We start from the raw sequence: 51260 nt of genomic DNA, 5'->3' as shown, positions 1-51260 counted from the left end.
GGGGGGCGCCCGCCGCCCCCCCCCCCCCCCCCCGGGCCGGGAACCCCGCCTCAGGCCGAGGCGGGCTTCCCGGCCGTGAACAGCCAGGTGTGGAAGAGAGCGGTCAGGTCCTTGCCGGACTCCCGCTCGGCGAGCCGGACGAACTGCGCCGTCGTGCCGTGCCCGCCGCGGTGGCCGGTGGCCCAGGAGCGCAGGATGCGGAAGAACGCGGGATCGCCGACGGTCGTGCGCAGCTCGTGCAGGACCATGGCGCCCCGGGCGTAGACCGGGGTCTCGAAGATGTGCTCGCCGCTGCCGGGGTCACCGGGCGGGAAGGCCCAGAGGTCCTTGCCCGCGGGGGTGGCGTACAGCTCGTCGAAGGCCTTCTGCGCGCTCCTGCCGCCGTGCTGCTCGGCGTACAGCCATTCGGCGTAGGTGGCGAAGCCCTCGTTGAGCCAGATGTCCTTCCACCGGGTCACGGTGACGGAGTCGCCGAACCACTGGTGGGCGCTCTCATGGACGAGGGTGTCCAGGTCGGGCGCGGAGTCGTACACGGGACGGGTCTGGGTCTCCAGGGCGTAGCCGACCTCCGGGGCCCGGTCGACGATGGCTCCGGCCGCCTTGAAGGGGTAGGGGCCGAAGAGCTTGCTCTCCCAGGCCAGGACGGACGGCAGCTTCTTGACCACCGGCGCGGCGGCGGCCGCCTCGCGGGGGTCGACGGCGTTGTAGATCTTCAGGCCGTCGCGGGTGGTGTACTGCTCGACCTTGAACGTGCCGACGGTCGCCGTGGCGAGGTAGGCCGCCATCGGCTCGGACTGGCGCCAGCGGAAGGTGGTCCTGCCGTTCGCGGTGCGCTGCCCGAGCAGGACGCCGTTGGCGACGGCGGTGCGCCCCTTCGGGACGGTCAGGGTGAAGTCGTACGACGCCTTGTCCCTGGGGTGGCTGTTGGCGGGGAACCAGGTCATCGCGCCCTGGGGTTCGCCGGCCACGAACGCCCCGTCGTCCGTGGGGATCCAGCCGTCGGTGGAGCCGTCGGGGTCGGTGACCGGCTTCGGGGTGCCGGAGTAGGTGACGGTGACGCGGAACTCCTGGCCCTTGCGCAGGGTGTCCCGGGGGGTGACGACGAGTTCCCGTCCGTCGCGCCGGAAGGCCGCCTTGGCGTGGTCGACGGCGACTCCGGTGACCTTCAGCCCGCTGAGGTCGAGGTCGAACCGGGTCAGCCGCTGGGTGGCCCTGGCGGTGATGACCGCCTTGCCGTCGAGGTGGCGGCCGTGCGGGTCGTAGCCGAGCGTCAGGTCGTAGTGGCGGACGTCGTAGCCGCCGTTGCCCGCGAGGGGGAAGTACGGGTCTCCCGCGCCGGCGGAGCCCACGGTCCCGGCCGCCGTGGCGGGGCCCGCCGCGGTGAGCAGCGCGGCGAGCGCGACGGGGACGGCCGCGACGACGGCCTCGCGGCGAAGGACGGTCGTGCGTCGTGCGGCCTCGTGCGGGCGTGCCTCGTGCGGGCGTGGTGTCACGTTCGCTCCTCGGTTCGTTGGTGATCACTCCCGCACAGCCTATGAGTCCCGTCCCTCCCAGGCCCCCACGATCAGGTCAAATCGCCGCCGCCCGCGGGGGCTTGGGGACCACTTGTGTTCACACCCAGGGCGGCGGACCGTCCGGGGCGAGCTGGTGGACGTCGAAGAGGACGGCGGACTCGACGCCCAGCGCCGCTCCGCCCATGCCGGCCGCCCAGGTGAGGAACGGCCGCGGTTCGAAGGCGCCCGCGCCCAGGCCCTTGGTGTACTCGGCGTGCGCCTCCAGCGAGGCGATGCCGCGTTCGAGGGGTTCGCCGGTGACGTCGACGCCGTGGGTGGGCCGTTCCGCTCCGGCGAAGCACACCATCCGGACGCCGCTCCAGGGTTCGAGGCCCTCGTCGGCGAGTTCGGGGAAGATCCAGCGGTTTCCCGCGTCGCGGGCCGCGTCGAGGGCGGCCAGGCCCACCGCCCGGTGGTCCGCCTGGTTGGTCATGCCGCCGACCATCCGTACCGTGAACGCGCCGGACACCACGATCTCGGGCCGGTGGCGGCGCATCGCGCGCACGATGTCCCGGCGCAGCCCGGTCCCGTACTCGACGACGCCGTCGCGGTGGTCGAGGAACTCGACGGTCTCGACGCCGACCTGCCGTGCGCCGGCCCGTTCCTCGGCCTCGCGCAGCGGCGCCGCCCGGTCCGGGTGCAGGCCGTCGATGCCGGCCTCTCCCCTGGTCGCCAGCAGATAGGTCACCTGTTTGCCCCGCGCGGTCCAGCGTGCGACGGCGCAGGCCGTGCCGTACTCGATGTCGTCCGGGTGGGCGGCCACGGCGAGACACCGCTCCCAGTCCTCGGGCAGCGCGGGCAGGTCCGTACCGCCCCCGAAGCCTGCTTTGTCCTGTGTGGGATCCATGTCCGGCATGATGGCGTGCGGCGGGCGGGGGCCGACAGAGGCGCGCTCTCCGGGTTCGCGCGCCGCGTCTCCACGCCCCTGCACACCCTCCGGGACGCCGGGGTACGGGCGCGGGGCCGGCCCTCCGGCCGAACGCCGGGATGCCGTGGTGCCGAACGCCGGGATGCCGTGGTGGAGTCTGTCCACACGTCCGAGGACCGAACCCGCCGCCTCGGTCCGTCGCCGGTCCCGCCGTCCGACGGGGCGTCAGGCGGCGCACACCGCAGAGGAGACGCCATGACCACCGACTCACCCGCCTGGAACCGTGCCCCCGTCAGGGTGGGGCTCGTCGGCGCGGGGCCCTGGGCGCGGGGAGTGCACGCCCGGGTGCTCGCCGCCGGGCCCGAGACGGCGCTGACGTCGGTGTGGGCCCGCCGGCCGGAGGCCGCCCGCGAGACGGCGGCCCCGTACGGCGCGGAGGTCGCCGCGACCTTCGGGGAACTGCTCGACGACTGCGAGGCGGTGGCCTTCTCGGTTCCGCCCTCCGTGCAGGCCGAGCTGGCCGTACGGGCCGCCGAGGCGGGCAAGGCCCTGCTCCTGGAGAAGCCGCTCGCGCTCGACCTGGCCTCGGCGAGGCGGCTCGTGGACGCGGTCGACGCCTCGGGCGTGGTCTCGCAGCTCGTCCTGACGAACCGTTACCACCCGGCGACCCGGCGGTTCCTCGCGACGGCGCGGACCCTGGACGTGTCGGGCGCGCGGTCCTGCGGTCTCAGCGGCGCCTTCCTGGGCGGTGACTTCGCGACCCCGTGGCGCCTCGAACACGGGGCGCTCCTGGACCTCGGACCGCATCTGCTCGATCTGCTGGACGCGGCTCTGGGGCCGGTCGTCCAGGTGCGCGGCGCCGGGGACCCGCGCCGCTGGATCGAGCTCACCTGCGAGCACGAGAGCGGCGCCGTGAGCCAGGCGTCCCTGTCGGGCTCGGTCGAGGTCGAGCACGGGATCACCCGTGTCGAACTGTTCGGCCGGCATCCCGCGCTGGTGTTCGACTCCGGGGCCCTCGACCACGAGGAGTCCTGGCCCGTGCTGCGCCGGGAGTTCGCCGAGGCCGTCCGCTCGGGCCGCCCGGCGGACCTCGACGCCCACCGCGGGCTGTACCTGCAGACCCTGATCGCCCAGGCACTGGACGGCTGAGGACCGCGCTCCCGGTCACCGCTCCCGGCCCGCGCCGCCGGTCACCGCCCCGCCCCTGCGCACCGGGCGGGCGAGCGCCACGCGCGCAGGCGGCCGGCCCCCGGCGAGGGGTGGCCGCCGGGACCGCCCGGCGCCGCGCCCGTGGGCCGGCGCGACACGGGGAGGCCGCGCCGCGCCGGGAGGCCGTGCCGTGCCGGGAGGCCGTGCCGTGCCGGGAGCGTGGGCACCGGCCGGAGCTCGGCCGGTGCGCGCGCAGAAGGAACCGGCCGCTCGCGGCGGCCGGCTCTTCGCGCCCCGGTCAGGTCCTGCCGGGTCCGCCGCTGCCGAAGGACCCGCTGGACCCTGGTTGCCAGCGCTTCCGGTGCTGGTCGTCGGCGTGTTTCGTGCCCGCGGAGTGCATGTTGTACGGCATCAGCCGTTCACTCTCGTCCGCGGCGTGCGGGACCTCGTCGGGCTCTCGCATCTCGCGCTCCTCGTGCACCGCCCCGGAGTCGGGCAGTCTGGGCTGCTCATCGGGAGCGGGCGGGCGCGATTCCAGGTTCCGCACCCGGATGCCCATCCGGACGGCCCAGACTAGGGCACCGGCGATGAAGAGGCCCCCGATGAAGGCGGCCCCCGCGTTCAGCGATGAGCTTGCTGTGATCAGGTCTTGGCTCGCGGTGTACATGGTGTTCGCGTACCCCCAATACCAGGGGAAATCTGCGTACTGGCCCGTCAGCGACGGCCATTCCATTGTATTCCGGATCAATCCGGGCGCTACGCCATGAACCCTGCACCGGTCATTCCGGCCGGTGCGCCACGGCCCCGAACATCGTCACGGACATGTGCAGACCGCCCTGGCGCGCGGCTTCCGTGAGGTCCTCGTACAGGCGGTCGCGCTGCGCCTCACCGATGAGCCCGCGGCCCACCGCCGAGTCGCCCAGCATGCGGATGAGCGGCCAGGCGACCGACTTGTGGTCCTGGAGAAGGGCCTGCGACCCACGGTCGTCGATGACCAGCCCGGCGGCCGTGAGCCGCCCGACCAGCTTGCGTCCGGAGTACGGGTCGGCGGCCGCGGACAGCGCGCCGGTGGTGAGCGCGGCAATCGTCTCGGGGTCCCCGGGGTGCAGGATCGTGGTCGCCCAGTCGGTGTCCAGCAGGGCGACCCGTCCGCCGGGGCGCAGCACGCGCGCTATCTCGAAGACGGCCTTCTCCGGCTCCGCGAGGTGCTGGAGCACCCGCTCGCACCACACGACGTCGACGGTGGCGTCGGGCAGCGGCAGCGCGAGGGCGTCGGCGTCGGCGAAACGCGCGGCGCTGCGCTCGTCGGTCCCCCGCTGTTCGGCCACGGCGCGCAGTCCGGGGTTGGGTTCGATGCCGAGCACCCTGCCGCGGGGACCCACGGCCGCCGCGAGACGGCGGGTCTGCGATCCGGTGCCCGAGCCGATGTCGAGCGCCCGCTCTCCGGGCCGTACGGCCAGTGCCGCGTGCGCCCACGAACGAAGGCGCTGCACACCGTCGTTGACGTCCTGGGCATCCAGGGCGCCCACCAGACGGGAGGTGCTGTCCGCGCTGATGTTCTGCGCATGGAAAGCCGACGTCGGCCGCGTGTCCACCATGGCGGTCACTCTAGAACCACCATGGTCGTTTTTTGTATTCAGATTGTGTAACGCCTCAACGCCGGTGTGACAAAAGCGAGCACAAGCACCGCCATGATCACCAGGAGGCCTCCGCCGGCGACCGCGGCGGGCGCTCCGAAGGCCGAACCGGCCGTGCCGTGAAGGACGTCGGCGACGCGCGGGCCGCCCACGACGACGACGGTGAAGACGCCCTGGAGCCGTCCGCGCATCTCGTCGGTGGCGGCGGACAGCAGGATCGCGCCGCGGAAGACCATGGAGACCATGTCGGCGACGCCGGCCACCGCCAGGAAGACCACGGCGAGCCACAGACTGGTGCTGAGGCCGGCCCCGGCGACGGCCGCGCCCCAGGCCGCGACGGAGGCGATGACCATCAGGCCGTGCCTGCGGGCGCGGGAGAAGGTGCCCGACATCAGTCCGCCCACGACCGCGCCGGCGGGGACCGCCGCGAACAGCAGGCCGAGCGCGAGTCCTTCGCCCCAGGAGGCGTACGTCTCGGCGGCGAGCTGCGGGAACAGGGCGCGCGGCATGCCGAGGACCATGGCGATGATGTCGGCGAGGAAGGACAGCAGGAGCACCTTGTGCAGGGCGATGTAGCGGAAACCGGCCACCACTTCGCGCAGGCCCGCGCGCCGGGAGGCCGTTCTCGTGAGGGGCGGCAGCGCGGGGAGCCGCAGGACGGCCCACACGGTGACGCACAGGGCGAGGGCGTCGATCAGATAGAGCTCGGGCAGCCCGACGAGGGGGATGAGCGCGCCGGCGAGCATCGGGCCGGCCACCGAACCGGTCTGCATGACCGTCGCGCCGAGCGCGTTGGCGGCGGGGAGTTCGTCCGCCGGGACGAGCCGGGCGATGGACGCGCTGCGGGCCGGGGAGTTGAGTCCGAAGAACGCCTGCTGGAGGGCGAGCAGGACCATCAGGACGGGCACCGAGTCCAGCCTGGTGACCGCCTGGACCCAGAAGAGCAGGGAGGTGACGGCTATGCCGGTGTTGGTGACGAGGAGCAGCTTGCGGCGGTCCGTGCTGTCGGCGATCGCGCCGCCCCACAGGGCGAAGAGCACGAGGGGCAGCAGGCCCGCGAGGCTCGCGTAACCGACCCAGGCCGAGGAGCCGGTGATGTCGTAGATCTGCTTGGGCACGGCGACGGCGGTGAGCTGGCTGCCCACGGCCGTGACGGCGGTCGACGACCACAGCCGGCGGTAGGCGGGGCGGCGCAGCGGCCGGGTGTCCATGGCCCACCGGCGCCATCCGGAGCGGTCCGGCCGCTCGCTCCCCGTGCTCCCGTCCGGCTCCGCGGCGCCGCTGTCCGTACTGCTCCGGCTCGTGTCCACGCCCATCCTGATTGCTCGATACATCTTTCTGTTCGGGATCACTATGGCCGAGCGTGGACGGCCCGTGTCCCCCGGGGGCACGAGGAGTGCGCGAGGCGGCCGTCCCGGCCCCGCGGCGCGGCGCGTACGGCGGCTCAGGCGCCGGCGATCAGTGCCGCGCCCATGGCGATCATCGTCGTGGCGACGAGCCCGTCCAGCACGCGCCAGGACGCGGGCCGGGCGAGGAGGCGGCCGAGGAGGCGCGCGCCGAAGCCGAGGGCCGCGAACCAGCACAGGCTGGCGAGCGCCGCGCCCAGCCCGAACGTCCAGCGCAGCGATCCGTGCCCGGCCGCCAGCGAGCCGAGCAGGAACACGGTGTCCAGGTACACGTGCGGGTTGAGCCACGTCAGGGCGAGGCAGGTGAGGACGGCGCGGCGCACGGAGCCCGGGGATCCGGCGGCCGCCCGGAGGGCCGAGGGCCTCAGGACCCGCCGGGCGGCGAGGACCCCGTAGACGACGAGGAAGCAGCCGCCGGTCAGCCCGACCGCGGTGAGCGCCGCGGGCCAGGCCACCACCACCGCTCCGACCCCGACGGTCCCCAGCGCGATGAGCAGCGCGTCGGACAGGGCGCAGACGGCCACCACGGCGAGGACCGCGTCCCTGCGGGCGCCCTGGCGCAGGACGAAGGCGTTCTGCGCGCCGATGGCGACGATGAGGGAGAGACCGGCGCCGAATCCGGCGGCCGCTGTGGTGAGGGCGTCTGTCATGCCTCGACGCTAGGAAGCGGACCGCCGGGAGTACAGCTAAAGATTCTTACGTATCGTTAGCGCTCGTGATGGCGGAACTCCCCCTCGACCAGGTGCGCACCCTGCTCGCGGTGGTCGACGGGGGCACCTTCGACGCGGCGGCCACGGCCCTGCACGTGACGCCCTCGGCGGTGAGCCAGCGGATCAAGTCGCTCGAACAGCGCACCGGCAGGGTCCTGCTGACGCGGTCGAAGCCGGTGCGGCCGACGGAGTCCGGCGAGATCGTGGTGCGTTTCGCGCGCCGGCTCGCCCTCCTGGAGCGGGACGCCCACGCCGAGCTGGGCATGGCCGGATCCGGTGGGCCCACCCGGCTGTCGATCGCGGTGAACGCCGACTCGCTGGCGACCTGGTTCCTGCCGGCGCTCGCCCGGGTGCCGGAGGCACTGCGGCTGTGCTTCGAACTGCGCCGCGAGGACCAGGACCACACCGCCGCGCTGCTGCGCGAGGGAACGGTGATGGCGGCGGTCACCTCGGCGCCCGAGCCGGTGGCCGGCTGTTCCGTCCGCGCCCTCGGGATCATGCGCTACCTGCCGGTCGCGAGCCCCGGCTGCGCCGGGCGGTGGCTCGGCACCACGACCGGCACGCCCCTGCGCGAGCTGATCGGCTCCGCCCCGGTCGTGGCCTTCGACCGCGACGACGACCTCCAGGACGACTTCGTCCGCGCCCTCACGGGCGGTCCCGGAGCGGGCGCCCTGCGCCATTTCGTCCCCACCTCGGAGGGGTTCGTCGACGCCGTGGTGGCCGGAATGGGCTGGGGCATGCTGCCCGAGGTCCAGGCCGGACCGCTGCTGCGCGCCGGGAGGCTGGTCGCCCTCACGGCGGGCCGGGGCATCGACGTCCCCCTGTTCTGGCAGCAGTGGAAGCTCGACTTCCCCGCGCTCGGCGCGGTGGCCGAGGCCGTGTCGGCCACCGCCGCCGAGGCACTGCGGCCCGGACCGGCGTCCTGAAACCGGCGTCCCGGACCGGCGGCTCGCCGACAGTTCCCGGACCGGACCCGGCCGGTGCGTCCGCGCCGGGCGCGTCCGGGCACGGCCGGGAAGAATGGTCTCGCCTCCTGGTGCCATGGAGGACGCCGAGGTGCGGTCAGCGGCCCGAGAGGCGCATTCTTGCTGTGTCACCCCCCTGGTGGCGGGCGGACGAGGGCAGATCGATGAGAGGGAGCGCCGAGCGTGAGGGCCGGGCACCGGACAGCCTGACCTCTCTGCTCAGTGACGCGGTGACGGACGCGATCCGGGCCGCCCGCGGCTTCGCGGGGGGCGTCTATCTGCGCTCCGGCACGCCCGGCCTGCTGCGTATGGCCGTGCTCGCGGGGCTGCCGGGACCGCTCTTCCGCCCCTGGTCGCGCATGCACGTGGACCGGCCGTTCCCGGTCGCGGACGCCCATCGGCTCGGCGTGGAGGTGCTGCTCGCCGATCCGACGGAGACGATGCGCCGCTATCCGCAGCTCGCGGCGGGGCTGCCGTTCCAGTTCGGGTCGCTCTACGTGCCGGTCGTGAGCGACTCGACCCCGTACGGCGTCCTGACGGTGCTGCGCCCGCCGGCCTCCGACGCCACCGAGGTCCTGCCGGACCGCGACCGGATGACGGCGGTGGCGGCGGAGCTCGGAGCGGGCCTGGCGAAGCTGGACGGGGAGGGTGCCTCGGTCCTGTGGGACGGCGAACCCGTCGGGACCCGGCCGCCGGTCGACGGCCCGTCCACCCGGTGCGTCGGGGGCTTCACCTGGGATCCGGAGGACGGCAGGCTGAACGCGGACGACGCGCTGTGGGCGCTGCTGGGGATCCCCCAGGAGGATTTCGCGGGGACCCCCGAGGCCTTCGCGGACGCGCTGGCCCACGACGAGCCCCGGCTGCTGCTGGCCGCCCTGCGCGAGACCGCCGCCGGCCGGCCGCCGCCCCATCCCCTGCCGGTACGCACCGGGAGCGGTGGACTGCGGCTCCTCGAACTGTGGACCGCGGGAGGGGCGGACGCCCCGCCGTACCGGGTCAGCGGCGCCCTCGTCGACCCGGGGCCGGGACCGGCGGCGGACGGGGCGGCCGACCAGCTCCCGGACGGCGTCTTCGCGATCGACCGGATCGGTCTGATCACGTACGCCAACCCGCGCGCCGCCGACCTGCTCGGCCGCCCGCGCGAAGAGCTGCTGGGACGGATGCTGTGGGACGTGGTGCCCTGGATGGACCAGCCCGCCTACGAGGACCACCTGCGCAGCGCCCTGCTCTCGCCGGACCCGGTGCACTTCAGGGCCCGCAGCCCGCTGGGAAAGGGCTCCGAGACGACTCCGGGACATCTGACGGGAACCTGGCTGAGCTTCTCCGTCTATCCCGGCCCGCGCGGGGTGACCTGCAAGATCACGCCCCTGGCGCGGGCCTCGGAGGCCACCGGGAACGCGCCGCTCGACGTGGAGGCGACGCAGGCCGTACGGGCCGGGGCCGAGGATCCCGGCACCGGTGCCCCGGGCACGGCACCGCAGTACCGGCCCATCGTCCTCGCGATCGCGCTGACCGAGGCGGTGACCGCGCGGCAGGTGTCCGAGGTGGTGATGCGCGAGCTGCTGCCCGCCTTCGGCAGCCGCCGCCTGGCCATCTACCTGCTCCAGGACCGACGGCTCTACCTGGCCTGGGAGACCGGTTTCCCGCAGGGGTTCCTCGCCCCGTTCGACGGGGTGGGCCTGGACGCCAAACTGCCCGGGGTCGAGGCGCTGACCAGCGGCCGGGCGCTGTTCTTCGAGTCGATGCAACAGCTCGCCGCGGCCTATCCGGGCATCTCCATGGACACGACCGTCGGAGCCCGCGCCTTCCTTCCGCTGATCGCCTCCGGACGCCCGGTCGGCTCGTGCATCCTCGGGTTCGACCGGCCCCGCGGGTTCAGCACCGAGGAGCGCACGGTCCTCACCGCGCTCGCCGGGCTGATCGCGCAGTCCCTGGAACGGGCGAGGCGCTACGACAACGAGGCGGCCCTCGCCCGCGGGCTCCAGGAGGCCCTGCTGCCGCACCGGCTCTCGGCGCACCCCCTCGTGCGGACTGCGGGCCGCTACCTGCCCGGCACCGTCGGCATGGACGTGGGCGGCGACTGGTACGACGTCGTCGAGGCCGGCGACGGGCTCGCCCTCGTCATCGGGGACGTCCAGGGCCACGGCGTCCAGGCCGCCGCCACCATGGGCCAGCTCCGCAGCGCGGTGAGGGCGTTCGCCCTCGGGGACCATTCGCCGGACGAGGTGATGAGCGGCACCAACCGGCTGCTCATCGACCTCGACCCGGGCCAGTTCGCGAGTTGCTGCTACGTCCGGGTCGACCCGGTCACCGGGGTCGCCCAGGCGGCGCGGGCCGGGCATCCGCAGCCGCTGCTGCGCCACCCCGGCGGCCACACCGAGGTCCTGGACCTGCCGGGCGGTGTGGTGCTCGGCGTGGACCCGGACGCCGACTACCCCGTGACGGACCTGGTGCTGGAGCCCGACGCCGTGCTGGCCCTGTACACCGACGGGCTGGTCGAGCGGCCCGGCACGGACATCGACGAGGGGATCGAGGCCCTCCGCTCGACGCTGGCCGACGCGGGCCCCCCGCAGCACCGCGGCGCGGGCGGTCCGTCCCTGTCCCGTGCCGCCGACCTGCTCACCGCCGAGGCCCGGCAGGCCGACGAGCGCCCCGACGACATCGCGCTGCTGCTCACCACCCGCCGGCCGCCCAGCGAGGGCGAACGCCCTTAGCCGAGGCCGTCCGGAGACCGCGGGGACGCGGCCCCGGCAGGTGTCAGTGGGCCGCGTCCAGGCGCGCTCGCTGGTCCGGGGTGAGTTCCAGGTCCACGGCGGCCAGGTTCTCCTCCAACTGGGCCACCGAGGAGGCGCCGGCCAGCGGGATCACCGGCAGCCCGCCGCCGATCTGCCAGGCCAGCACGACCTGGTTGAGGGTCGCCCCCGTCTCCTTCGCCACGTCCCGGAGCACGGCGAGCCGGGCGGTGTTCCCCGGGTGGTCGTAGTCGGACGGCAGCGGCTTGTCCCGCCGCCCGTAGGCGCCGCCCAGCAGCGGCGAGTAGGCGACCAGGGCCAGCCCGGGCTCCGCCCCCAGGTAGCTGAGGAGTTCTCCGGTCGCGGCGCCGAGGTTCCCCTCGGGGAAGAGCCCGCTCGGTACGTCGGAGCGCGGGCGCAGCAGACTGTGGTGGTACTGGAGGACCTCGTAGCCCGGCAGTCCGGCCGCGGCGGCCAGGGCGCGGGCCCGCTCCACGCGCCAGACGGCGTGGTTGCTCACGCCGAGGAGTCCGACGCCGCCCTCCTGGACGAGTTCGCCGAACGCCCGGACGGTCTCGCCCGGTTCGACGGTGCGGTCCTCTATGTGCGCGTAGAGGAGGTCGATCCTCTCCACGCCGAGGCGTTCCCGGCTGCGCTCGAAGGCCTCGCGGACCACCTTGGCGGACAAGCCCTCGGGGTTGTCGACGAAGCCGGTCCCCGGAGCCAGCGGGCGCGCGCCGAGCTTGGTCGCGATGACGATCTCGTCGCCGACGCCCCGGCTGCGCCGCCAGCGTCCGAGCAGTTCCTCGCTCTGGCCGCCCTGGCCGCCGTCGATCCAGAAGGCGTAGTTGTCGGACGTGTCGATGAAGTTGCCGCCGGCCTCGACGTAGCGGTCCAGCACGGCGAACGACGTCTTCTCGTCGGTCAGCGAGCCGAACAGCATCGCGCCGAGCGCGAGCACACTCACCTCACGACGCGTGGCCGGGTCCGTGCCGATCGTGCGGTAACGCATGGTGTTCCCTCCCTCTCGGGCCCGAAGTCCCCGGGCCCGAACGGGAGTCTGCTCGTTGGAGTGCTCTTGAGGTCAAGCCTTGGCGAAGGGCCCTTCCAGGGCGGCCCACTGCAACAGCATGATCGTCTTGGCGTCGGCGATCTCCCCGGTGCGGATCATCGACAGGGCCTCGCGGAAGGGCAGTTCGACTGTCTCGATGTCCTCTCCCTCCTCGTCGAGTCCGCCGCCCTCGTGGGTGCGGGTGGACGGGCCGTAGGAGGCGGCGTAGAAGCTCACCCGTTCGGTGACCGAGCCCGGGCTCATGTAGACGTCGAAGACGTGCTCGACCTCGCCGACGGTGTGCCCGGTCTCCTCGACGACCTCGCGCCGTACGGCGTTCTCGGGGTGCTCGTCGTCCTCGTCGAGGAGGCCACCGGGCGTCTCGACCAGCATGCCGTCCGGGTGCCCGTTGACATAGGCGGGGTAGCGGAACTGCCTGGTCAGCAGCACGGTTTCGCGTTCGGCGTCGTAGAGCAGGAGGGTGGCTCCGTTGCCGCGGTCGTGGGTCTCGCGCTCCTGGGTGCTCCAGGTTCCGTCGGCGAGCCGGAGATCGAAGGTGGTGGTGCGCTCCACGTACCAGTGGCAGGACAGGAGTCGCACGTCGCGGATCCTGACGCGCGGGTTGCCGGTCAGGTCGCGGCCCGTGCGGTCGAGTCCGGTGCGGCCCCGGCGGTCGGGGGTGTCGATGCCGGCGGTCATCGCGCGCGGGCCCTGCGGGCGCGGGAGTTGTCGTTCATGCGCCCTGTCTACCATTCCGAGACCAAGATCCCGGTCACGGAGGGGCTTCGCCCGTTTAGGCTCACGGCATGGAACAGACGGAGATCATCCTGCGCGCCATCGGCGTGCTCACCGAGACCAACGCCATGGTGCGCAGGATCGCCCAGGACGAGGAGGACGGGGTCGAGTCCGCCGAGAACAACCTGGGCGCTCTCGTCACCGAGGTGTTCCCCCGGGTCGAGGTGCCCGGTGACGCCGGCCCCGCGGAGGCGGGGCAGGCGGTCGCGGACGCCTATCTCCCCGCCGCCATCTCGCTGGTGGGCGCCTTCGCTTTCCTCTTCTCCGAGCTCGCCGACCTCCACGACTCCGGGCGGACCGACGTCTCGACGGCCGATCTGCTCCAGGACCTCGCCCTGCGGATGTCCCGGGCCGACAACGCGTGACGCGGCGGCCGGCCCGGGGTCCGTCGGGGCGGCCCCGGGTCAGGAGTGCGGGACGACCGCCACCGGGCAGGGCGCGTGGTGCATGACCGCGTGGGCCACCGAACCGATCCGGGTGCCCACCGCGGAGCGGTCGGCCCTGCGGCCGACGACCACCAGCTGGGCCCGGCCGGAGAGGGACAGCAGCACCTGGCCCGCGCTGCCCATCTCGATGTGCTGGGTGACGGGCACCTGGGGAAAGCGTTCGCGCCACGGCTGGAGCGCCTCGGCCAGCACCTTCCTCTCGTACGGCTCCAGACCGCCGGCCTCGTCGAGCATCTTCAGCGAACCGGGGCTGTAGGCGAACACCGGCGGCAGACTCCACGCCCGTACGGCCCGTACCGCGGCGCCGCGGGCCGCCGCGGTCTCGAACGCGAAACGGAGACCGGCGTCGTCCTCGGGACCGCCCTGGTGGCCCACGACGATCTCCCGGCCGGCCGCCTCGTCCTCGGGCCGGTCCTCCGAACGCACCAGCACCACCGGGCAGGGTGCCTCGGCTATCACCCGCTGTCCGACGGAACCGAGCAGGAAGCCGACGAACGCGCCGTGGCCGCGCGACCCGAGGACCAGGGTCCCCGTGCCGGCCGCGACACCGAGCAGCGCCTCCACCACGTCGCCCTCGGCGGAGTCGATCACGTCGACCGTCACCGGCAGGCCCGCGTGCCGGTCGGTGACCGTGCGGGCCGCCTCCTCGATCATGCCGTGGGCCCAGCGCGCCTGGTCCTCCCGGTCGCCCCCGCCGACCATGCCGTGCGGCGGCCAGTGCCAGGCGTACACCACCCTCAGGGCCACGTCCCGGCGGACGGCCTCGCGGCCGGCCCAGGCCAGCGCCGCCATGCTCTCGGGAGATCCGTCCACGCCCACGGTGATCGGGTGGGTCATCCGCCTGCCTTCCGTCGCCGGCCCGTCTGTCCGGCCGGGTGCTCGATCCTGACCGGTCAAGTGTCCGGCATCGAAGAGCACGGCGGACCCGGCGGCGTCACGCGCCGGGCGGGGCGGGGCGGTTCCTGGGGGCGGAGCACGGGTTCGGCACTCGTCCGCGAAACCCGTGTCAGTAACGCTGGGCCTTGGCGAGCACGGCGGTGAGCTGGGGCTCCACGGGCTGGCGGCTGATCACGATCGGCGTCACCTTCTTCCCCGGCTCCAGGTTCTCCTCGCCGACGAACTTCGTCTCCACGACCTTGCCGTCGGGGTTCTTGAAGTCGATCTGCACGGCGTACGAGGCGGTCTCGTCGGTCGTGTTGGTGATGGTGACGAGGACGGCCCGCAGCCCGCCGGTCTCCGCCGTGGGCACGCCCTTCATGCTGACCTCGGACGTCGCGTTGCCGCTGCCCTGGACGTCCTTCAGCTGTTTCTCGGCGGTGGCGGCGGCGCGGGCGGTGTCGGCGGAGACCGAGGCCGCGAACTCCGAGGCCCTGGCCTCCAGGGAGGCGGCGGCCGACTCCGCCCGTTCACTGGCCGACGCGATGATCGAGGAGGCCGCCGACGCGATGGCGGAGGGCGGCGTCCCCGTGAAGTTCGACGTGTTCGGCGGGGTGGGCCTCGGGGTGACGGAGGCCGTGCTGCTGCCTCCCCCGTCGTCGTCCGAACTGCACGAGACGAGAACGGAGCCGCACGCGATCGCGGACAACAGGGCAGCGACACGCCGTGATCCGCTCCGGCCGCGGAGAACACGTCTGCTCATGGGGGCTCGCCTCTTCCTGCCGTACGGGGCACGGGGGCGCGTCCTCTTCCTGCCGTACGGACTCCCTCATGCTCCGCGCCGCGCCCGGCCACGGCGAACCACGGGGGCCCATTGGGGTGGCCCACGCCGGGTCAGCCCCCGCGCCCCGCTCCGGCGAGCCAGGCGTCCGTGACCGCCAGGGCCGCCGCCATGATGCTGAGCTGCGGGTTGACCTCAGGACAGCCCGGCAGGACCGAACCGTCCGCGACGAGGACCCCGTGGACACCGCGGAGCCTGCCTTCGGGGTCCGCGGGCGCTGCCTGCGGATCGCCGCCCGCGGCCGCCGTGCCGGTCGGGTGGAACGCGGAGACGTGGAGATCGCGGGCGCCGACCTGGGCGAGCAGTTCGTCGAGGGCGTCGAGCGAGCGGGCGCGTGGTGCGCGGGGGACTCCGGTGAGGACCTCCGTCGCCCCGGCGGCGAAGAGCAGGCGGCCCATGGCGCGTACGGCGGTCATCAGGCGGTCGCCGTCGCGGGTGTCGAGGCCGTAGCGGACGAGCGTCCGGTCCCGGCCCGTCACCTGCCCCGAGGGGCGGTCGGCGATCATGGCGCCGAGGGTGGCCAGACGGTCCGACTCCTCCAGTTCGCGCCGCAGCTCCCGGCCGAGGCCGGGCAGGACGAAGCTGCTCATGCCGGGTGGGCTCGCGGTCGCCTCGACGAGGATCCCCCGTGCGTGCAGTTCCTCCACGCCGACGCTCTGCAGTACGCCGCGCCAGGCCGTCACCGGCTCGGCGAAGCGTCCGGCGACGCTGGTGGCCGGGTGCACGCTGAGGTTGCGGCCCAGGCGGGGGTGTCCGTCGAGGCCCGAGCGGCGCAGCAGGGGCGGGGTCTGGAGGGTGCCGGCCGCTGCCACGACGAGGGGGCTGAGGATCTCCAGTTCGCCGCCGTCGGGGCGGCGGGCCCGGACTCCCGCGGCGCGGGGCGGGCCCGGGAGGTCGTGGTCCAGCAGGATGCGGTGGACCCGCGCGCCGGTGACGATCCGGGCGCCGGCGGCGCAGGCGGCGGGCAGGACGGACAGCTGCACGCTCTGTTTGGCTCCGGTGGGACAGCCCACCACGCACTGGCAGGAGCCCTTGCAGCCGGGGGCGTTGCGGCGCAGCGGGGCGGCCCGCCAGCCGAGCCGTTCGGCGCCCGTGAGGGTGAGCAGCCCGTTGTTGCCGAGGACGTCGAGGGGCTGGGGTGCCACGCGCAGGGTTCGCTCGGCCTCGTCGAGGAGGGGTCCGAAGCGCTCGGCGAGGGCGAACCCGAACGTGCTCCGCCAGCGGGCGAGCACATGGTCCGGAGTTCGGTAGCAGGTGCCGGAGTTGACCACGGTGGTGCCGCCGACGGCGCGGCCGACGGGCAGCAGGACCGGCGGTCTGCCGACGGCCACGGTGGCTCCGCCGTCCCGGTACAGCTCGGTGAACCGGTCGAGGGGCGCCCGGCGGCCGAAGGAGGCCGTCGGGTGGTGCTCGCCCTCCTCCAGGACGACGACGCCCAGTCCGGCGCGGGCGAGGGTCCGCGCGGCCATGGCGCCGCCCGCGCCGGAGCCGACGACGACCGCGTCGGCGGTGGTGCGGGCCGGCCATTCCCCGGCCGGCGTGCAGTCGAGGGGCGGATCCGCCGGGGCGGGTACGGGAGCGGGCGCGGCCGGCGTCCGTTCGGTGCCCGCGGCCAGCAGGACGGGGACCTTGAGGAGGTCGAGGAGCGGGGCGAGCCGGGGGCGCAGGGCCAGCGAGCGGAGCACGTCCTCGCGTTCGTCGGGGCGCAGGGCGGCCAGGCGTCTGCCGGTGCGCGCCAGGGCGTACGTCTCGACTGCGGCGACGGCGGTGCGCATCCCGGCGCGGGCGGGGAGGGGCAGTGCGGCGAGGACCGCGTCGAGGCGGTGCGGGACGCGGGCGGGCCAGTCGGTGCCGCCCGCGTCGGCGAGGAGCGCGGCGACGAGCCCGTCGGCGGTCATCGTGTCCCCGTCTCGGCGTGCGCGGTGCCGTCCAGGGTCCAGGTGGCTTCCGGGCGCCAGTGGCCCCACCAGCGTTCCAGGACGATCCGGGCGTCGGCGGACTCGCTGTTGCGGCACACCGCCCGGGAGCCGTCCGGGTCGCGGTACTCGAGGGTGAGGGTGCGCTCCGGGGGCTGGTTCACCTCGACGCGGATGCGGCGCAGGGCGGTCCGGCCGGTGACCGTCCACTCGGGCAGTCCGATGGCGGCCCGGAAGCGTCCGGGTCCCGGCCCGCCGATCGCCGGGCGTTCCGGGCGCCGCGGCCAGGTGCGGCCGTTTCGGCGCAGGCGCAGGAAGACGAGCGGGGGCAGCCGGCGCAGGGCGGGCCGGGTGGACACGGCGGCGACGACCTCCAGGACGTCTCCGGAGCCGAGGTCCGCGTGCAGCCAGGCCCAGCGGTGGGCGTTGCCGTGCCCGTAGATCCGGGCGGAGGCTCCGGGTGCGCCGCGCAGGTTCAGCGTCGTCTCCCCGTAGGAGAGTTCCCCCTCGTAGGCGGCCCGTGCGGCCGGCAGCATCTGGGCTGCGGGCAGCACGGGGTGGCGCCAGGCCCAGCGGGGGAAGGTGAACAGCGGCTGCCCCTGGGGCTGTTCGGTGAGCTTCCAGCGCAAGTCGCCCGCGCTGCCGGTCAGTCGTCCGCCGGAGCAGGTCACGTCCTCGGCCGTGAATCCGTCGGCCGGCCGGGTCCAGGGGACGGGTCCGAAGCGGGCGTGCCGCACCTCGCCCTCGCGGGGGAAGACCGCGGCCCAGCCGTGGGCGAAGGGTGCGGATCCGTCGGCGGGCGCGGTGAGTTCGTGGTGCAGCCAGACCCCGGTGCCGCTCTCGGGGTCGGTGAGGGTGGTGTACCAGACCTCGGTGCGGCCCGGGGCGCCGTTCCACCGCGGGGCCGTGTGCCGCGCGGGGTCCTCGCGGCGCGGGAAGCGGAAACCGAGCAGGAAGGGCAGGAGGCCGGTGGCGAGGGGGAAGCGCAGGACGCCCTCGCCCACCCGCGTCCGGCCCTCGTGGACGGTGAAGGGCAGGACGGTCATCGACGCGAGGGGGCGGCGGGGGGTCACCGACTTCCAGCCGTCCAGGGTGAGGCGGCGTCCGTCGGCGGTGAAGGCGAGCCGGTAGCGGATGCGCCGCCGGGCGATCGGCGACACCTCCAGCTCGCCCTCGGCGCACGGGTCGTCGGCGCGTCCGGAGATGCGCACCCGGCCGGTCAGCCGGGCCGGGGTGGTCCGGTGCGGGAGCAGGACGCGGTCGGCGTCGGCCCGCAGATCGAGCCGGACGCGCCGCTCCCCCGGCTCTCCGTCGAGGCGGACGGTGCCGAGCATCGTCTCCGTGAACACCGTGCCCCTCACGCGAGGCCCTCCAGCATGATGCGTTCGGTCTCCCGCAGATAGGTGTCGGCCGCCTCGCGCGCCCGCCGGGCGTCTTCGGCGACGACGGCCTCCACGACCGGCGCCAGCCTCCGGTGGGCGGCCTCCGGGTCGGTGAAGGGGCCCTGGAGCAGGGAGCGGACCGGCAGGTAGGCGTTGAAGAGCGTGTTCGTGAGCAGGACGTACACGCGGTTGCCGGTGGCGCGGGCCAGCGCGCGGTGCACCTCCACGTCGGCGAGCTGGACCGCGTCGACGCCTTCGGCGCGCAGCACGGCGTCGAGAAGCGCGCTCAGTTCGGCCCGCTGCGGGCGGGTACCGCGCTCGGCGGCCCGCTCGGCGATCGACGCGCCGACCCCGCGCCGCACCTCGAACACCTCGCGCACCCAGCCGGAGTCGTGCCGGACGAGCACGGGCAGGAGATCCGCTCCGCCGAGCCGGGCGTAGTCCCGCACCCGGGTGCCCACTCCGTGCCGGGTCTCCAGCAGTCCGGCCTGCGCGAGCCGCCCGAAGGCGTGCTTGAGCGTGGTGCGGGTGACGCCGTACCCGTCGGCCAGCCGCCGTTCCGGGGGAAGGTAGCTCCCCGCCGGGTGACGGCCGTCGAGTATGTCCGTGCGCAGCCGGTCCTCCAGGACGTCCACGATGGTCTCGCGGGGCAGTGCCTCCACGTTTCCCCCTCCGGGCAAGTGGCTGAGTGGATGAGCCACTGAACCAGTGGCCGTTCCCGGGAGTCAACCCCTCGCACTCGCCCGACTCCGTTCACGGGCAAGCGAATTGGACCGGACCAACCGTGTGCGAATCGTTGACATGTACGCCACCTGGCTCGATTCTGAGAGCGCTCTCAGAAGGAAGCGGACGAGCCGCGTCCGCGTGAATCCACCTCGCTGAACCCCACATCAAGGAGGCAGAGAGTGCGCGTACACACCAGATGGCCGGCCTGGGCGCTGGCCTCGGCCACGCTCACCACGGCGCTGCTCGCCTTCGGCGCCCCCACCCGCGCCGAGGCCGCGGTCCCGGCGACGATCCCGCTCACCTTCACGAACAACTCCGGTCGCGGCGAGCAGGTCTACATCTACGACCTCGGCACCCAGCTGTCGACGGGACGGCAGGGCTGGGCCGACGCGAACGGCACCTTCCACGCGTGGCCCGCGGGCGGCAACCCGCCCACCCCCGCGCCCGACGCGTCCATCCCGGGACCGGCGAACGGCCAGTCGAAGACGATCCGGATCCCCAAGTTCTCCGGCCGGCTCTACTTCTCCTTCGGACAGAAGATCGACTTCCGGGTGACCACCGGCGGTCTCGTGCAGCCCGCCGTCCAGAATCCGAGCGACCCCAACCGCAACATCCTCTTCAACTGGTCCGAGTACACGCTCAACGACTCCGGCCTGTGGATCAACAGCACCCAGGTCGACATGTTCTCCGCCCCGTACGCCGTCGGGGTCAAGGGCGCCGACGGGGTCACCAGGAACACCGGGCACCTCAAGGCCGGTGGCTACAACGGCTTCTTCAACGCGCTGCGCGCTCAGCCGGGCGGCTGGGCCGGGCTCGTCCAGACCCGGCCCGACGGCACGGTGCTGCGGGCGCTCGCCCCGGGACACGGCATCGAGGCGGGCGCGCTCCCGGCCGGCGTCATGGACGACTACATCAACCGCGTCTGGCAGAAGTACGGTTCGTCGACGCTGACGGTGACCCCGTTCGCCGACCAGCCGAACACCAGGTACTTCGGGCGCGTCTCCGGCGGAGTCATGAACTTCACCAACGGCTCCGGAGCGGTCGTCACCAGCTTCCAGAAGCCCGACTCGGACAGCGTCTTCGGCTGCTACAAGCGGCTCGACGCGCCCAACGACCTGGTGCGCGGGCCCATTTCACGCACCCTGTGCGCGGGCTTCAACCGCACCACGCTGCTGACCAACCCCAACCAGCCGGACACGGGTTCCGGGAACTTCTACAAGGACGCGGTGACCAACCAGTACGCCCGCGCCATCCACGCGCAGATGGCCGACGGCAAGGCCTACGCGTTCGCCTTCGACGACGTCGGGAACCACGAGTCCCTCGTCCACGACGGCAATCCGCAGCAGGCCTACGTCACGCTGGATCCGTTCAGCTGACCGAAGCCGCGGCTCCGGGCCGCCGAAGGCGTCACTCGCCCTCGGCGGCCTCACCCGTCGTCGCCGGGATCCAGGCAGTGGACGGGGACGCGTTGGACGAGGTTGTTCGCGAAGCCGCCGCGGTTCCACGGCTGGTCGAGCGGCTGGGTGTGCCCCTCGGCGTCGGTGGCGCGCGCGCCGAGGACATGGCGGCCGGGGGTCGCCGTCCAGGTGAAGTGCCACGCGCGCCAGGCCCACCGGTGGGCGTTCGGCGGGTCCAGCTCCGCAGGGTTCCAGGAGCGCCCCTCGTCCGCGCTGACCTCGACGCCGGTCACGGGGGCGCGCCCCGACCAGGCCCGTCCGGTCAGGGTGACGGCGCCCGGCGGGACCACCCGCGCCCGCGACATGAAGTCGGGGAAGCCCGGCGGGACCAGCAGGGCGCGCGGGGCGATACGGGTGACCGGCTCGCCCTCGTCGGCGGCCTCCTGCCGCAGCCGGTACGCCACGGTCTGCTGGAATCCGCGGAACGGCGCGTCCGTCACCGTGATGTCCCGGAGCCACTTGACGTGCGCCATGCCGTACCAGCCCGGCACCACGAGCCGCAGGGGATGCCCGTGCTGCGGCGGCAGCGGGGCGCCGTTCATCGCGTAGGCGACCAGGACCTCCGGTTCCTCGCCGAGTGCCACGTCCAGGGAAAGGGCGCGCCGGTAGTCCTGCTCGACCCCGCGTTCCACGCCGTGGTCGGCTCCGGTGAACACCACGTCCACCGCGTCCGGTTCGACCCCGGCCTCGGTGAGCAGCACGCGCAGCGGCACACCCGTCCACTCGGCCGTCCCGACCGCCTCCACCAGCCACGGCTGACTCACCGGCCGGGGTGTCAGCAGCGCACGCCCGTTGCCCGCGCACTCCATGGTCACCCGCTGCCTGACCGCGGGGTACGCCTTCAGCTCGTCGACTCCGAGCAGCAGCGGACACCGCACCCGCCCGCCGAGGACGAGCCGCCAGTCGGACTCTTCCGTGTACGGGATGTCGTAGTGCGTCAGCACGTAGTGCAGGCCCGGCGGTGTGACCTCGTACCGCAGGGCCTCCAGCGGCAGTCCGTGGTTCCGGGCGGCGAGGGCCAGCTCCTGTGCGCTGATGCCCTCGTCCGGGCCGGCCAGCCGGGCGGGTGCGCTCATGTCCTCGAGGCGTGGCCCCATGGATCCATTGTCCGCCCGCCCCCGGCGGAGACGCTAGACGGCGGAACGCGGACCGACGCTCCGGTCGACCAGGTCACGCCAGCCGGCCTCCAGGCGCTCCGGCGGCATACCGCGCTGGCGGGTCAGATGACCGATCAGCGCGGGGTCGAGGTATCCCATCAGGGTCTGGGCGACGAGTTCGATGTCCGCGTCCGGCCCCGAGCCGGTCTGCCGCAGCAGCATGCACACGTGCATGAGGCGGACCCGGTACGGCGCGGAGGTGAAGCGGCGGGTGGCCTCGGGTTCGGCGGCGAGGTACAGGTCGAGCTGCTCTGAGGTCTGGCGGAGGGCGTGGCATCCGAAGGCGTGCAGGCGCTCCACCGGCGACGCGCCGGGGCCGAGCGGGGCCGGGCCGCTGATGAAGGCGGTCTGGAAGCGCTGCTCCGTGTGGTCGAGCAGCGCCATGAGCAGGCCGGTGCGGTCGCCGAAGCGCCGGAAGACGGTGCCCTTGCCCACCGCCGCCGCGCAGGCGACGCCCTCCATCGTGAGCCTGGCCACTCCCTGCTCCTCGACCAGCCGCGCCGCGGCCTCCAGCAGGCGCGCGCGGTTGCGGGCGGCGTCGGCGCGCAGCGGGACGGCCTCGGGCGCGGTGAGCTGCATGAGGACGGGCTCGTCGGGCGGTTCCGGTCGCTTCGGGAACGGCGGAAGTGGCTGGGACATGGAGCCAGCGTAACGGCATCCGGGGACAACTGGACTGCGGTCCGCTTCGGTGGTACACCTTTAAGCGGACCTCGGTCCGTTTTGTTGCGGCAGTGTTTCAGCGATTTCCATCCCCGGGAGATATCCATGTCCGTACGCATCCTCGCGCTCGTCGGCAGCCTGCGCGCCGGTTCCCACAACCGTCAGCTCGCCGAGGCGGCCGTGAAGCTCGCTCCGGAGGGTGCCGAGGTCGAGCTCTTCGAGGGCTTGGCCGAGATCCCCTTCTACAACGAGGACATCGACGTCGAGGGCGCCGTGCCCGCCGAGGCCGCGCGGCTGCGCGCCGCGGCCGGCGGGGCCGACGCGTTCCTGCTGTTCTCGCCCGAGTACAACGGCACCATCCCGGCGGTCCTCAAGAACGCCATCGACTGGCTGTCCCGGCCGTACGGCGCCGGCGCCTTCACCGGCAAGCCGGTCGTCGTGGTCGGCACCGCGTACGGCCAGTTCGGCGGCGTCTGGGCGCAGGACGAGGCCCGCAAGGCCGTGGGCATCGCCGGCGGCACCGTGCTGGAGGACGTCAAGCTCTCCGTCCCCGGCTCCGTGGTCCGCTTCGCCGAGACGCACCCCGCCGACGACGCCGAGGTCGCGGCGCAGCTCTCCGAGGTGCTGGACCGTCTGCACGGCCACGTCTCGGCGCCCACCGCCGCCTGACGACTCCCCCGAAGGCCGGTCCGCTCGCCCCGGACCGGCCTTCGGCATGTCGTGACTCGGTCACCGTTCGTCCCAAGATCGCCACGACCCTGGCGGAGCGTCACCCTCCGCGACAGGATGCCCGCATGAAGAGCGACCTCTTTTCCAGCGACCACATGGTGCAGCCGGCCGTCACGGCGGGCATGAGCGTCCAGAACGCCAAGTCCATCAAGTACGCAGTCCAGGGCGAGATGTTCGCGCGTCAGGGCGCGATGGTCGCCTACCGGGGCAGTCTCCAGTTCGAGCGCAAGGGCCAGGGCGTGGGCGGCATGCTCAAGCGCGCGGTCACCGGTGAGGGGCTTCCGCTGATGGCCGTCCGCGGGCAGGGCGAGGTCTGGTTCGCGCACGAGGCGCAGAACTGTTTCATCGTCGGCATCGAGCCCGGCGACGTCTTCACGGTCAACGGCCGCAACGTCCTGTGCTTCGACGCCTCGCTGTCGTACGAGATCAAGACGGTGAAGGGCGCCGGCATCACCGGCGGCGGGCTGTTCAACAGCGTCTTCACCGGCCACGGCAGCCTGGGGCTGATATGCGAGGGCAATCCGCTCGTCATACCCGTCTCGCGCCAGCAGCCGGTGTTCGTCGACACCGACGCGGTCGTCGGCTGGACGGCGCACCTGAACACCTCGCTGCACCGCTCGCAGTCGATCGGCTCGATGATCCGAGGGGGCTCGGGCGAGGCCGTGCAGCTGAAGCTGGAGGGCGAGGGCCACGTCGTCGTCCGTCCCAGTGAGGCGACCCCGCAGAAGACGCAGCAGCACTGATCCGGGACGGACCGAGGGGACCCGCCGGCCGGCGGGTCCCCTCGGTCCGTCTGCCGGAGTCCTCCGTCAGTGCCGGGCGGCCGGGGTGTTGGCGGCCGTGACGTTGACGGCGGCCCACGCCTTGCCCACCGCCTTGTACTCGGCGCTGTTCGCGCCGTACATGTCGGCGGCGGCCTTCAGCGTGGCCTTGCGCGCGTCGTGGAAGTCGGTCGTGGAGACCATGTACCGGGTGAGCGCGCGGTAGAAGACGGCGGTGGCCTTGGTGCGGCCGATGCCGGTCACCCGGGAGCCGTGGTACGTCGGCGAGTCGTACGTCACGCCGTTGACCGTCTTGCGGCCGCTGCCCTCGGCGAGCAGGTAGAACGCGTGCGAGGAGATGCCGGAACCGGCGTGCACCTCGGTGTCGTACGCGGCGGGCGACCAGTAGTCGACCGCCTCCTCCAGCAGGTCGAGGGACGGGCGGTCGAGGCGGCGCAGGAACTTCTGGTCGAGCCCCAGCTTCTCCCCCACCAGGTAGTTCGGCGGGTTCTTCGGGTTGTTCGCGAAGAACTCGACGCCGGAGCCGAAGATGTCGGCGAGCGACTCGTTGAGGGAGCCGGCCTCTCCGTACTGGTTGCCGTCGTCGTCGACCCGGGTGGGTTCGAGGGCGGCGGTCGCGTCGACGACCCCGTGGGTCAGCTCGTGGCCGGTGACGTCGAGGACGACGAGCGGCTTCTTGAACCAACGGCCGTCGCCGTCGCCGTAGGCCATGCAGCCGCAGTACGAGTCCCAGAAGGCGTTGCCGACCTTGTTGCCGAAGTGGACCAGTGCGCGGGCACCGGCGCTGTTGTTCTTGATGCCCTTGCGGCCGAAGGTCTTCTTGTAGAAGTCCAGGGTCCGGGTGATGCCGTACTGGGCGTCGACGGCGGCGGTCGTCCGGGCCGAGGTGGTGCCGTTGCCCCACTTGTTGTCGCCGTCGGTGAACGCCTTGCCCCGCGCGAAGGACTCCAGCTCCTGGCCCCTGGCGTCCCGGGTCTCGGTGTTCCACCGGGTCGGGTCCTTCAGCACGTAGCTGGTCCGCGCGGTGCGGGTGGTGGTCAGGGACACCTTGCCGGCGAACAGGGAGGACCCGCTGCCCGTGGCCGTGGCCGGGTAGCGGCCCGCCGCGGCGACGCCCGTGAGGCCGGACGGCCCGGCGGCGGCCGCGATACCGGTCTGCGGGTTCACGCTCTCGCCGCGCTCGCGCAGCGCGGCGGCCAGGGCCGGCGACACGAACTCTTCGCTGTTCGGGGTGTTGCTGCGGATCCGGCCGGTACGGGCGTCCACGACGACCGTGCTCGAACCGCCGGCCTCCGTGGTGCCGCTGTCCGTGACGAGCACCTGGTAGGCGAGGGCGGCGGCGCCCTCGCGGGCGTCCACGACGAGCGTCGCGGTGCTCGCGTCGCCCTTCGTGGCGGCCTCGGCCTTGCGCACCGCCTGCTCGGGCGTCAGCTCCGCCTCGACGGTGGACGGCTTCACCAGGTGGTCGGCGGCCCGGGTCACGCCCAGGTACTCGCCCCGCGCGCCGAGGTGGACGACCAGGTCGCCGCCGAGGAGCGGAAGGCCCTGGTGGGTACGGACGAAGCGGACGTGCCGCTTTCCGTCCGGGTCCGTCATCACGTCCTTGGCCCGGAGGGTGTCGCCGCTGGTGACACCGGTGGCCGAGGCGTGCGCGAACGCGGCCGCCCTCGCGGCGGCCACCGGCGACGGGGCCGAGGCCGCCGCACGGGCGGGCCCGTTCGGCGCGGAGGCGAAGGCGGGGCCGGGGAGCGTGGCGGCCGTCGTCACGGCGACGGCGATCGCCACGCGGCGTATGTGGGGTCTACGCACTGAGTTCCTTCGTGCGGGGCGGCCGGGAGACCAACCGCCCTACGGCGCGGCGCCGTTGCGCACCGCGGGGACTGTCGGGCCCTGACCGGACAGATGTACGAGGGAACGAGGTGGTTGCCCTGCCGGAACGATCGGCGTCCGTATGTGACCGATGTCGCACGCCCCCGGCCCCGGACGGGCAGGCCCCGGGGACCAGGCGGGGGCCGGGAGCGCGGAGGGCTCAGATCGCGCGGTCGGCGAGGGCGGACAGCAGGGTGCCGAGTTCCGCCGCGGGCTCCTGGTCGAGGGGAAGCCCGGAAAGGAGCGCGTCCGCCGCGGCGAGTCGGCGGCGTGCCGCGCGCACGGCCGCCGCGCGGCCCCCGGCCCGCTCGACGAGGGCCGTCGCACGGCGCACTCCGGCGCCGTCCAGGGACCCCGGCTCCGCGAGGAGTTCGCCGAGTTCGCCGCGGCCGTCCCCACCGAGCGCCGCGAGCACCGGCAGGGTCTTCTTCCCCTGCCGCAGGTCGCTGTGGACCGGCTTGCCGGTGACCGACGGATCGCCCCAGATGCCCAGCACGTCGTCGGCGATCTGGAACGCGACGCCGAGGTGGCGTCCGGCGCGGTCCAGCACGGCCACGGTCCGGTCCGGCGCTCCGGCCAGCCGGGCGCCGAGCGCCAGCGCGCAGCCGAGCAGCGCACCGGTCTTGCGCTCGGCCATCACCTCGTACTCCCGGACACCGACCGCGTCGGGCCCGGTCCAGGGCCGGCCGGCGAACAGCAGGTCGTCGGCCTGGCCGTGGACCAGGTCGCCGAGCGCGGTGGTCAACTGGCTCACGGCGGAACCGGACCGGGGGGTGCGGGCCAGGGTCTCGACGGCCAGCGCGAACAGCGCGTCACCCGCGAGGACGGCGGGACCGGTGCCGTACGCCTTCCACACGGCCGGGCGGCCGCGGCGCAGCGCGTCGCCGTCCATGATGTCGTCGTGGAGCAGCGAGAAGACGTGCACGAGCTCCACCGCGACGGCCCCCGGCACGCCCGCCTCGGCCGGGCCGGAGACGATCCGCGCCCCGAGGACGGCCAGCGCCTGCCGTACCCCCTTGCCCTGGCTGTGCTCGGCGGGGGCGCCGCCGACCTCGCAGCGGCCGAGCGCGTACCGGGCCATCTCCGCGACCCAGGGGTGCAGCGTGCCGATCGCCTCGGCCAGCGCGGGGGCGGCGAGTTCGCGGCAGCGGTCCAGCACCTGCGCGGCGGAGGGCGACGGCTGGGAGGCCGGGGCCGCCGAAGCCGGGACCGCGCAGGCCACAAGAGGGCCTGCTGCGGTTGCGGTTGCGGGAATCTTCGCGGCCGGCGGGTTCGCCGAGCCCCGCGGGACCGGCGGAACGGTCGAACCGTCCAGGGCCGTCGAGGTCATCACACGGTCTCCGTCTCGCCGGTCCCGGCCGTCAACCCGAGTTCGGTCCGCGCCCGTTCGACCATCCGGTGGGCGTGCCGCAGCCCGATGCCCTCCAGGGTCACGGCCAACTCGTCCAGCTCGGCGGTGGTCTCGGCGCCGTCGCGGCCGAGGCGGGCGAGCGACTTGACCAGTCCGAGACGGGACAGGGCCGTGCCGCGCGGCTCGCTCATCGCCTCGAACTCCGCCAGGGCCCCCGCGTACACGTCACGGGCCTCCTCGTAACGCCCGGCGCGGTAGAGGACGTTGCCGCGCATCTTGTGGTTGTAGGCGAGCGCGCCGGACAGTTTCATCGCGCGGCAGGAGGCCTCGGCCTCGCCCAGCAGCCCCAGTGCCCGGTCCGTGTCGCCGTCGCGCACGGAGACGATGTCCGCGAGTCCTCGCAGCGCCCACGCGTGGCCGCGCCGGTCCTCGGCACCGGCGGCTATCTCCGCCGCCTCCTCGAACATCGCGTAGGCGGTGTCGTACGCGCCGGTGTTGCGGTGGATCTGGGCGATGCCCTCCAGGGCCCACACGGTGTGGCGGGCCTCGCCGCGCTTGCGGGCCTCGGCCAGCAGCTGCTCGTGCAGCGCCGTCACGGCCGCGTAGTCGCCCTGGATGCGGCCGGTCTCCGCCATTCCGGCCAGCGAGTAGCCGCGCACCACGACGTCCCCCGCCCGTCCGCCGAGTTCGGCGGCGAGCCGCAGCAGCCGCCACGCCAGGGGGAACGCTCCGCGCTGGCGGGCCAGGGTGCCGCCGCTCCACAGCGCCCACGCCATCGCGGCACCGTCCCCGGCCTCCCGGGCCGTGCGGTAACTCGCCTTCCACGCCCGGTCGGCGTCCGCCACCTGTCCGAGCCGCCGGTGCGCCTCGGCGACCGCGAGGCCGGACCGCGCCGCCTCGGCGCGGGCGCCGGCCCGTTCGGCGGCGCGCAGTTGCTCGGTGCCCGCCGCGAGGACGTCGGTCAGCGAGGAGTTCACCGACAGGCTGGTCAAGGCGCCCTGGTATTCCGGGGCGAAGGCTTTGCCGTACATGAGTGCCTTTCCGTCCGCCACCGTCCGTCCGCAGACGGGATCGGCCGGTGGTGATGCTGTTGTCGACTCCTTCAAGGCGGTGACGTGCGGCGATCCAGCTATGCACGCAGCGTATACACGGCATGTATACGCTAGACGTATAGTGCACCGGCTTTCCGTCCGTGAAGGAGTTCCGGGAAGGGTCGCGTGCCACGCGCCTGTTGCCCCTCAAGACGACGATCACGTCCGGGAGGTTGCCCGGCCGCCCCAAAACACGTTGCGCGGCGGTCCGGGCGGTCACAGGATGGCGGCGTCAGAGCCCCCACCGGAAGCAGGCCACCGTTGCCCACGGCCCCGATGCACGCAGGTGAGACACGGATCGGTGGTTCGCTCGTACGGCGCCTGCTGGCCGAGCAGTTCCCGCGGTGGGCCCGACTGCCACTGAGCCGCGTGCGGTCGGCCGGCACCGTCAACGCCCTCTTCCGTCTCGGCGACGACATGGCCGTGCGCCTCCCGCGCATCGCCGACGGCTCCGGCGACGCGGTCAAGGAGCACGCGTGGCTGCCGCGGCTCGCCCCGGTGCTCCCGTTCCCGGTCCCCGAGGTCCTCGGCCTCGGCCGCCCCACCGCGGACTACCCCTGGCACTGGTCCGTGCTGCGCTGGCTCGACGGCGAGCCCCCGGTGCCCGGCGCCCTGACCGACGCGCGGCGACTGGCCGCCGACCTCGGGGAGTTCGTCGCCGCCCTGCGCTCGGTCGGCCTCCCGGACGGGCCGGGTGCCTACCGCGGCACCCCGCTGGCCGCGGTGGACGCCGAGACGCGCGAGGCGATCGGCCTCCTCCGCGGCACCGTCGACACCGGGGCCGCGACGGCGGCCTGGGAGGAGGCGCTGACGGCCCCGGTGTGGACGGGCGCGCCGCGCTGGCTCCACTCGGACCTGATGCCGATGAACCTCCTGGTCCGCGGGGGCCGTCTCGCGGCCGTCCTCGACTTCGGCACCCTCGGCACCGGCGATCCGTCCTGCGACTTCATCCCGGCCTGGAACCTCCTGCCCGCCACGGCGCGGCCCGTCTTCCGGGAGGCGGCCGGTGCCGACGACTCCGGCTGGACGCGCGGACGCGGCTGGGCCCTGTCCATGGCCCTCGTCCAACTCCCGTACTACCGCGCCACGAACCCGGTGATCGCGGGCAACGCCGAGCACGTGATCCGCGAGGTGCTGGCCGAGCAGCGGGTGTCGTAGCCGGGCACCACCGCGGGGTCACTCCACGAGGGCCTGCGTTCCGAGCACGCCGAGGAGGGCGACGCGTTCGGCGTCCTCCGTGCCGGGCTCGGCCGTGTAGACCATGATCCGCAGGTCGCCGCCCGCGACGCTGAGCACGTCGCAGTCCAGCGTCACGGCTCCGACCTGGGGATGGTCGATGGTCTTGCGGGCCGCGTCGTGGCGGGCGACGGCACCGGACTCCCACAGCTCCGCGAACCGCACGCTGCCGGCGCACAGGTCCTCGATCAGCTGCCCGAGGCGCCGGTCCGTCGGGTACCGGCTCGCGGTCGCGCGCAGGTCGGCGACGAGCGTCGCCTCGAAGGCGCGCCGCTCCCTGGGGGTGTGCCGCACCCGGCTGCCGGGGCCGACGAAGGTGCGCCACACCCCGTTGCGTTCGTTGCCGCTCCACCCGGAGGGATCACCGAGCAGGGCCGCGTACAACGGGTTGGCCAGCAGCAGGGTCCAGGCCGCGTCGTACACCGCCACGGGTGTCCCGCTCAGCCGGTCGAGCAGCCGGTGGACGCCCGGGGTGATGTGGGCCGGCACCGTGCCCCGGCCGGGCGGCACCAGTCCGGCCACCTGGAAGAGGTGCTCGCGTTCGGCCCCGGACAGCCGCAGCGCCCGGCCCAGTGCCTCGACGACCTGCTCCGAGGGATGGGCCGCCCGCCCCTGTTCGAGGCGGGTGACGTAGTCGACCGAGATGCCGGCCAGCAGGGCCAGCTCCTCACGACGCAGTCCGGCCGCGCGCCGCGTCCCGCCGCCGGGCAGCCCGACGGCCTCCGGCGTGACCCTGTCACGCCAGCGTCGTACCGTCCGCCCGAACTCCGTGTTCGCCATGCCACCCACTGTGCACCCGCCCGGGCGGACCCGCCTGGTACCGGCGGTCCCAGGAAGAGCGGACTCCTGGCTGTCCGCGGCGCACGGCCGGACTCTGGGCGCATGACCACCACACTCGTCACCGGAGCGAACAAGGGTCTCGGCCTCGAGACCGCCCGCCGGCTCGTCGCGGCCGGCCACACCGTCTACGTGGGCAGCCGGGACCCGGAGCGCGGCCGGCGCGCGGCCGCGGGGATCGGGGCTCGCGCGGTCGTCGTCGACGTCACGGACGACGCGTCCGTGACCGCCGCGGCCAGGACCATCGAGGCCGAGGGCGGTCTGGACGTCCTCGTCAACAACGCGGGCGTCGAGGGGCGCGGCGAGGGGAACGGCGTGACCGGCGCCGCGGAGGTGACCGCGGGGGCGATGCGCGAGCTGTTCGAGACGAACGTCTTCGGTGTCGTCCGGGTCCTCCACGCCTTCGTGCCCCTGCTCCGGCGCTCCGCCTCGCCGGTCGTGGTGAACGTCAGCAGCGGACTGGCCTCGCTGGCCGGGATCACCGACCCCGCGAGTCCCGCCCACGCCTATCCCGGTGTCGCCTACCCGGCGTCCAAGACCGCCGTCAACATGATCACCGTGCAGTACGCGAAGGCGTTCCCCGGGATGCGGGTCAACGCCGTGGAGCCGGGCTTCACCGCCACCGACCTGAACGGCAACACCGGGACGCAGACCGTTCAGGAGGGCGCCGAGATCATCGTGCGCATGGCCCTGATCGGAGGGGACGGGCCGACCGGCGGTTTCTTCGACGCGGCGGGCCCCGTCCCCTGGTGACCGCGGCCCCCGCCCGCCCCTGGGAGCGCGTACGGTCCGGATCTCAGGGCGTGAGCTGGGCCTGCACCGCGGGCGCGTACCGGTCGACGATGTCGTCGACCGGGGTCGCGCGCAGGTGCGGGCCCCGCGCGATCCCGTACATCACGCCGAGGCCGAGCAGGGTGCCCACGGCGAGTTCGGCGCGCAGGCCCGCGTCCCGCCCGCTCAGCCGCCGGGCGAGGCGTTCGCTGACCTGGGCGCGGAAGTTGGCCCGGAGCGTCTCGCCCTGCTCACCCTGGACGGGGGCGAAGACGATCCGCAGGACGGGGTCGGCGCCGCGCCGGGTCTGGCCCTCGACGACATGGCGGACCATGTGCCGGCCGAGCTCTTCCAGCGGGGCGTCCAGCAGGGCGTCGGCGTCGGACTCGAAGGACATGACACGGGCGAACAGCGCGTCCTTGTTGCCGAAGTACTTCAGGATCAGCGGCGCGCTCACCCCGGCCCGGTCGGCGACCGCCTTGAGCGTGATGTCCGCGTGCGCGTGCCGGGCCAGCAGGTACCGGGCCGCGCGCAGGATCTCCGCCTTGCTCGCCTCGGCGTCGCGGCGGGGTGCGGGGGCGGTCTCCGGCTCCCGGTCCGGGGCGGGCGCGGCTTCCGGTTCCCCGTGCGGCGGAGCGGCGGCCTGCCGCTCGCCGTGCCCTGGGTCGGCCGGGGACGCCGCGATACCGGAGTGCGGGGTGGTCACGGTGCTCAAGCTCCTTCGAGGGCCTCGTCGCGGGATGCGCCGGTGGGGCGGCCGGTTCGCGGGGTCTCGCGGGAGGCGGGGTCGGTGGGTATCGACAGTGCGGCGGCACAGGCCACCAGTGCGACGGTACCCGCCATGGCGAAGGCCAGCAGATAACCGTGCAGGGTGGGCACCCGGGCACCCGCGACCAGGCTCGTGTGGTGCACGAGCACGGCGGCCACGGCGGCACTGCACACGGCCTGCCCGATGGTGCGCATCAGGACGTTGACGCCGTTGGCGGACGCGGTCTGCCCGGCGGGCACGGCGCGCAGGATCAGGGTGGGCAGGGCGGAGTAGGCGAGGGTCGTGCCGATCGAGCAGACCGTGGCGCCCAGGATGATCGCCCACAGGTCACGGCTGTCGGCAATCCGCAGCACGTAGCCGGAGGCGATGACCACCGTGCCGAGGGCCAGGGTGGTCCGGGGGCCGCGGGCCGCCGAGATGCGCGCCGAGACGGGTGACAGCAGCAGCATCGTCACCCCGCCGGGCAGCAGGCACAGACCGGTCGCCACGATGGACAGGCCGAGCCCGTAGCCGGTGGCCTCGGGAGCCTGCACCAGCTGCGCCGTGACCAGCGAGTTGCCGTAGAAGGCGAAGCCGGTCAGCAGTGCGGCGACGTGCGGCAGGGCCACGCGCGGACGGGCGGCCAGCCTCAGGTCGACGAGGGGGCTCTCGGTGTGCAGCTGCTGCCACCACCACAGCGCGAGGATCACCGCGCAGCCGGCGAACAGGCCGAGGATCCCGGTGCTGGTCCAGCCCCAGGTGCCGCCCTGGGACACGGCGAGCAGCAGGCACACCAGTCCGGCGGCCAGGCCCAGCGCGCCCGGTGTGTCGAAGCGGCCCGGCTCCCGGACGGGCGACTCGCGCACCGCCCACCAGGCCAGTGCCGTCCCGACGGCGCCGAGCACGGTCGTCGCCCAGAACATGGCGTGCCAGTCGGCGTACTGCACCACGAGGGCGGCGAGCGGCAGGCCGAGGGCGGCGCCGATGCCCACGGTGGAACTCATCAGGGCGACGGCGGAACCCGTGCGCTCCGGCGGCAGCTCGTCGCGCAGGATGCTGATCGACAGCGGGACCACGGCGGCGGCGGCGCCCTGCAGCGCCCGCGCCACGATCAGGAGGCCGATGTGGGAGGTGAGCGCGCACATCAGTGAGCCGGCCGTCATCGTCCCGAGGGCCATGAGCAGCACGCGCCGCTTGCCGTACATGTCTCCCGCGCGGCCGAGGACCGGGGTGAGCACCGCTCCGGCCAGGAGGGTCGCGGTCACCATCCAGGAGACCGCGCCCGCCGAGGCGCCGGTCAGCCGGGGCAGGTCGGGCAGCAGGGGCACGACCACCGTCTGCATGACGGCCATGAGGATCCCGCCGAACGCCAGGACGGGTATCGCGAGCCGCTCGCGCAGGGTCGCCATCTGCACTCCAGAAGTAGACGCGAAAAGAGGTGAATGACAATTCACCATATCGGTGAATTGTCATTCACCCCAAGTGGGGCCCACTCCTCGGGACGGCTGCCGCTACCGCTGCGCGCGGGCCTGTACGCCCCGGGCGATCCTGGGTCCGAGCCAGCGCTTGAGGCGGCGCAGCGCCTCCAGCCGCCCGGCCGCGCGGTCGATCCGGTAGTAGAGCTGCGGCGGGACGTACGGCAGCAGCGGCGAGTGGCGCTGCCCGAGCAGGGCGAACATCTGCGCCGGCGGGAGACCGATGTAGCGCGGCAGGTCCTCGTACCACCGGGCGCTGTGGCGGGCCGCGCTCTGCACCGGCAGGAGCTCCGCCCTGCGCTCCCGCCCGTAGCGGGTGAGGGCGGTCTCCAGGTCCGCGTGCTCGCGCAGCGCCCGGGCCAGACAGATGGCGTCCTCCAGGGCGAGGGTGGTGCCGGCGCCGATCGAGTAGTGCGTGGTGTGGGCGGCGTCGCCGATCAGGACGAGGTTGCCCCGGTGCCACGTCCGGTTGGTCAGGGTGCGGAAGGTGAGCCATCGGGCGGCACCGTCGGACTGCGCCCGGCCGATCAGCCCGTGCCCGTCCAGCAGTCCCGCGAAGAGCCGCTCCAGCAGCGCGAGGCCGTCGGCCTCGCCCGCGCCGTCGAGCCCGAGGCCGGTCCAGGTCCGCGGGGAGCACTCGATGACCAGGGTGCTCATGTCGTCGCCGAACCGGTACGCGTAGCACCAGATCCAGCCGTGGTCCGTCTCCACGAAGGAGAAGGTGAACGAGTCGAAGACCTTGGTCGTGCCGAGCCAGATGTAACGGTTGCGGCCGTGGCCGATCTCGCTGCCGAAGTGGCCGGCGTGACACTCGCGCAGGGCGCTGTTGACTCCGTCCCCGGCGACGACGAGGTCGGCCTCGGGCAGCCGGTCGGCCGCGATCTCGCTCTCGTACTCGACGCGGACCCCCAGGGAGCGGGCCCGCTCCGCGAGCAGGTCGAGCATCAGGCGGCGGCCGATGCCGAACCCCTCGTCCCCCGGGGCCACGGTCGTACGGGTGCCGACATGGGCGACACCGTCGCTCCAGCTCACCGAGTTCTCGCCGACGGCGAGCGCGGACGCCGGGTCGCCCTCGCGCAGTTTGTCGAGCAGGCCCGCCCAGTAGGTCACGCCCCAGCCGTACGTCGATCCGGCCGGGTTCCTCTCGTGGACGGTGATGTCGTGGGACGGGTCCTGGAGCTTCATCAGGATCGAGAAGTACAGGCTCGCGGGGCCGCCGCCGACGCACGCGATCTTCACGCGCACTCTCCTGTGTTGCACATCGCGGTCAAGTGAACACGAAGAGTAGCAGGGGCGTCATACCGGCGGTTTGCGCCAGATCGCGGGCGTGAGCCACGCCACGAGCGGACGGCTCCGGCCGCAAGATCATCGACACGACGTCCTTCGGCCGGAGGATTTCCGCCAGTGACCGCATCCCGGACACCCCGGACGGCAAGATCATTTTTGTTCAACCCTGCATGACATATCCGTGATTGTCCGGATCGGAGCCAACCGACATTCGGCGATTTCTCCTGTTGTTTGACGACCCGATAGGCATATCGGGTCATCGACACCGCTGATCACAGGAGGTCTCCGCATGCCGGAGCTCACTCGTCGCCGTGCCCTCGGGGCCGCCGCCGCGCTCGCCGCGGGCGCGGGCGCCCAGACCCTCGCCGCACCCTCCGCGTCCGCGTCGCCGGACGGGCCGGCCGCCTCACGGGGATCCATGGCCGGCCACCACCACGGCGGCCCCGAACCCTTCGACGAGGTCTTCCGGGGGCGCCGCATAGAAGGCCGCCCGGTCACCGGGGGCGGCCACCACCACGGCGGCGGATACGCCGTGTTCGTCGACGGCGTGGAACTGCACGTCATGAGCAACGCCGACGGGAGCTGGATCAGCGTCGTCAGCCACTACGACCCCGTGCCCACCCCGCGCGACGCGGCCCGCGCCGCCGTCGTGGAGCTGCAGGGGGCGCCGCTCGTGCCCTTCGCCGCCAACTGAACCGCCCCGCAAGCAGATCGTGGAGTCCCGCACATGACCGTACGCAAGAACCAGGCGAGCCTGACCGCCGACGAGAAGCGGCGATTCGTCGACGCGCTGCTGCAGCTCAAGCGCAGCGGAAAGTACGACACCTTCGTCACCACGCACAACGCGTTCATCCTCGGCGACACCGACAACGGCGAGCGGACGGGCCACCGTTCACCGTCGTTCCTGCCCTGGCACCGCAGATTCCTCCTGGAGTTCGAGCGGGCGCTGCAGGCCGTCGACCCCTCGGTGGCGCTGCCCTACTGGGACTGGAGCACCGACCGCACCGCGCGGGCGTCCCTGTGGGCGCCGGACTTCCTCGGCGGCACCGGGCGCAGCCTGGACGGCCGCGTGACGGACGGCCCGTTCGCCGCCTCCACGGGCAACTGGCCGATCAACGTCCGCGTCGACAGCCGCACTTACCTGCGCAGGTCGCTGGGCGGCGGGGTGCGGGAACTGCCGACCCGCGCCGAGGTGGAGTCCGTGCTCGCCATGCCGACGTACGACATGGCGCCCTGGAACAGCGCCTCGGACGGCTTCCGCAATCACCTCGAGGGCTGGCGGGGCGTCAACCTCCACAACCGGGTGCACGTCTGGGTGGGCGGCCAGATGTCCACGGGCGTCTCCCCCAACGACCCGGTGTTCTGGCTCCACCACGCCTTCATCGACAGGCTGTGGGCCCAGTGGCAGCGCCGGCACCCGGGCTCCGGCTACCTCCCGCTCAAGGACACCCCGAACGTGATCGACCTCGGCGAGACCATGAAGCCGTGGAACGACACCCGGCCGGCCGATCTGCTCGACCACTCCGCGTTCTACACGTTCGACACCGTCTGATCCCGGCCGCGCCCGCGTCACGGGGAACGGACGACAGGGAACGGGCGACGCCGCCGGGCCGGGCTCCGTCCCGCGCCCCGACGCTCCGCCCTACGCCTCGGACCGGCACTCCGGGTGGCCCCAGCCCTGGGCGTTCTTGGCGATGGACTCGCCCGCCGCGTAGGAACGGCCGCACACGCAACGGCCGTTGAACTTGGCCTTGATGGTGCGGCCGGCCGTGCCCTGCCGGGAGGTCCTGGCCGCGGGGCGGCGACGGGCGGCCCCCGCGGCCGGGGTGTCGGGAGAGGCGGGCGGCTCCGGGGACCCGAGCTCGCTGCCCGCGGGCCGCTGCACCACCGCGGCCTGGCTGGCGGCGCGGTCGGCGAAGTCGTTCAGACGGTCGCCGTCAACCTGGTGGGCGGGGACGTAGCGGAACTCCACCGTGCGGCCGGTGAGCAGTTCGTCGATCCGGGCGACCAGTTCCTGGTTGGCGACGGGCTTGCCGGCGGCCGTCTTCCAGCCCTTGCGCTTCCAGCCCGGCAGCCAGGTCGTGACGGCCTTCATCGCGTACTGGGAGTCCATCCGGACCTCCAGCGGCACATCGGGGGCGACGGCGGTCAACAGGCGTTCCAGCGCTGTCAGTTCGGCGACGTTGTTCGTCGCCGTGCCCAGCGGGCCCGCCTCCCAGCGGGCCGGGGTCTCGTCCCCGTCGGCGACGACCCAGGCCCATCCGGCGGGTCCCGGGTTTCCCTTCGAAGCCCCGTCACAGGCGGCCACAACGCGTTCAGGCATGACCCCGATCATGCCACGCCCGGCGAGGGACCCTCGCACGGGCGCGGACCCGGGCACCCCGACGGGGCCCGGTGCGGTCCGTGCGGTTCCTGTGCGTCCCCGCCCCGCCGGTCACCGGCGGGGCGGGGACACCGGGCGTCAGGACACGTCCGTCATCTCCGGCATCTCGCCCAGGGTCGTCTTCATGTCGATGACGGAGAACGCCGCTCCCTGCGGGTCGCTGAGCGCGGCGAAGCGGCCGAACGGGCTGTCCACCGGCCCGAAGCGCAGGACGGCACCGCGCTCGGTCGCCTTGGACACCGCCTCGTCGCAGTCCTCGACGGCGAAGTAGACGTTGACGTACGACGGCACCTCGGGCGGGAAGTCCTCCGTCATCCTCATCCGGCCGAGAACGGGGTCCTCGCCGATGCTGAAGACGCGGAAGTCGACGGCGTCGTCGCGCACCTGCTGGGCCCTGAAGGGGAAGACGGCCGGGAAGAACGCGTCGGACTTCTCCGGCTCACGGGTGAAGACCTCGGCCCAGGCGTACGCGCCGGGCTCACCGACCGACTCGAAGCCCTCGTGGGCGCCCGCCTGCCAGACGCCGAAGACGGCCCCGCCGGGTTCCCGGGCGAGGGCCATGGTGCCGAACTCGCCGACCTGCATCGGCTCCATCAGCACCTCGCCGCCCCTGTCCCTGATCTTCGCGGCCGTCGTGGCGGCGTCGGGCGAGGCGAGGTACAGACACCAGGCGGACTGGCCCTCCTGTCCCGGCATCGGCGGCACGACGGCGGCCACCGCCTTGCCGCCCGAGTAGGCCTGGGTGTAGTTCCCGTACTGCGAGGACGACTCGCCGAACGTCCAGCCGAGGACGTCCCCGTAGAAGCTCTTGGCCCCTTCCACATCGGTGAACATCGCGTCCGCCCAGCAGGGCGTTCCTTCAGGCTGTACGGCCATGACCCGACCTTCTCCTGTCAGATGAACGATTGCGCTGTTCACGCTAGCCAGCCTTCACCCGGGCCGCGCGCCGAACCGCCGGTCCCGCACGACACTGGAGGTGGGCCGACCTGACCGTCGACGGGACGGGGCGCGGGATGATGCGGGCATGGGAAGTGGTCCGGCCGGGACCGGTCGAGGGGGAACCGCTGCGCCTCACCGGGAGACCGGTGCCGGTGCCGGAACCCGGCGAACTGCTGGTGCACGTGCGCGCCTGCGGGGTGTGCCGCACCGACCTGCACGTCACCGAGGGTGACCTGCCCGTGCACCGCCCCCGTGTGACACCGGGCCACGAGGCCGTCGGAGTGGTGGCGGCGACGGGCGGCGCGGTGAGCGGCTTCGCCCCGGGCGACCGGGTGGGGGTCGCCTGGCTGCGCCGTACGGACGGCACCTGCGCGTACTGTCTGCGCGGGTCCGAGAACCTCTGCCCCGCTTCCGAGTACACCGGCTGGGACGCCGACGGCGGTTACGCGGAGTACACGACCGTACCGGCCGCCTTCGCCTACCGGCTGCCCGAGGGCGTCGACGACATCGCGCTGGCCCCGCTGCTGTGCGCGGGCATCATCGGCTACCGGGCGCTGCGCAGGGCCGCGCTGCCGCCGGGCGGCCGGCTCGGCCTGTACGGCTTCGGCGGCAGCGCCCACCTCTGCGCGCAGCTCGCGCTCGCCGAGGGCGCCACCGTCCACGTGCTGACCCGCGATCCGGCCGCGCGACGGCTGGCGCTCGGGCTCGGGGCGGCGTCCGCCGGCGGGGCGTACGACGAGCCGCCCGAACCGCTGGACAGCGCGATCCTCTTCGCGCCGGCCGGTGACCTGGTCCCGGTCGCCCTGCGGGCACTCGGCCGGGGAGGTGTCCTGTCCGTCGCCGGCATCCATCTGAGCGACATCCCGCCGCTCCACTACGAGAGCGACCTGTTCCAGGAGAAGGAGCTGCGCAGCGTCACCGCCAACACGCGTGAGGACGGCCGGGAGTTCCTGGCGCTCGCGGCCCGCCACGGCATCCGCGCGACGACGCACGCCTATCCGCTGGACCGGGCGCTCCAGGCCCTGCGGGACCTCCGGGCGGGCCGCTTCGACGGTGCGGCCGTACTGGTGAACGACCGACCGCCGCGGGGCTGAGCGTGCGGGCGGGCCGCCCCCGTGCGTGGATGGACCCGGGGCGTGCTGCGGTGGAGGTGCGATGACGGGCCGGGGCGGTGACGGGACGGCGGGCGCGGAGGTGCCGTCCGACGTCCCGGACGACGCCGTCGAGTCGGTCGGCACGACGCTCGACGAACGGACGACCTGCGAGGAACTCGTGGCGTTCCTGTGCCGGCACGTGTGCGAGGCCGCCGCGGTGGACCTGCTGCCGAAGGACGTGGCGGCCGGCCGTCGCGCCCCGGACGCGGAGCTCACCCGCGTGGCCGCGGCCGGCCGTACCCCGCTGCTCGACCCGCCGAAGGGCCCGCGTCCGCTGTCCCTCCGGGCGCTGGACGAGGGCCGTCCGATCACCGCCTCGATCGACCTGTCCGGCCGGACTCCCCGGCAGGTCATGGCCGTTCCCCTGCTCGCGCACGGACGCCTGTACGGGGTGGTGCCCGCCGTCCGGCGGGGGGCGCCGTTCTCCGGTGCCGAGGTGGCCGGCGCGCACCGCGCGGCGCGTCTCGCGGCCGTGCACCTCGGCCACTCCCGAAGGCACGCGGCCCTCCGCGACACGGTCCTGGACCTTCAGCGGGCGCTGCTCGCCGCACCGGGGCGGCCGCATCCGAACCTGGAGGTCGCCACCCGCTATCTTCCGGCGGGCGGCGGTTCCCTGGTGGGCGGGGACTGGTTCGAGACCGTACGACTGCACTTCGGGCGGACCCTGCTGGTCGTCGGCGACGTGATGGGGCACGGCCTGGACGCCGCGGTGGACATGAACGCGTACCGCTCGATGCTGCGCTACGTCGCCTCCACGGACCTTCCGCCGCACCGGGTGCTGAGCCGTCTGGACACCGCGGTCGCCGAGGACGGCACCCGGCGCCCGGCCACCTGTCTGCTCGTCCGCGTCGATCCGGCGCGCGGGATCGCGGTGGTCGCGGGCGCCGGGCACCTGCCGCCGGTGGTGTTCGCCGGTGACGGCTCGGGCGAGCTGCTGCCGCTGCCGGTGGGTCCGCCGCTGGGCACGGGGGTGGGCGGCTACCAGCAGGTGGTCCGCGGGCTCTCCCCGGACGACACCCTGGTGATGTTCACCGACGGTCTCGTGGAGCGCCGCGGCGAGGACATCGACGAGTCGCTCGCACGGCTGGCCGCGCTGCGGCTCCCGCCGGGTGCCGGGGTCGGCGACCTGCTCGACGAGGCGCTGGCCGCGCTCGACGCCGGGCACGCGGAGGACGACGTGGCGGTGCTGGCGGCCCGGATCCGCCCGCGTGGCCATCCGACCTGAGGCGCCTCGGCCCCCTCGCGCCCGGCGTCCCGGTTCCTCCGGCCGGGACGGGGACCCCGTCCCGGCCGGAGGGCGGCGGTCGCCGGTCACTCGCCCGCGTGCGCCTTCTCCAGGGCCGCCATGTCCAGCTTGGTCATCCTGTACATCGCCTGGGCCGTGCGGGCGGCCTTCTCCGTGTCCGCGTCGCCGAGCAGGTCGATGAGTCCGTCCGGAACGACCTGCCAGGACAGTCCGTACTTGTCCTTCAGCCAGCCGCAGGGACCCGCCTCGCCCCCGTCCTCGACGAACCTGTTCCAGTAGTGGTCCACCTCCTCCTGGCCGTAGCAGTGGATCTGGAACGAGATCGCCTCGTCGAACGTGAACTGCGGGCCTCCGTTGACCGCGACGAACTTCTGGCCGTTGGCCACGAACTCGACGGCCAGCACGGAACCGGGGGTCCCGGGCCCGGCCTCGGTGTAGCGGCCGACCCGGCCGAGCCGGGAGTTCTTGAAGATCGAGACGTAGTAGTGGGCGGCCTCCTCGGCCTGGCCGTCGAACCACAGACAGGTGGTGAAACCGTCGGCGGGCATGTGTACCTCCTCGGGCGGAAAACGTCGTCACCTCTGTCGACCGATCCTCGTCCGAAAACTCATCGGCCGCGCGCTCACGAACCCGCCGTCCCAAGCCCCGCGGGAACACGGCCGCGGGTGCTTTCCGGCTCTGCCGGCAGCGAATCTGCCACGGGCCGAGAAATCCGCTCCGGCACCGGCGCCGGGCCGAGAGTGGGGTCAGCGGCGACATCCGCCGCACCACGTCCAGGAGGAACCATGACTCCCCTCACCACCGGCTGGCACCCGGCCCACGCACCCCGGGCCGAGGAGGGCGACACCCGGGCGACCCGCTACGACGACCACCTCGCCGCGCAGTTGCTCGGCCGGCGGATCGTCTTCCTGGGCACCCAGGTCGACGAGGTCTCGGCGAACCGGGTGTGCGCGCAACTGCTCCTGCTGTCCGCCGAGGACCCGCGAGCCGACATCAGCCTCTACATCAACAGCCCGGGCGGTTCGGTGACCGCCGGGCTCGCCGTCTACGACACCATGCGGCTGATCCCCAACGACGTCTCCACCCTCGCGATGGGATTCGCCGCGAGCATGGGGCAGTTCCTGCTCACCGTGGGCACGCGCGGCAAGCGCTTCGCGCTGCCGAACGCGCGGATCATGATGCACCAGCCGTCCGCCGGCATCGGCGGCACCACCGCCGACATCGAGATCCAGGCGCAGAACCTCGAGTTCACCAAGCGGGCCGTCGAGCGGATCACCGCGGAGCACACCGGCCAGAGCGAGGAGACGATCTCCAGGGACGGTGACCGCGACCGCTGGTTCACCGCGGAACAGGCCAGGGAGTACGGCATGGTGGACCGGGTGGTGGAGTCGCTCGACGACGTCCGCCCGGCCGCGTCACGGCGACGGGCGGGGCTCTGACATGGGTACGTACACGATTCCGAACGTCGTCGAGCGGACCCCGCAGGGCGAGCGCTCGTACGACGTCTTCAGCCGGCTGCTCTCCGAACGGATCATCTTCCTCGGCACGGAGATCGACGACGGCGTCGCCAACGTCGTCATCGCGCAGCTCCTCCATCTGGAGTCGGCGGGCCCGGAGAGCGAGATCTCGATCTACATCAACTCGCCCGGCGGCTCGTTCACCTCGCTGATGGCCATCTACGACACGATGACCTTCGTGCAGGCGCCGATCTCGACGTTCTGCGTCGGGCAGGCCGCCTCCACCGCCGCGGTGCTGCTCGCCGGGGGCGATCCCGGGCGGCGGTTCGTCCTGGAACACGCGCGCGTGCTGCTCGGCCAGCCGGCCAGCGGGGGCCGTCAGGGCACGGTGTCGGACCTCAGCCTCCAGGCCAAGGAGATGATGCGGATCCGCTCGCAGGTCGAGGAGGTGCTGTCCCGGCACACCCGTCACGACGTCACCACCCTGCGCGCGGACATGGACCGCGACAAGGTCTTCACCGCGCGGGAAGCGGTGGAGTACGGGCTCGCGGACGAGATCCTGAGCCGTCGGCTCGCCGTGCTCTGACCCGGCCCGCCCGGGGGGGCGGGCCGGGGCCGGACGGTGATGCCCCGTGCGCGCCCCCGTCAGGCGGCGAGACACATGCCGTCGTACCGCGAGGCCGACGACGGGGCCGAGGCCGAGCGGCTCCGGACGGACTCGGCACGGGTGTGCCGGGTCAGTTCCCGCTGGGCGAGCGACAGCAGTTCGGTCAGACCGAGACCGAGGGCGCGCGCGGCTGCGGCGAGGACCTCGGAGGATGCCTCCTTGCGCCCCCGCTCCACCTCGGAGAGGTAGGGCATGGAGATCCTGGCGGCGTCGGCCACGTCCTTGAGCGTGCGTTCCTGGGCCAGTCGCTCGCGCCGCAGGACATCGCCGACCAGGTCGCGCCACAGCGGTTCCCTGGCCGCGGGGCCGGGAGGGGCGGGGGCCGCGGGTGCCCGGCGCGGCACGAGGACCGGTGGGCGCCCGGCCCGGGCCGGGGCGTCGGCCACCGGTGGCGTCCGGGACTGCTCAGGCGCCGCCGGGCGCAGGGGGATGACGCGGGCTTCGTTCGTCACGTGGTCGCTCACCCCTTCAGCCTAGGAGCGCGGGGCCGTACGGGAAGGGAACGGCGTTCCGCTCTCGGTGAAGCGGCCGGACCGGCCGGACCGGCTCACCGCTCCTCGCCCGCCGGCACGGTGACGCCCCCTCAGAGTCCGGGGGAACCTGCGGAGGAGGCCGCCGACTGCGACGTCAGGTCCGCGGAGGCCGAACCGGACGACGGGGGCGCCACCGACTCGGACGACGGGGGTTCGTTGGAGGAACTCTCCGGTTCGGAGGACGGCGGCGGCGGGGAGGAGGGCGGTTCGGAGGAGGACGGTTCGGAGGAGGACGACGGGGACGAGCTCTCGGACGACGGCGAGGTCGAGGACGAGGACGAGGACGAGGTCGAGGGGCACGGGCTCTCCGAGCCCGGCCGCTTCTCGCCGGGCGAGGCGCACGGCGACGCGGAGCCCGATTCGCTGACCGACGGCGAGGGCTTCACCGGCGGGCGCGTCTTCTTGTCCTTGTCCACGTCGTCGCCCCGGTGCCGGGCGATCCACTCGTCGCTCTCGGGGTCGTACAGGACGAACACCTCGACGACCGTCGTCGAGGGCGCGACGGCCACGACGTTCTGCGGACGGTACGAGGGCCACGAGTCGCCCGTCGGCTGGGGGGTGCCCTTCTGCGGCACCGGTTCGAGCAGCGGGTTGCCGCAGGCGCAGCGCACCCGGGGCACGCCCCGGGAGTCCACGAGGACGGCGGTACCGGCCTGGAGGACCGCCTGGTAGCTGGTGGCGGCGCCGTTGCGGTAGCCGTGGTTGGTGACGCGGGTGTCCAGACGCAGCTGTACGGGGGTCAGGGAGCGCAGATAGGCGGGGACCGCGTTCGGCTGGACGCCCTCGACCGAGGCGAAGGCCTTGTTCTTCGCGGGGTCCGCCTTGAGCGCGCTGATCTGCTTCTCGACGTCGCAGCTCGACACGTTGCGGGTGCCGCCGTAGAGGCCGGGGGCGTTGCCGCTGAAGGCGCGGGTCTCGTTGGCGGGCGCCGAGGAGGCCGGTGCCGCGGGGGTCTGCGGCTCGATGGAACTGTCGTTGGCGGTCGACTCGGTGAACGGGTCGGGCCCCGTCTTGTCCGCGGCCTGCAGGAAGACCTCGCTGCCGGTGTTCTTGGCCCCGCCGCCGGTGTTGGTGAAGACCAGCCCCAGGATCACCGCCGCCGCCACGACCCCGGTGATCAGCGCGACCCGCGGCGCCGACCGCCACCAGGGCCGCTCGGGTCCGCCGCCCGGACCGCCGGCTCCGCCGCCGGGTCCCTCGGGACCCGTGCCACCTCCGCCCCCGACACCCCAGCGCGGACCGCCGCTCCCCGGTCCGCCGGCTCCGCTCCCCTCCCCGGACGCGCCACTGGGCGGTCCGGCGGGCGGGCGGCCGACGGGCTGGGTCGGGCTCGGCCGGGTCGGGCCCGACAGCGGGCCCGAAGGCGGTCCGGTGGGGCGGTCGGAGGACGGCGGTTCGACGCTCACGAGCTCTTCTCCCGGTGGAGGGATGCGGCGGCGTCCGAGTGGCTTTCGCGCCGCTTTGTTCCAGGATCAACCCATTGTGTGCCCCGCTCCGCGGGTGCCCGCAAGCCGACGCGTCCGCCTCTCCCCGAGGGGCGGACGGCGCCGGCGCTGCTTAGCGTGGCAGCGTGAGTCCCCAGACACCGTCCGCCCGGCCGCCCCACAGCAGCGGTGCGCGTCCGGCCGCCCGTCACGGCTGGCTCCAGGCGGTCGCGGCCGTACTGGCCGGTCTGGTCCTCATGACGGTGGTCGCCGCTCTCGGCCTGTGGGCCTCGGGCGCCACCGACCTCCCCGACAACGCCTATCCGCGGGTGGTCGCGGCCACCCTGGTCACGGCGGTCGGCGGGACCGTCGAGTTCACCGGCGACGCGGGGGCCATCGCCGAGACGAAGGCGGGCCTCACGGTGATCCCGCTGTCGGTGACCCTGACCGGAGCGCTGGTGCTCGGGGCGGGATTCCTGCGGCCGCTGCGGCACCGCGCGGTAGCCGGGGCGGCCGAACTGGCCGGCTGGGCCGGACGGCTCGCCGTGCTGTGGCTGCTCGTGCTGATCGGGCTGGCGCTCGCGGCCCGCCAGAACTTCACGGTCGACCTCGGGGACGGCACCATCGGCGCCATCGGCGACCTGTTCGGCGCAACGCCCGAGGTCGGTTTCGAGGCTTCCATGGCACCGACCCTGTTCTTCGGAGTGCTGTGGCTCGCGGGCGTGTTCGTGATCGCGCTGCTGGTCTCGCGCGGCGCGCCGCTCCCCGCCCGGCTGCTGCCCTTCCAGGAGTCGGTGCGGCCCGCGGCGCACGCCATGGTGGTCCTGCTGCTCGCCTGTGTCGGCCTCGGCGTGGTCATCGGCCTGGTGGTGGCGGCGACCCGCGGGCATCCGGCCGAGACCTTCGCCGTGATGCTCCTCGGTCTTCCCAACGTCGTCTGGCTCGCGTTCACGATCGGCCTCGGCGCCACCTGGAACGGACGGGTGGACGGGCCCTTCGGTCTGCCGATGCCCCATGTGCTCGACGAGGTGCTGCGCACTCCGGACGTGTCCGCGCTCAACCTCGGGTCCCTCGCCGACTACGACGGCAGGATCTGGTGGCTGGTGGCCGTCGACGCCGTACTGCTGCTCGGGGCGGCGTTCTTGATGGCGGTCCGCTCACCGGCCCGGACGCGGGCCTGGCAGCACGCCGTCCGCATGGCGGTCGCGCTGGCGCTGACGGTGCTCATGATCTGCCTGCTCGGCCGGGTCTCGGCGAACTACGGCCTGTCGATCCTCGGTCTCGGTGACATCGGCGGAGGTCTGAAGGGGGAACTCTTCCTGAAGCCCCAGGTGTGGGGTGCTCTCGGTCTGGCCGTGCTGTGGGGGCTGGTCACCGGTTTCGCGGGCGCCCTCCTGGCCCGGGGCGTCCGGCGCGGGGGCGAGGCCGGTCCCGCACGCTGACGGCCGGCGGCGGCGCCTCAGTGGCGGAACACCGGCCGGGCCCAGGCGGGCGGCTCCGGCACGGGCCCCGGGCCGCCCGGGACGGCCCCGGCCCCGCTGTCCGGCCCGGTGCCGCTCCCGCTCGCCGGTCCGCGCGCCGCGATCCGCAGCGCGCTGACGAAGGCCAGGCACGAGTCGTACCGGTCGTCGGGGCTCTTGGAGAGCGCCTTCGCGAGAACGGCGTCGACCCCGTCCGGGATACCGGGGCGGACGCTGGTCAGGGCCGGGGGCTGGTCGTACTGGTGGGCCCACAGCAGTGCCATGTCGTCGTCGCGCTGGAAGGGCGGGCGGCCGGCCATCGTCTCGTAGACGACACAGCCGAGGCTGTAGACGTCGCAGCGCCCGTCGACCGGCTTGCCGGAGATCTGCTCCGGCGCCACGTAGTCGAGGGTGCCCACGAACTGTCCGACGCTCGTGAACCCTGTCAGCGACAGGGACTTCTTGGTCAGTCCGAAGTCCGTGAGGTAGACGTGTTCGGGATGGTCGCTGTCGGTGCCCTGGGCCACCAGGATGTTGCCGGGCTTCACGTCCCGGTGCACCAGGCCGTGGTCGTGGGCCGCGTCGAGCGCGGAGGCGACCTGGATGCCGATCCGGGCGGCCACGGTGACCGTCAGCGGGCCCTCGCGGTCGAGGAGATGGCGCAGGTCGCGGCCGGCGACGTACCGCATGGCGATGTAGAGGACGCCGTCCGTCTCCCCCGCCTCGAACACGGGCACGATGTGCGGGTGGTCGATCGCGGCGGCGACCCGTGACTCGTGGGTGAAGCGGCCGCGGAAGGTGTCGTTGCGGGCGAGTTCCGGGGCGAGCAGTTTGAGGGCGACCGTGCGGTCCAGACGCAGGTCCTTGGCCTGGTAGACGACGGCCATCCCGCCCCGGCCGATCTCCCGCTCGATCCGGTAGCCGGCGATCTGCCGTCCGATCAGGTCGGAGGGCCGCCCCGAGAACAGGCTGGTGTCCCGCCCGGACGTCCCGTCCATCAGCCGTCACCCCCGCCGCGCCCCGTGCCGTGCATCAGTCCTCGCCCCGGTCCTCGTCCTCGAAGGTGACCAGGCGGGTGGGCTCGTGTCCGCCGGGAGGCCCCGCGGGGGGCCCGCCGGGGGCGGATTCCCGCACGATCCGCGTCGGTTCCGTCCCGCGGCCGCGCTCCCTGTCCGGCTCCTGCGGCCGGTCCGGGGGCCCGGACCGGCCCGGCACCCCGGACTCCTCCCGCTCCGGGCCCGGCTCCCACGACGGGGCCGGTTCCGGGGGCCGGTACGTCGTCCCGCGGGGCGTGGCCGAGGGGGTGCGCTCGGCCGCGAAGGTGCTCAGCCGCGTTCCGTCGCAGTACACCCACCGCTCGTGCCCGCCGTCGTACAGCCACAGCGACTCGCCGTCGACGACCACACCGATCCTGCTGCCCTGCGTCCGGGCCCGGAAGGCCTCGGACTCCAGCCGTCCGGACGCCAGTTCCTCGGCCGCCCGCCGGTACTCGGTGAGTGCCTGCTCGACGCGGGCCAGCAGGGGGCGCGGATCGGCCGTGCGGGCGAGCGGACGGGTCGCCGCGGGCGGTACCTGCGGCACGGCGACCAGCAGGCGGCCGTCGACCCAGGCCGACCAGCCGTTCGCGCACACGACCCGCCCCCAGTCCCCGAGCCGGTCGACGAGTTCGACCGGCAGGAGCGCGTCCAGGGGCACGGTCGGCCGGGACGGGTCCGGCGACTCCCACGCGGGCAGCCCGTCCTGCGGAACGACGTGCGTCGGGCGGAAACCGGGGCTCGTCATCGGCGGCTACTTCCGCATGACCGCGGGCTCGTGCCGTCGCAGCAGCCGGGCCACCAGCCAGCCGAAGACGACGGAGAGCACGACGAGCATGCCCATGTTGATCAGCCACGCACTGGTGGAATGCCGGAACATAGGGTCGCCGGTCAGTTCGCCGGGCACGATCCGGGCGAGCCCGATGGTCCCGGCCATCGCGCCGAGGGCCCAGCGGGAGGGCACCAGCCAGGAGAGCTGTTCGAGGCCGGGCACACCGTGCAGTTTCAGCAGGGCCCCGCAGAACACCACCTGGACGATGGCCAGCAGCACCAGCAGCGGCATCGTCACCTCCTCCTTGCGCACCAGGGCGGAGACGAGGAGGCCGAGCATCATCGCGGTGAAGGCCAGCAGGGCCACGGCCAGGGTGATCTCCAGCAGCGGTGGCATGAGGACGCCTTCGCCGCCCGGGGCGTTGAGGTCGACGCCGAACAGGGCGACGAGGGTGAGCACGACGGCCTGGAGCACGGTGATCGTGCCGAGGACGACGACCTTGGACATCAGGTACGCCGATCTGGACAGGCCGACCGCCCGTTCCCGCTGGTAGATCGTCCGTTCCTTGACGAGTTCGCGCACGGCGTTGGCCGCTCCGGTCAGCACGCCGCCGACGCACAGGATGAGCAGCGCGTTCATCGCCGTCTCCTGGGTCAGTTCGCCGCCCGCCAGCGCCCGCGCCATCACGCCCATCACGAACGGCAGGGCGATCATGATGGCGAGGAAGGTCCGGTCCGCCCCGAGCGCGGCCGCGTAGCGGCGGACCAGGGTGCGGAGCTGGGAGCCCCAGCTCTGGGCCTTCGGGGGCGGCCCGACGAGGGCTCCGGTGGCCGCGTCCGGCATCCTCGGCTGCGAGGTCGACTTGTCGATGTACTGACGGTGGAACGGCGAGTCCGCGTACTCCCCCGCCCAGTCGCGGTCCTTGTCGCGCTCGAACGCCTCGAACGCCTCGGGCCACTGCCGGTACCCGAAGAAGGGCAGGGTGTCGTCGGGCGGTCCGTAGTAGGCGACCTTGCCGCCGGGTGCGAGGACGAGGAGCCGGTCGCAGACGTCCAGGCTGAGCACGCTGTGGGTGACCACGATGACGGTGCGGCCGTCGTCGGCGAGGCCGCGCAGCATGTGCATCACCGAGCGGTCCATGCCCGGGTCGAGTCCGGAGGTCGGCTCGTCCAGGAAGAGCAGGGACGGTTTGGTGAGCAGTTCCAGGGCCACGCTGACGCGCTTGCGCTGTCCGCCGGACAGGCTGTGGATGGGCTGGTCGGCGCGCTGCTCCAGGCCCAGTTCGCCGATCACCTCGTCCACCCGCGCCCGGCGCTCCGCCTTGGCGGTGTCCTGCGGGAAGCGCAGTTCGGCGGCGTAGGTGAGCGCCCGGCGGACGGTGAGCTGGGCGTGCAGGATGTCGTCCTGCGGGACGAGGCCGATGCGCTGGCGCAGCTCGGCGTAGTCGCGGTAGAGGTCGCGGCCGTCGTAGAGCACCGTGCCGTGGTCGGCGGGCCGCTGTCCGGTGAGGGCGTTCAGGAGCGTGGACTTCCCCGCGCCGCTCGGGCCGACGACGGCGAGCAGACATTTCTCGCCGACGGGAAACGACACCTCGTCCAGCAGCCGCTTGCGGCCGCGGTCGACCTCGACGGTGAGGTCCTGCACGTCGAGGGAGACCTCGCCGCTGTCCACGTACTCCTGGAGCTGGTCGCCGACGAGGCAGAACGCGGAGTGCCCGATGCCGACGATGTCACCCGGTGTGACCAGGGCCCGTTCGACGGGCTGGCCGTTGAGGAACGTGCCGTTGTGGCTGCCGAGGTCGACGATCTCGTACGTCCCGTCGGGCCTGGCCAGCAGTTCGGCGTGGTTGCGGGAGACGATCAGGTCGTCGACGACGAGGTCGTTGTCGGGGGCGCGGCCGATGCGGACGGTGCGCGAGGGCAGCGGCCGTACGGTGGTCGGCTGTCTGAAGGTGCCGGTGGCGGCCGGCGCGGAGACGGCCGAGGGGCGCTCCGCGGCGGGCGGCGGACGGCGGACGAGGACGGCGCGCGGGCCGTCGGCGGGGCTCCCGAAGCGGATCACGCTGCCGGGTCCGACCCCCCATTCGTGGACGCGGCGGCCGTCGGCGTACGTGCCGTTCGTGCTGTTCTCGTCCTCGAGCGTCCAGTGGTCGGTATGGGGCCGCAGCACCGCGTGGTGCCACGAGACCCGGACGTCGTCGATCACGATGTCGCACAGCGGATCGCGCCCGACGTGGTAATCGTGGTTCGGACTCATGACCGTCGAGCCCGTCTCGGTTTCGAGGACGAGCTCGGGTGCAGTCGCCGCGACCGGCCTGTCTGCCATGCCAGAATTCTAACGATTCGCCCCTTCGCGCGCCTGAGCAGCGCCCGGCGGCCGGAGCGCGTGCGAGCGGTCAGGCGGCGGAGGTCCCCAGCACCGCGGCGGTGCGGTGCATGCGCAGCGCGTCAACGGATTCCGCGAGCAGCTCGTACTCGGTGGTGTCGTCACTGGTGGAGACGCGGACGAGTTTGCCCGCCGCCAACTCCTCGGCCACCAGCTCCTGTTGCTCGGAGTCACCGCACCACGCGCGCAGCATCGCCGGGACGTCGGGAACACCGTCGCCCACGGGCGCGATGGAGTTGGGCGGGAAGACGGGGTCCTCGGGCTGCGGATCGAGCCGCTCCGCCATCCAGGCGGCACGGTCGCGCATCCACCACAGGGCCAGCGCCAGGGTCGGCGCGCGATAGGTGCCGAGGGGCACGCCGACCCGCCGGCCGCCGCACATCCCGTACGCGGTGACATGGCACAGGAATTCGTCGTGCACGATCTTCCCCCATTGGCGTCGCTCGTCGCCGGTCCGGCCTCGCTTTCCCTGCGGCTCTTGGGCGATGCTCCGTGCAATTGCACGGGCTTGGCTGAATTGCCCTACTGATTGAGTATCGCCACTACTGACACACTGTCACCATGTGAATTCAGCCAGTCTCCTGGCATATTCATCGCCGCGTGTGGCCGAAACGGCACGAACGGCTTCCCCGTTCGCCGGCCCGCCCCGGATCCCGCATTACCCGCGGGGTAATCGACGCTCCGCACGGCTCCCGGCAGGGTTGGCGTATCGCGTCCCGGAGCCGGACACCGGCCCGGGACACGGGCCTTGACCATGGATACGTTTCCCGATGGAGGCTGGTTCACCATGTCCGAGAACACCGACCGCTACGAGACCGCCGTCGCCCGCTACTTCGAGGCCTGGAACGCGGGCGGGCCGGACACGCTGACGAAAGCGGTGGCCGCCGCCTGGACCCCGGACTGCACGTTCACCGACCCGTTCACCGACGCCCGCGGGCACGAGCAGGTCGCGGCCATGATCGCCTCGGTCCACGAGCGGTTCCCCGGCTTCACCGTCCGCCCGCTCGGCACGGTCGACGGCCACCACGACACCGCCCGCTTCGGCTGGGAGATGGTCGCCGAGGCGGACGGCTCGGCGCCCGTCGCGGGCTTCGACGTGATCGTCCTGGACGACGAGGGCCGGATCCGGAGCGTGTACGGATTCCTGGACCGCGTCCCGGCCTGACGACACCCCGGGGTCCCCGGCGCGGGGGCCCCCCCCCCGGGGCCCCGCGTTCGCGGCCCGGCCCCGCCCGGCGGGCAGGCCGACGGGCCAGGCCGCCCCGCAGCGCCGGGCGCGGTGGGGCGCCGTGACTGGCCAGGT

The 51260-nt window shown here is 73.5% G+C and carries 48 protein-coding genes; 17 read left to right on the top strand and 31 right to left on the bottom strand.

Translation table 11 applies throughout. From position 1 onward, the window contains the following. Positions 1-50: 50 nt before the first annotated feature. Together ACFW6B_RS37360 and ACFW6B_RS37355 are read right to left on the bottom strand one after the other, a co-directional pair. Complete coding sequence (locus tag ACFW6B_RS37360) at positions 51-1493, bottom strand: M1 family metallopeptidase (RefSeq protein WP_386603610.1); 1443 nt, start codon at positions 1491-1493, stop codon at positions 51-53. A 118-nt stretch (positions 1494-1611) separates the two neighbouring features. Next, positions 1612-2400, bottom strand: a complete 789-nt coding sequence (locus ACFW6B_RS37355) for a PIG-L deacetylase family protein (protein ID WP_386603608.1) — start codon at positions 2398-2400, stop codon at positions 1612-1614. Between the two features lie 276 nt (positions 2401-2676). On the opposite strand from ACFW6B_RS37355, the gene ACFW6B_RS37350 reads away from it, so the two are divergent. Next, complete coding sequence (locus ACFW6B_RS37350) at positions 2677-3570, top strand: Gfo/Idh/MocA family protein (protein ID WP_386603606.1); 894 nt, start codon at positions 2677-2679, stop codon at positions 3568-3570. A gap of 298 nt (positions 3571-3868) precedes the next feature. Here ACFW6B_RS37350 and ACFW6B_RS37345 read toward each other — a convergent pair whose 3' ends face one another. The 4 genes from ACFW6B_RS37345 to ACFW6B_RS37330 all read right to left on the bottom strand — a co-directional run bounded on the left by ACFW6B_RS37345 (position 3869) and on the right by ACFW6B_RS37330 (position 7263). Beyond that, entirely contained in the window at positions 3869-4237 is a 369-nt protein-coding gene (locus ACFW6B_RS37345; protein ID WP_386603604.1) for a DUF6479 family protein, read from the bottom strand. A 112-nt stretch (positions 4238-4349) separates the two neighbouring features. After that, positions 4350-5168 carry a methyltransferase domain-containing protein gene (locus ACFW6B_RS37340; protein WP_386603602.1) on the bottom strand — a complete coding sequence of 273 codons (819 nt, stop codon included), beginning with the start codon at positions 5166-5168 and terminating at the stop codon, positions 4350-4352. A gap of 38 nt (positions 5169-5206) precedes the next feature. Then, positions 5207-6541 (bottom strand): MFS transporter, encoded by a 1335-nt coding sequence (locus tag ACFW6B_RS37335; protein ID WP_386603600.1) that lies wholly within the window; start codon positions 6539-6541, stop codon positions 5207-5209. A 110-nt stretch (positions 6542-6651) separates the two neighbouring features. Further along, positions 6652-7263 (bottom strand): LysE/ArgO family amino acid transporter, encoded by a 612-nt coding sequence (locus tag ACFW6B_RS37330; RefSeq protein ID WP_386603596.1) that lies wholly within the window; start codon positions 7261-7263, stop codon positions 6652-6654. A 65-nt stretch (positions 7264-7328) separates the two neighbouring features. On the opposite strand from ACFW6B_RS37330, the gene ACFW6B_RS37325 reads away from it, so the two are divergent. Together ACFW6B_RS37325 and ACFW6B_RS37320 are read left to right on the top strand one after the other, a co-directional pair. Further along, a complete protein-coding gene (locus ACFW6B_RS37325) occupies positions 7329-8249 on the top strand; it encodes a LysR family transcriptional regulator ArgP (protein ID WP_386603594.1) in 921 nt (306 codons plus the stop codon). Between the two features lie 203 nt (positions 8250-8452). Beyond that, a complete protein-coding gene (locus tag ACFW6B_RS37320; protein WP_386603592.1) occupies positions 8453-11002 on the top strand; it encodes a SpoIIE family protein phosphatase in 2550 nt (849 codons plus the stop codon). Between the two features lie 43 nt (positions 11003-11045). Here ACFW6B_RS37320 and ACFW6B_RS37315 read toward each other — a convergent pair whose 3' ends face one another. Both ACFW6B_RS37315 and ACFW6B_RS37310 read right to left on the bottom strand, forming a co-directional pair. After that, on the bottom strand, positions 11046-12032 hold the full coding sequence (locus ACFW6B_RS37315) for an aldo/keto reductase (RefSeq protein WP_386603590.1): 987 nt from the start codon (positions 12030-12032) through the stop codon (positions 11046-11048). A gap of 72 nt (positions 12033-12104) precedes the next feature. Further along, positions 12105-12770 (bottom strand): NUDIX domain-containing protein, encoded by a 666-nt coding sequence (locus ACFW6B_RS37310; protein WP_386603588.1) that lies wholly within the window; start codon positions 12768-12770, stop codon positions 12105-12107. Between the two features lie 107 nt (positions 12771-12877). Between ACFW6B_RS37310 and ACFW6B_RS37305 the strand changes: the two genes are divergently transcribed. Beyond that, positions 12878-13231: a hypothetical protein gene (locus tag ACFW6B_RS37305; RefSeq protein WP_369483651.1), complete on the top strand. Its 354-nt coding sequence runs from the start codon at positions 12878-12880 to the stop codon at positions 13229-13231. A gap of 39 nt (positions 13232-13270) precedes the next feature. On the opposite strand, the gene ACFW6B_RS37300 is transcribed toward ACFW6B_RS37305, so the two are convergent. From ACFW6B_RS37300 to ACFW6B_RS37280, 5 genes are all read right to left on the bottom strand, one after another. After that, positions 13271-14149: a universal stress protein gene (locus ACFW6B_RS37300; protein ID WP_386603586.1), complete on the bottom strand. Its 879-nt coding sequence runs from the start codon at positions 14147-14149 to the stop codon at positions 13271-13273. A gap of 169 nt (positions 14150-14318) precedes the next feature. Next, positions 14319-14897: a hypothetical protein gene (locus ACFW6B_RS37295; RefSeq protein WP_386603584.1), complete on the bottom strand. Its 579-nt coding sequence runs from the start codon at positions 14895-14897 to the stop codon at positions 14319-14321. Positions 14898-15082: 185 nt separating this feature from the next. After that, positions 15083-16927, bottom strand: a complete 1845-nt coding sequence (locus tag ACFW6B_RS37290) for a GMC family oxidoreductase N-terminal domain-containing protein (protein WP_386603581.1) — start codon at positions 16925-16927, stop codon at positions 15083-15085. Continuing rightward, a complete protein-coding gene (locus ACFW6B_RS37285) occupies positions 16924-18306 on the bottom strand; it encodes a hypothetical protein (RefSeq protein ID WP_386603579.1) in 1383 nt (460 codons plus the stop codon). The genes ACFW6B_RS37290 and ACFW6B_RS37285 overlap by 4 nt, the downstream gene beginning before the upstream one ends. Continuing rightward, on the bottom strand, positions 18303-18989 hold the full coding sequence (locus ACFW6B_RS37280) for a FadR/GntR family transcriptional regulator (protein ID WP_386603577.1): 687 nt from the start codon (positions 18987-18989) through the stop codon (positions 18303-18305). Before ACFW6B_RS37280 ends, ACFW6B_RS37285 begins: the two co-directional genes overlap by 4 nt. 276 nt (positions 18990-19265) lie before the next feature. Here ACFW6B_RS37280 and ACFW6B_RS37275 point away from each other — a divergent pair, with 276 nt between their 5' ends. After that, positions 19266-20429 carry a glycoside hydrolase family 64 protein gene (locus ACFW6B_RS37275; RefSeq protein WP_386603627.1) on the top strand — a complete coding sequence of 388 codons (1164 nt, stop codon included), beginning with the start codon at positions 19266-19268 and terminating at the stop codon, positions 20427-20429. Between the two features lie 50 nt (positions 20430-20479). Here ACFW6B_RS37275 and ACFW6B_RS37270 read toward each other — a convergent pair whose 3' ends face one another. Next, positions 20480-21607 (bottom strand): sulfite oxidase, encoded by a 1128-nt coding sequence (locus tag ACFW6B_RS37270; protein WP_386603575.1) that lies wholly within the window; start codon positions 21605-21607, stop codon positions 20480-20482. A gap of 33 nt (positions 21608-21640) precedes the next feature. Next, complete coding sequence (locus tag ACFW6B_RS37265; RefSeq protein WP_386603572.1) at positions 21641-22306, bottom strand: TetR/AcrR family transcriptional regulator; 666 nt, start codon at positions 22304-22306, stop codon at positions 21641-21643. A 126-nt stretch (positions 22307-22432) separates the two neighbouring features. Between ACFW6B_RS37265 and ACFW6B_RS37260 the strand changes: the two genes are divergently transcribed. Further along, the gene (locus ACFW6B_RS37260; protein ID WP_386603570.1) at positions 22433-22996 is read left to right on the top strand and encodes an NAD(P)H-dependent oxidoreductase; all 564 of its coding nucleotides are present in this window, start codon (positions 22433-22435) and stop codon (positions 22994-22996) included. 125 nt (positions 22997-23121) lie between these two features. Beyond that, on the top strand, positions 23122-23799 hold the full coding sequence (locus tag ACFW6B_RS37255) for an AIM24 family protein (RefSeq protein ID WP_386603568.1): 678 nt from the start codon (positions 23122-23124) through the stop codon (positions 23797-23799). Positions 23800-23865: 66 nt separating this feature from the next. Here ACFW6B_RS37255 and ACFW6B_RS37250 read toward each other — a convergent pair whose 3' ends face one another. The 3 genes from ACFW6B_RS37250 to ACFW6B_RS37240 form a co-directional block, all read right to left on the bottom strand. Continuing rightward, positions 23866-25647 carry a M4 family metallopeptidase gene (locus tag ACFW6B_RS37250; protein ID WP_386603566.1) on the bottom strand — a complete coding sequence of 594 codons (1782 nt, stop codon included), beginning with the start codon at positions 25645-25647 and terminating at the stop codon, positions 23866-23868. 220 nt (positions 25648-25867) lie between these two features. Next, positions 25868-27037, bottom strand: a complete 1170-nt coding sequence (locus ACFW6B_RS37245) for a polyprenyl synthetase family protein (RefSeq protein WP_386603564.1) — start codon at positions 27035-27037, stop codon at positions 25868-25870. Next, positions 27037-28089 carry a tetratricopeptide repeat protein gene (locus ACFW6B_RS37240; RefSeq protein WP_386603561.1) on the bottom strand — a complete coding sequence of 351 codons (1053 nt, stop codon included), beginning with the start codon at positions 28087-28089 and terminating at the stop codon, positions 27037-27039. The genes ACFW6B_RS37245 and ACFW6B_RS37240 overlap by 1 nt, the downstream gene beginning before the upstream one ends. Positions 28090-28425: 336 nt before the next feature. On the opposite strand from ACFW6B_RS37240, the gene ACFW6B_RS37235 reads away from it, so the two are divergent. Then, the gene (locus ACFW6B_RS37235) at positions 28426-29307 is read left to right on the top strand and encodes an aminoglycoside phosphotransferase family protein (RefSeq protein ID WP_386603559.1); all 882 of its coding nucleotides are present in this window, start codon (positions 28426-28428) and stop codon (positions 29305-29307) included. A gap of 18 nt (positions 29308-29325) precedes the next feature. Here ACFW6B_RS37235 and ACFW6B_RS37230 read toward each other — a convergent pair whose 3' ends face one another. After that, entirely contained in the window at positions 29326-30165 is an 840-nt protein-coding gene (locus ACFW6B_RS37230) for a helix-turn-helix transcriptional regulator (protein WP_386603557.1), read from the bottom strand. Between the two features lie 102 nt (positions 30166-30267). On the opposite strand from ACFW6B_RS37230, the gene ACFW6B_RS37225 reads away from it, so the two are divergent. Continuing rightward, the gene (locus ACFW6B_RS37225; protein WP_386603555.1) at positions 30268-30975 is read left to right on the top strand and encodes an SDR family NAD(P)-dependent oxidoreductase; all 708 of its coding nucleotides are present in this window, start codon (positions 30268-30270) and stop codon (positions 30973-30975) included. 43 nt (positions 30976-31018) lie between these two features. Here the strand turns inward: ACFW6B_RS37225 and ACFW6B_RS37220 are convergent, their stop codons facing one another. From ACFW6B_RS37220 to ACFW6B_RS37210, 3 genes are all read right to left on the bottom strand, one after another. After that, a complete protein-coding gene (locus tag ACFW6B_RS37220; RefSeq protein WP_386603624.1) occupies positions 31019-31531 on the bottom strand; it encodes a TetR family transcriptional regulator in 513 nt (170 codons plus the stop codon). Positions 31532-31704: 173 nt separating this feature from the next. Then, positions 31705-33150, bottom strand: a complete 1446-nt coding sequence (locus tag ACFW6B_RS37215; protein WP_386603622.1) for an MFS transporter — start codon at positions 33148-33150, stop codon at positions 31705-31707. Positions 33151-33252: 102 nt separating this feature from the next. After that, on the bottom strand, positions 33253-34455 hold the full coding sequence (locus tag ACFW6B_RS37210; RefSeq protein WP_386603553.1) for an FAD-dependent monooxygenase: 1203 nt from the start codon (positions 34453-34455) through the stop codon (positions 33253-33255). A 337-nt stretch (positions 34456-34792) separates the two neighbouring features. Here ACFW6B_RS37210 and ACFW6B_RS37205 point away from each other — a divergent pair, with 337 nt between their 5' ends. Then, on the top strand, positions 34793-35197 hold the full coding sequence (locus ACFW6B_RS37205) for a tyrosinase cofactor (protein ID WP_386603552.1): 405 nt from the start codon (positions 34793-34795) through the stop codon (positions 35195-35197). Positions 35198-35230: 33 nt separating this feature from the next. Then, entirely contained in the window at positions 35231-36055 is an 825-nt protein-coding gene (locus tag ACFW6B_RS37200; protein ID WP_386603549.1) for a tyrosinase family protein, read from the top strand. 90 nt (positions 36056-36145) lie between these two features. Here ACFW6B_RS37200 and ACFW6B_RS37195 read toward each other — a convergent pair whose 3' ends face one another. After that, the gene (locus tag ACFW6B_RS37195; RefSeq protein WP_386603547.1) at positions 36146-36838 is read right to left on the bottom strand and encodes a ribonuclease H; all 693 of its coding nucleotides are present in this window, start codon (positions 36836-36838) and stop codon (positions 36146-36148) included. A gap of 126 nt (positions 36839-36964) precedes the next feature. Further along, on the bottom strand, positions 36965-37762 hold the full coding sequence (locus ACFW6B_RS37190) for a VOC family protein (RefSeq protein ID WP_386603545.1): 798 nt from the start codon (positions 37760-37762) through the stop codon (positions 36965-36967). Positions 37763-37902: 140 nt separating this feature from the next. On the opposite strand from ACFW6B_RS37190, the gene ACFW6B_RS37185 reads away from it, so the two are divergent. Continuing rightward, complete coding sequence (locus tag ACFW6B_RS37185) at positions 37903-38919, top strand: zinc-binding alcohol dehydrogenase family protein (RefSeq protein ID WP_386603620.1); 1017 nt, start codon at positions 37903-37905, stop codon at positions 38917-38919. Between the two features lie 61 nt (positions 38920-38980). Then, the gene (locus ACFW6B_RS37180) at positions 38981-40204 is read left to right on the top strand and encodes a PP2C family protein-serine/threonine phosphatase (RefSeq protein ID WP_386603543.1); all 1224 of its coding nucleotides are present in this window, start codon (positions 38981-38983) and stop codon (positions 40202-40204) included. Between the two features lie 86 nt (positions 40205-40290). On the opposite strand, the gene ACFW6B_RS37175 is transcribed toward ACFW6B_RS37180, so the two are convergent. Further along, entirely contained in the window at positions 40291-40773 is a 483-nt protein-coding gene (locus ACFW6B_RS37175) for a VOC family protein (protein WP_386603541.1), read from the bottom strand. 237 nt (positions 40774-41010) lie between these two features. On the opposite strand from ACFW6B_RS37175, the gene ACFW6B_RS37170 reads away from it, so the two are divergent. Both ACFW6B_RS37170 and ACFW6B_RS37165 read left to right on the top strand, forming a co-directional pair. Then, positions 41011-41664, top strand: a complete 654-nt coding sequence (locus ACFW6B_RS37170; protein ID WP_386603539.1) for a ClpP family protease — start codon at positions 41011-41013, stop codon at positions 41662-41664. 1 nt (position 41665) lies between these two features. After that, entirely contained in the window at positions 41666-42268 is a 603-nt protein-coding gene (locus tag ACFW6B_RS37165; RefSeq protein ID WP_386603537.1) for a ClpP family protease, read from the top strand. A 59-nt stretch (positions 42269-42327) separates the two neighbouring features. Here ACFW6B_RS37165 and ACFW6B_RS37160 read toward each other — a convergent pair whose 3' ends face one another. Continuing rightward, complete coding sequence (locus tag ACFW6B_RS37160) at positions 42328-42813, bottom strand: helix-turn-helix domain-containing protein (protein WP_386603536.1); 486 nt, start codon at positions 42811-42813, stop codon at positions 42328-42330. Positions 42814-42932: 119 nt separating this feature from the next. After that, positions 42933-44288 (bottom strand): DUF6777 domain-containing protein, encoded by a 1356-nt coding sequence (locus ACFW6B_RS37155; RefSeq protein ID WP_386603534.1) that lies wholly within the window; start codon positions 44286-44288, stop codon positions 42933-42935. A 164-nt stretch (positions 44289-44452) separates the two neighbouring features. Between ACFW6B_RS37155 and ACFW6B_RS37150 the strand changes: the two genes are divergently transcribed. Beyond that, positions 44453-45748 carry a streptophobe family protein gene (locus ACFW6B_RS37150; RefSeq protein WP_386603532.1) on the top strand — a complete coding sequence of 432 codons (1296 nt, stop codon included), beginning with the start codon at positions 44453-44455 and terminating at the stop codon, positions 45746-45748. A 17-nt stretch (positions 45749-45765) separates the two neighbouring features. Here the strand turns inward: ACFW6B_RS37150 and ACFW6B_RS37145 are convergent, their stop codons facing one another. The 4 genes from ACFW6B_RS37145 to ACFW6B_RS37130 form a co-directional block, all read right to left on the bottom strand. After that, positions 45766-46764, bottom strand: a complete 999-nt coding sequence (locus ACFW6B_RS37145) for a serine/threonine-protein kinase (protein ID WP_386603530.1) — start codon at positions 46762-46764, stop codon at positions 45766-45768. Positions 46765-46798: 34 nt separating this feature from the next. Continuing rightward, the gene (locus ACFW6B_RS37140; RefSeq protein ID WP_386603528.1) at positions 46799-47548 is read right to left on the bottom strand and encodes a hypothetical protein; all 750 of its coding nucleotides are present in this window, start codon (positions 47546-47548) and stop codon (positions 46799-46801) included. A 6-nt stretch (positions 47549-47554) separates the two neighbouring features. Next, positions 47555-49897, bottom strand: a complete 2343-nt coding sequence (locus ACFW6B_RS37135) for an FHA domain-containing protein (protein ID WP_386603526.1) — start codon at positions 49895-49897, stop codon at positions 47555-47557. A 70-nt stretch (positions 49898-49967) separates the two neighbouring features. Beyond that, entirely contained in the window at positions 49968-50378 is a 411-nt protein-coding gene (locus tag ACFW6B_RS37130; protein ID WP_386603525.1) for a hypothetical protein, read from the bottom strand. Between the two features lie 366 nt (positions 50379-50744). Here ACFW6B_RS37130 and ACFW6B_RS37125 point away from each other — a divergent pair, with 366 nt between their 5' ends. Continuing rightward, positions 50745-51122 (top strand): nuclear transport factor 2 family protein, encoded by a 378-nt coding sequence (locus ACFW6B_RS37125; protein WP_386603523.1) that lies wholly within the window; start codon positions 50745-50747, stop codon positions 51120-51122. Positions 51123-51260: the final 138 nt, after the last annotated feature.

The sequence above is a fragment of the Streptomyces sp. NPDC058751 genome, from assembly GCF_042746485.1.
Classification (GTDB): domain Bacteria; phylum Actinomycetota; class Actinomycetes; order Streptomycetales; family Streptomycetaceae; genus Streptomyces.
The sequence above is the reverse complement of the archived record's forward strand: the minus strand, read 5'-3'. Positions and strand labels throughout refer to the sequence as shown.

Coding starts and splice junctions, on each gene's coding strand:
- ACFW6B_RS37355 (WP_386603608.1), bottom strand. CDS start 2,400: ATGGATCCCACACAGGACAAAGCAGGCTTCGGGGGCGGTACGGACCTG.
- ACFW6B_RS37350 (WP_386603606.1), top strand. CDS start 2,677: ATGACCACCGACTCACCCGCCTGGAACCGTGCCCCCGTCAGGGTGGGG.
- ACFW6B_RS37345 (WP_386603604.1), bottom strand. CDS start 4,237: ATGTACACCGCGAGCCAAGACCTGATCACAGCAAGCTCATCGCTGAAC.
- ACFW6B_RS37340 (WP_386603602.1), bottom strand. CDS start 5,168: ATGGTGGACACGCGGCCGACGTCGGCTTTCCATGCGCAGAACATCAGC.
- ACFW6B_RS37335 (WP_386603600.1), bottom strand. CDS start 6,541: ATGTATCGAGCAATCAGGATGGGCGTGGACACGAGCCGGAGCAGTACG.
- ACFW6B_RS37330 (WP_386603596.1), bottom strand. CDS start 7,263: ATGACAGACGCCCTCACCACAGCGGCCGCCGGATTCGGCGCCGGTCTC.
- ACFW6B_RS37320 (WP_386603592.1), top strand. CDS start 8,453: ATGAGAGGGAGCGCCGAGCGTGAGGGCCGGGCACCGGACAGCCTGACC.
- ACFW6B_RS37315 (WP_386603590.1), bottom strand. CDS start 12,032: ATGCGTTACCGCACGATCGGCACGGACCCGGCCACGCGTCGTGAGGTG.
- ACFW6B_RS37310 (WP_386603588.1), bottom strand. CDS start 12,770: ATGACCGCCGGCATCGACACCCCCGACCGCCGGGGCCGCACCGGACTC.
- ACFW6B_RS37305 (WP_369483651.1), top strand. CDS start 12,878: ATGGAACAGACGGAGATCATCCTGCGCGCCATCGGCGTGCTCACCGAG.
- ACFW6B_RS37300 (WP_386603586.1), bottom strand. CDS start 14,149: ATGACCCACCCGATCACCGTGGGCGTGGACGGATCTCCCGAGAGCATG.
- ACFW6B_RS37290 (WP_386603581.1), bottom strand. CDS start 16,927: ATGACCGCCGACGGGCTCGTCGCCGCGCTCCTCGCCGACGCGGGCGGC.
- ACFW6B_RS37270 (WP_386603575.1), bottom strand. CDS start 21,607: ATGGGGCCACGCCTCGAGGACATGAGCGCACCCGCCCGGCTGGCCGGC.
- ACFW6B_RS37265 (WP_386603572.1), bottom strand. CDS start 22,306: ATGTCCCAGCCACTTCCGCCGTTCCCGAAGCGACCGGAACCGCCCGAC.
- ACFW6B_RS37260 (WP_386603570.1), top strand. CDS start 22,433: ATGTCCGTACGCATCCTCGCGCTCGTCGGCAGCCTGCGCGCCGGTTCC.
- ACFW6B_RS37255 (WP_386603568.1), top strand. CDS start 23,122: ATGAAGAGCGACCTCTTTTCCAGCGACCACATGGTGCAGCCGGCCGTC.
- ACFW6B_RS37245 (WP_386603564.1), bottom strand. CDS start 27,037: ATGACCTCGACGGCCCTGGACGGTTCGACCGTTCCGCCGGTCCCGCGG.
- ACFW6B_RS37240 (WP_386603561.1), bottom strand. CDS start 28,089: ATGTACGGCAAAGCCTTCGCCCCGGAATACCAGGGCGCCTTGACCAGC.
- ACFW6B_RS37235 (WP_386603559.1), top strand. CDS start 28,426: ATGCACGCAGGTGAGACACGGATCGGTGGTTCGCTCGTACGGCGCCTG.
- ACFW6B_RS37230 (WP_386603557.1), bottom strand. CDS start 30,165: ATGGCGAACACGGAGTTCGGGCGGACGGTACGACGCTGGCGTGACAGG.
- ACFW6B_RS37225 (WP_386603555.1), top strand. CDS start 30,268: ATGACCACCACACTCGTCACCGGAGCGAACAAGGGTCTCGGCCTCGAG.
- ACFW6B_RS37215 (WP_386603622.1), bottom strand. CDS start 33,150: ATGGCGACCCTGCGCGAGCGGCTCGCGATACCCGTCCTGGCGTTCGGC.
- ACFW6B_RS37205 (WP_386603552.1), top strand. CDS start 34,793: ATGCCGGAGCTCACTCGTCGCCGTGCCCTCGGGGCCGCCGCCGCGCTC.
- ACFW6B_RS37200 (WP_386603549.1), top strand. CDS start 35,231: ATGACCGTACGCAAGAACCAGGCGAGCCTGACCGCCGACGAGAAGCGG.
- ACFW6B_RS37195 (WP_386603547.1), bottom strand. CDS start 36,838: ATGATCGGGGTCATGCCTGAACGCGTTGTGGCCGCCTGTGACGGGGCT.
- ACFW6B_RS37190 (WP_386603545.1), bottom strand. CDS start 37,762: ATGGCCGTACAGCCTGAAGGAACGCCCTGCTGGGCGGACGCGATGTTC.
- ACFW6B_RS37185 (WP_386603620.1), top strand. CDS start 37,903: ATGCGGGCATGGGAAGTGGTCCGGCCGGGACCGGTCGAGGGGGAACCG.
- ACFW6B_RS37180 (WP_386603543.1), top strand. CDS start 38,981: ATGACGGGCCGGGGCGGTGACGGGACGGCGGGCGCGGAGGTGCCGTCC.
- ACFW6B_RS37175 (WP_386603541.1), bottom strand. CDS start 40,773: ATGCCCGCCGACGGTTTCACCACCTGTCTGTGGTTCGACGGCCAGGCC.
- ACFW6B_RS37170 (WP_386603539.1), top strand. CDS start 41,011: ATGACTCCCCTCACCACCGGCTGGCACCCGGCCCACGCACCCCGGGCC.
- ACFW6B_RS37165 (WP_386603537.1), top strand. CDS start 41,666: ATGGGTACGTACACGATTCCGAACGTCGTCGAGCGGACCCCGCAGGGC.
- ACFW6B_RS37145 (WP_386603530.1), bottom strand. CDS start 46,764: ATGGACGGGACGTCCGGGCGGGACACCAGCCTGTTCTCGGGGCGGCCC.
- ACFW6B_RS37140 (WP_386603528.1), bottom strand. CDS start 47,548: ATGACGAGCCCCGGTTTCCGCCCGACGCACGTCGTTCCGCAGGACGGG.
- ACFW6B_RS37135 (WP_386603526.1), bottom strand. CDS start 49,897: ATGGCAGACAGGCCGGTCGCGGCGACTGCACCCGAGCTCGTCCTCGAA.
- ACFW6B_RS37125 (WP_386603523.1), top strand. CDS start 50,745: ATGTCCGAGAACACCGACCGCTACGAGACCGCCGTCGCCCGCTACTTC.